Here is a 57,671-nt window from a genome sequence, read left to right as displayed (position 1 = left end):
ACCGGAGGTGCAGGGGTGGCCTTGCCGGCCATAATCTGAAGCTTGACGTATCCAGTGATCTTCTTCGGTGCCATTCGGGTAAATCCTCTTTACTCTTCCAGCAGCGGCGTTGTTACCTCCGAACGCCTGCTGCTTAATTATTTCGAAACTCTCAAACTACTCGTCGACAACCTTGTCGACCTTGGAGAACTCGATCTCGACCGGAGTCGAGCGGCCAAAGATACTGACCATAACCTTGAGGGTCTGCTTGTCCTCGTTGATATCGTCGACCGCGCCGGTGAAGTTGGCGAAGGGGCCCTCGTTGATGCGGACCTGCTCGCCCTTCTCGTACTTGACCTTCATGGTCGGCTTGTTGCCTGCAGTCTCTGTGCGGAAGAGGATGGAGCTTACTTCCTGCTCGGAGAGCGCGACCGGGTTGTCGCCGGTGCCCAGAAAGCCGGTGACGCGCGGCGTGTTCTTGATGACGTGCCACAGGTCGTTGTCGAGTTCCATCTCGACCAGAACATAGCCAGGCAGGAAGACGCGCTCGATGGTGTACTTCTTGCCGTTGCGCAGCTCGGTGACCGGCTCAGTCGGAATCATGATGCGGCCGATGCGGTTCTGCAGACCGAAGGCAGTGATGCGGCTCTCGAGGGACTCGCGCACCTTGCGCTCAAAGCCCGAGTAGGCATGAATGATGTACCACTTGAAGTTCTCATTGACCGGGGGAGCCAACTGCTCAGAGGGATCTACCTGAGGATTCTGCTCTTCCGGATTTTGCTCTTCTGCTGCCATCGTTGTGCCTTTTTCACGCATCGTGTACTTCTCTCTACCGCTTTTGCTCGGAATCAAATCTCTTTAGTGCTGGGTAAGCCGGTGCAACAGGGCTTCGATCGCCCGGCCGATGATGTTGTCCACCAGCCAGAAGTACGCCGCGAAGATGAAGACGGTGACGAGGACAACGATCGTAGTCGACTGAACCTCGGCGCGCGAAGGCGAGATCACCTTGCGCATCTCGCTGCGAACATCCTTCAGGAACTCGCCGAGACGTGCTGGCTGGGACTTCAACTGCTGCAATCCGGTGCTGGGCTGTTCGGTTACCGCTATTGTCTTGGCCATAGTACTGCCTCAATCTTCGTGGTGCGTTGTGGTGTCTGTTCCCGGACTTGAGGGACCGGGCAAACTGGCGGGGGAGCTCGGATTCGAACCGAGAAGTTCGGTTTTGGAGACCGACAGTTTAACCGTTGAGCTTACTCCCCCAGGCTGTGCGGAGTGAGACCTGCGTCTCACCCCAGAATCCGGCTGGAGACTACTTCGTTTCCTTGTGGTCCGTGTGCTTCCGGCAGGTATTGCAGAACTTCGAGAACTCGAGGCGACCGGTAGTCGTCTTCTTGTTCTTCGTGGTGGAATAGTTCCGGTTCTTGCAATCCGGACACTGAAGAGTAATGATCTCGCGCATAGTAAATCTCCTTCTAACGTGGCCAGCCACCTCGGCTGGCAAGCAGCGTAGTGACACGCCGCGACACAGGGCAATGGCCCCTGCAACCAATTCCTGATTGTAGCGGAGAGAGGAGCGGTCAGGCCACGCTCGTCCTTATCTATTATGCATCAAAACTCTAAGACCCTCAACCGAGAACTCAACAAACGACAATGTCATAAGCTCGACGGCTGTCCTCAGAGACCCATTTAGAGAGACCCACTATCGCCTTTTAGCTGCTTGGATATGGGGCAATTCGTGGATCTAGAGCTACATATTGCAAAAGAGCGATGGCCTCATCACATCTCGTAGCGTTGAAGTCATCATTTAGGCTGTGATATTTATCTCTAGCTTTTCCTAGGAATCGCACACTGTCGGCAATGTCAATCTTTTCGAGCTCCATGTCGTCACCTACCTGCGGATTTGTCACGCCAGAAAAAGGTGATCACAAGGGTTAGCCCCCCCGCAATGGCACCCGTCTGAATCAATCTTGCGATAAACCATTTTACCTGCCAATTTTCATTGAAATCGCCAGGAGCTAACTCTTGCCACGAAACGCCAAAAAGACAAAGAGCCATAAAAACTAGAGCCGATACCCCTATGAACAGCCTTATCGATCTAGATTTCATGGCTCTTTCTTACGTTACTTGATGATCTCGCTGATGGTTCCAGCGCCGACGGTGCGGCCGCCTTCGCGGATAGCGAAGCGCAGACCCTTCTCCATCGCGACTGGCGTATGCAGCGTGATCTCCAGCTGGATGTTGTCGCCGGGCATGCACATCTCTGTGCCTGCAGGCAGCTTCGCCGAACCCGTCACATCCGTCGTACGGAAGTAGAACTGGGGACGGTAGCCGTTGAAGAACGGAGTGTGACGTCCGCCCTCTTCCTTCGATAACACGTAGACCTCGCCCTTGAAGTCGGTGTGGGGCTTGATCGAACCAGGCTTGGCCAACACCATCCCGCGCTCCACATCTTCCTTCGCGATACCGCGCAGCAAAAGACCAGCGTTATCGCCAGCCAGACCCTCGTCCAGCTGCTTCTTGAACATCTCGACACCGGTGCAGACCGTCTGACGGGTCTCGCGGAAGCCCACGATCTCGCAGGCCTCGCCAACCTTCACCTTGCCACGCTCGATACGGCCCGTCACCACAGTGCCGCGACCCGAGATCGAGAAGATGTCTTCGATCGGCATCAGGAACGGCTGGTCGACCGCGCGCTCAGGTTGCGGGATGTACTTGTCCACCGCTGCCATCAGCTCGTCAATCTTGGCCTCCCACTGAGCTTCGCCGTTCAGCGCGCCCAACGCAGAGCCACGGATAATCGGAGTGTCGTCGCCAGGGTAGTCGTACTTCGACAACAGCTCGCGAACCTCCATCTCCACCAGTTCGATCAGCTCTTCGTCTTCAACCGCATCGCACTTGTTCAAAAACACCACGATGAAGGGAACGCCAACCTGGCGCGCCAGCAGCACGTGCTCCTTGGTCTGGGGCATCGGGCCGTCGGTGGCCGCGACCACCAGGATCGCGCCGTCCATCTGCGCCGCTCCGGTGATCATATTCTTGATGTAGTCCGCGTGGCCCGGACAGTCGACGTGCGCATAGTGCCGGTTCGGCGTCTCGTACTCGACGTGCGAGGTCGCAATCGTGATACCACGCTCGCGCTCCTCAGGAGCGTTGTCGATCGTATCGAACGAACGGAACGTGTTCTTCGGGTTGTGCTTCGACAACACCTTCGTAATCGCCGCCGTCAGCGTCGTCTTGCCATGATCGATGTGCCCGATCGTCCCGATGTTTACGTGCGGCTTTGACCGGTCAAACTTTTCCTTGCCCATGACTGCTCGTCTCCTCGTGTTGGCCGGCGCGTGCACCGGGGTTCAGGTGAATACTTCAAACGAAAAACTGAAAGCGAAAGACTAAACTTGAGAAGCGGGGGTTTGTCTCAGTAGTACGCGTACAACTTGAAGAACTTCTCTCGCAGCTCCGGTGCAACCTGCTCCAGGCTGGCGAGATAGAGTTCGCGAATCTGGCCCTGGTCGGAGTTGCCCAGCTTGTTGTACTCGGCCTGCGCAGTCACTCCCAGGTTTCCCTTGCTCAGAACCGTCTCGAAGTCGCGTATGCGCAGCTTCGACCGCTCCAGCGACTTTAGGAACTCCGCGACACGACCGGAAGAGAAGGAGGCTTCCACTGCTGTCTTCACCGCGTTGAAGGTCTCCGGATCGGAGACGGTAAGTACGGGTTGCTGATACAGACTGCTCAACACACTCTCCTGCGATCTCTACTGCCTGACCGCGTCTATCAATCTTTCAAATCTTTGGAGCGGGAGACGGGAATCGGACCCGCGACCAACAGCTTGGAAGGCTGTGACTCTACCACTGAGTTACTCCCGCTTGCCTGCAGGGACCGAGCCCTTTGCTTCAAAGATCTGGAGCTGACGGAGAGGCTTGAACTCTCGACCTCTCCCTTACCAAGGGAGTGCTCTACCACTGAGCTACGCCAGCGTCTTACAAAACACGCAAAACAATCTGCTAAAACTTTTTACCAAACAATCTTACCGCGAACGCAACCGTCCGAGTATGACACGAAAGGCAAAAAAACCTAACAGGATCCAGGTTAGCTGCTGATACTTGCCTGGCTCCATTGTCTGCCAGACCGCTATCGCCAACAACCCCAGCACAACCAGCGCGATCCACATCCTTCCGCTGCTTGCCGGACTCAGATCCACAACACTCACCAGTTACAGCAACATTCCACAACCGCAGTACAAAACTTATGGTGCACAGGGGAGGATTCGAACCTCCGTAACTCGAAGAGTGGCAGATTTACAGTCTGCTGCCATTAACCACTCGGCCACCTGTGCACATCCTGCTTTGAACTCCAGCGCGCAGCCCTCATCTCAATCTCTCAAGTCCGCACCTCGATTCTAAACCGCGAATCGGGCGCGTACTCACCCTTGAAGGAATGACCTTGAAGAATGAAGAGGAGGCCTGCAGAGCCAGAACGGCAAGCAGTACAACCAAATCCGTCTTTCTTTTCCCGCTGCTTGAAACTGGAGCTGGCGAAGGGACTTGAACCCCCGACCCTCTGATTACAAATCAGATGCTCTACCAGCTGAGCTACGCCAGCCCAAACAGCAATTTTGCCCTCTGTAAGCTCAGCCGCCCAACGCGCAGCAGTGCCCGCGCAGAGTGCGCCGCAGACCTAACTTTAGCATAGCGGGAACACTGGAGCAATGGGTTGCAAGGGGCGGATCTCCTCCGCTTACCGACCCACCGGGGAATACGTCCAAAGCTCGCCTCCGTGCTAGGCTATGCCAGCATTTTCAGTTTCAGCCTGTTGGAAATTCCGGGACCCAGGTCGATCAAATTCATGCGCCTTTTGCTTTTACTCTCTCTTCTGTTCAGCACCCTGCCGATAGTGGCACAGAGCACAGGCGACGCCCCCCAGCTGATCGAAGGCCCACAAAGCGCGTCTCCTCCAAAAGCCGCCGCTATGAACAACGATTCGGTTATCCGCATGGCAAAAGCAGGCTTGGGCGAAGACCTCATCATCCAGACCATCAACACGCAACCCGGAAGATACAATACAGACGCTGACTCCCTCGTGACCCTCAAAACGGCAGGGCTCTCCGACCGCGTCCTCACTGCGATGATGAACAAGAGCCGCCGGCAGCTCACCAACGTGCCGGAGACTGAAAAACCCATCGTCCTCTCCGACGTCAACGAGATTGGCGTCTACTACAAAGACCGCTCAGGAAGGTGGACCGCGATCGACCCTGAGATCGTCCACATCAAGTCGGGCGGATTTATCAAGTCAACCGTAACCAACGGCATCATCAAGCAGGATCGCAACGGCCGCGTCAATGGCCGCGAATCGGCGCTCGCACTCAAGCGCCCAATCGAAGTTCTGCTCTACACGCCTGAAGGCGTTGCCGCCACGGAGTACACCTTCGTTCGCTTCCGCCTCAACTCGAGCAACCGCGAGTTCCGCATCCTTACCGGCGGCGTCTTCCACTCGAGCGGTGGAGCAGACCGCGACGAGGTTCCCTTCAAGCCGGTGCGAACCGCTCCGCGCACCTACGAGTTCACCGTCGGAGATGGCGTCGCTGGCGGCGAGTTCGGCATTCTGCCACCCGGCACCGGCAACGTCACAAACGGCGGAAAGATCTACACCTTCGCCATCGTGGAATAACCTCGCCACTCCTCTTCCACGTCGCACGACGATAAGCCACAACCGGAGGCCATACCCCAAGATGGGCTATGCTTATTGCTTGAGGCGCTGCAGTTCGTGAATCGTACTGACCATGCTGACACTTTGCCCGACCGGCCATGTCCCTGATGCGTAAGCGCACCCGTTACTCCTTCTTGCTGATGCTGGCGTTGATGTCTGCGCTGGTAGTCGCACTGGTGCTGCGAAAGGCCGCTCCGCCAGAGGTTGCGCGTCTGCTGCCCGAGTCCGACGCGATCGTCTACGCCAACCTGAAGCCGCTGCGGGCAGCGACTCACTTTGATCGCTCGCCGGTCAATCGCACCCCCGAGTATCAGCAGTTCATCGACGCCACCGGCATCGTCCCCGAGCGCGATCTCGACTCTGCAGCGTTCGCCCTGCATCGCATGGACGACCCCAACGGCCCGAACGGTCCGGTCGGCTACTCCGAGGTCTTCGAAGGTCGTTTCGATGGGGAGCGCCTGGCGCACTACCTTGCCTCAATCGCTACGGCGAAAGAGAGCTACGCCGATCACGACATCTTCACCATTCGCGTCGGTGACGAGAGCGTTACGCGGCCCCTGCGCATCACGCAGCTCGGTTACGACACCATCGCCGCCTCCAACATGCCGACGGCCGAGCAGATTCACTCCATCCTCGACCGGCATCGCGCCGCTGCATCGCCGTTTTCAGGCTCATCGCTCTTATCCGCACGTTATCGCGACGTGCCCGCGTTTTCAAGCGCCTGGGGCATCGGCCACATCGGTCTCCCCTTCTCTGAGCGCGGCGCAATCAGCATCTTCGGCCTGCAACTGCCCATGTCGGAGGACACCACCTTCGTCGCCAGCCTGCGTTATCTCGGAACCCTGCACCTGCGCCTCGAGCAGATTGCTCCGAACGACGCCGACGCGGCCCGCGCCACCGAGACTCTAACCTTGCTGCTCACGCTCATGAAGACCGTAGAGCAGGCACAGGCGCAGATGCAGCCTCACCCCGCCACCGATGCGGCGTTTCGCGAGCTGACCGACTCCACGAAGATCGAACAGCATAAAGATCGCGCCGTTCTAACTGCAAACATCCCGCTTGAGTTAGTTAAGCAATTCGCATCGCCAAACCCCGACCTTCAGCCATAACGACTGAGACGAGATGACCGACGCCACCATCAAACAGCCCACCCGAATCCTGCTCATTCGCCACGGCCAGAGTGTCGCGAATGCGGGCGGCATCCCGCCGGACCACATCATCAAGCCATTGACAGAGCTCGGCCGCGCCCAGGCAAAGGCCTTCTCCGACGGCTTCTCCTGTGACCCGACCCTGTTTCTGCTCTCGCCGTATCTCCGTGCTCAGCAGACTTCGATCCCGCTTCGAGAGCGCTACCCCAAGGTGCCGATCCAGGAGTTCCACTATCTAAACCCTGCGCGACACAACGGTACCAGCGAAGAGCAGCAGATGCCGCACATTCTGGAGTTCTGGGAGCGAGACGATCCGTCCTACTCCGATGGCCCCGGAGCCGAGTCGTTCAGCGACTTTACCGGCCGCGCCCGCGACGCCATCCGCCGGCTCGCCCAATTGAAATCAGAGGGATGCATTGCCGTCTTCACCCACGGCCTCTTCATGCAGGCCATCCGCCTTCTCTTCCTCTTCCCCCGCGCGACCGACCGGCAACTAATGTCAAACTTTCGGCGCTTTCACTTCGTCAACTTTATAGACAACCTCCAGGCAATTGAGCTCGAGGTCCTCAACGGTCAACTTCGCATGGTCGGGCAACAGCATCTAACCACTTTCACGCTCCAAGGAGAAACGTCTCATGCATAGCTCTACTCCCTCCGTTACTCCCTCCGTTCTTCGAGTCCTGGCTCTGGCGTCCCTCGTCTCTGCGCTGCCGACTTCTGTATTCGCACAGTCCGGCTCAGTCATCACAGGGCCGTCCGCCTTCACCGACTACACACAGGAGCATCCCGGCGTCCGCCGCAAGATCACGCTGGCCGACCTGCCCGAGCCCAAGCCGGACGAGTCGGTCGATAACGGCCCCAGCCTCGTTCCCCGCCCCGAGGGTGCATGGCCGGTCGCGCCTGCCGGCTTCAAGGTTGAGATGTACGCGCAGGGTTTCAAAGAGCCTCGGCTGATGCGCACCGCTCCCAATGGCGATATCTTCCTCGCCGACTCCCACGGCGACAAGATCATGGTCCTCCGTGGCGTGGGCCCTGATGGTAAAGCAGCGACCGTCTCCACCTTTGCCTCCGATCTCGATCTTCCCTTCGGCATCGCCTTCTATCCCAGCGGCCCCAACCCCAAGTGGGTCTATGTCGGCAACACCAAAACCGTGGTCCGCTTTCCGTACAAATCCGGTGACCTGGTTGCAACCGGAAAGCCTGAGACCATCGTCGCCCAGCTTCCTGGCTTCGCCCAGCTCCGTGGCGGCGGACACTGGACACGCGACGTCGTCTTCTCTCCCGACGGCACCAAGATGTTGGTCTCGGTCGGATCCGCCTCGAACGCGGACGATCCTGACACTCACCCCAATGAGTTGCATCGCGCCGACGTACTCGAGTTCACGCCCGAAGGAAAGTTCGTCAAGGTCTACGCCAGCGGCATCCGCAACTGCGTCGGCGAGGCCATCAACCCAACCACGGGCCAGCTCTGGTGCTCCACCAACGAGCGTGACCGCCTCGGCGACAACCTCGTCCCCGACTACATCACCAGCGTCAAGGAGGACGGCTTCTACGGCTGGCCCTGGTACTACATGGGCGGCCATCAGGACCCGCGCCTCATGGGCACTCACCCAGAGTTGAAGGACAAGGTCCTCACGCCCGACGTCATCCTGCAGCCGCACTTCGCCTCACTCGAGCTAGCCTTCTACACCGGCAAGCAGTTTCCCTCTAGTTATGACGGCGACGGCTTCGCAGCCGAGCATGGCTCGTGGAACCGCGCCCACCGCTCCGGCTACGAAGTGATCCGCATTCCCATGCACGACGGCCACGCCACCGGAGAGTACGAGGACTTCCTGACCGGATTCGTCACCTCAGATGGCAAGGTCTGGGGCCGCCCCGTCGGCGTTACCGTAGCCAAGGATGGTTCGCTCTTCGTAACCGACGATGGCTCGAAGACCATCTGGCACGTCAGCTATACCGGAAAGTAGGGCCGTCTCAACAAAACGCCTCGAAAATAAAAGAACGGCCGAGATCTTCGGCCGTTCTTGTTTTGTAGGCATCTCTGAGCTGTTGTGTCAGAAAGCACTTTCAAAAGCTGCGTTTTTGAAGCCCCTGTTTTTGAAGGAATAGCCCAGCGTCGCGCTCGCAACCTGGGGCGCCTGGACAGAAGCGACCTCCCGCTTGCTTGAAACCACTGAGACCAGGGCCTCGAAGCAGTCTGCATCGAGCTGTACCGGAATGAGCTTCGACATGATCGACAGCGTCTCGTCAAGCTCGATACCCGCTCGGTAGGGACGATCCTCCGAGAGCGCCGCATACACATCCGCGACCGCAACGATGCGTGACTCAGTCGAAAGATCCGGCCCCTTCAGATGATCGGGGTAGCCCGAGCCGTCAAGTTTTTCATGATGCTCGCCTGCGATCACCGCCATCTCGCGGAAGGGTGCAACCCGCTCTAGAATCCGTCGCGTAATCCGCGGATGCTCGTACACTGCCTTCCACTCTTCCGAGCTCAACTGACCCTTTTTGTCGAGGATCGCATTGGCGACTCCCAGCTTGCCGATGTCATGCAGCAAAGCCGCTCTGCGAACCAGTTGCGCGCGGTCTGCCGCAAGTCCCATCGCCTGCGCAATGCCAAACGCCGCGTCCGCAACCCCTTGAGAGTGGCGATAGGTAAAGTGAGACTTCGCATCCACCACATCCGCAAACGCCTCGCAGATTCGATCGATCTGGCTCGACTCCAACTGGTGCCGCTTGCCGGAGTCAAGGTCCAGAACAGCCTGCCGTGTATCCTGCTCTACATCAGCGGGCGAGCAGTGATTCCAGAGCGCCCCCCGACGGTGCAGCGATCGTGCGATGCGGACCAGCTGCGGATCAAACCAGGTTCCGCTGCGCTCTTCGAGCGTGTCGATCGCGCTCTGCGTTCCGGCTGCGGCCGAGACAATATCCAGATGCTGCGCAATCGCGCAGATGCGGGCCAACAAGGGAATCTGCTCTCCCTTCAAGCTGTCGGGATAGCCGCTCCCGTCCCATCGTTCGTCCACGCTGCGGACCGCCTCGGCGGCGATAGACCCCATGCCGAGTTCGTTTAAAATGCTGGCTCCCCGGTCATAACGGGGCGATAGCCTCTCGAAACTCTGGTGACGCGTAATTCCGTTCTTGAAGGATCTGGCGGTCCTGACAACGCGACCTGCGTCCGGAAGAACCTGGCTCCAGAGGAGCTTCAGGGTCGACAGACTCGGTTTGTGCGGTCTGCTCCAGTCTTCGAGACTCACCGCCCTCCTGGCCGCGCGATCGTCTCCGCCTAGAATCTGACTTACGCGGCCGGCGCTGCGACTGCAACCGATATCTTTCAGCAGAAGGGCAAAGTAGAGGCTGCTGGTCTGGTCGGAAGGAAGCTTCACCTCTTCGGCGATGCGCATACCCAGCAGGCAGCTGCGAAGCGCATGTCCATGCACCGCGCCTTCAGTCAGGTCAAGCGCGTAAGAGAGTGCCGAAATGATCTCCGACAGGGAGATGGATCCATCAAAGCTCTGCATATTCCTGGGAAAAGCCGCTGAGGTCTGCATCATGCGTGTCTCGTTCTCTCGTAAAAGCCAGATTGGAATTAAGATCTTCTTCCAGGGCTGACAGACGCGATCTGTTGCAGGACTTCAGTGTTCATGGTGAATATATCGGCGGCAAACCGGGGTGGGTATTACCCAAATGGTGCACAACACGATTGCCCCCAGGAGCTTTCCCAATACGGGAATGGACCTTGGCATGCCTCTCGGTCTCACCCTGTTTCGATCAACCGGTTTCGGGGCACAAAAAACGGCAGAGCCGACAACCTGCATCAGCTCTGCCGTTTCTTTGAAATCGCTAAGAGCTACTGCCCCTTCGCTATCTCCGTACCCAGGTCCGCCAGCGTCGTCCGCAGATATTTGTGCGGATTCACCGGCGTATTCCTGATGCGAACCTCGTAGTGCAGATGCGAGCCCGTCGTGCGCCCACTGTGGCCCACATAACCGATCACCTGGCCACGAACCACCGTCTGCCCCGCGATGCAGGCGAAGCCCGACATATGCCCATAGACTGTCTCAACCCCATGCCCGTGGTCGATCACGACCTCGCGCCCGTAGCCATTGGACATCTCTGCCTGCTTCACGATGCCGTCTCCGGTCGCACGGATGGGAATTCCATTGGGAGCACTGATGTCGATGCCGGTGTGAAACTCGCCTTCGCCATTGCCCAGGATCGGATCCTCACGCTGGCCAAAGCTGCTCGTGATCGGGCCCATGATCGGCCACAGCGTCGGAACATACGACGCCAGCTCCAGACTGCCCGCTCCTAGCAGATCGGCAGAGACATATCCAGGGCCGTTCAGACTGGAGATGGCCCGGGTCGCCGTGCCGCTCATCGCCGAGCTGCGCAGTGAATAAAACGCATCGATCGACTTGTAGTAAGCCTGTTCCGAGTTATCCGAAGAGTCCGTGCCATCGGTTAATGGCGTCTTGGCGATTGCCTCCGCCACCCCCGACGACTTGCCATGAGGCTTCTCAGCCACCTTGCCCGCAGGCGACGCAAGCTTGCTCGCCGTCAGACCGTACAGAACCGAGACTTCGCTCGCCAAAGAGCCCAGCGAGGCCGCCTGAATATCTTTTTCGTGCGCCGCCTTCTCCAGGTGTGCATAGTCCTTTTGGAGTGAGTTGTGGTCCTGACGCAACTGATTGAACCGGGCGGTCTTGATCAGCATCCGGGAGTACGACCCGGCCAGCCCGGTAATGGTGAACATGCCGATAATTGCCGCGCCCACAAAGATATACGCGTAGTGCAGAGGCACCGGCACCTTACTTAGGTTGCCCTCTTCATCGCGGCTGACGAGCATGAGGTAATGACGTTTTTTCAGCTTCAATCAGAGTCCCTGGCCCAGGTTTGACCGCGAAGCAAATCGCGGCTCGAAGAAATTTCAATCAAAAAATCACACAAGGCAAATCGAATTCATCAATCGCCATTTCTGATTGCAAATCTCTCTTGAGCGTCCTCTAAGAGGGTACCAAAGCAGTTACCCGCCATGCAAACGAGCATAGACCAGATCTTTTTCCCGTAACTACCACAAAAGAGTCACATTGTGCTAAACGTTTATGCTGCCATCAGCATGAAAAAACCTTCCCCACCCTTTGGAGAACTCGATCTGATCGAGCAGATCCGCCAAGATTTTGCCACCAGCAGCAGCGCGGTCAAGCTCGGCATCGGCGACGACTGCGCGATCCTCCGCCCTCCCCCTGGATGCGAAGTACTGGTAACCACAGACCTTACGCTCGAGGGACGGCACTTCCGCTGCGACTCCCACCCTCCGGAGTCGGTAGGCCATCGCTGCCTCGCTCGTGGACTGAGCGACCTCGCCGCCATGGGCGCGACTCCCATCGCCGCCTTCCTCTCCCTCGCGCTTCCCTCCACCATGCTCACAAAATCCGCTGGCCGCGCCTGGACAAAAGGCTTCTTCCACGGCCTGCGTGCGCTCGCCGAGTTGCACAGCGTCCCCCTCGCAGGAGGAGACACCTCAGAGTCGCCCGGCGGCAGGAGCGCCTTGATCCTCGCCGACATCGTTCTGATCGGATCCGCTCCAAAGGGTAGAGCACTGCGCCGCTCTGGAGCCTCCCCGGGAGACGCACTCTACGTAACCGGCCAACTCGGTGGCGCGGCCGCAGAGTTAGCGACCATGCTGAGTAGAAGACGTCGGACCCTGAATCATCAAACCAACGAAGATCATCCCCACATGTTTCCCGAGCCACGTCTGGACGTGGGCGAGGCCCTCCAGCGACGTGGACTCGCCACGGCCTGCCTCGATATCAGCGACGGGCTCTCGACAGACCTGTCCCACCTCTGCCGCGCCTCAGGAGTCAGCGCAGAGATCGAACAGGAGGCACTGCCGATTCATCCGTTCGCGCGCAAGCTGAATGCCGCCGCTGCCCTGCAAGCAACGTTGCACGGGGGCGAAGACTACGAGCTGCTCTTCGCCGCGCCATCCTCCGTCAAGATGCCATCCACTCTCGCTGGAGTGCCGCTCACGAGAATCGGCACTCTCAAGACACGACGCACCGGACACGCACTGATGACTCTGCTAGCGCCAGATGGCAGCCGTACAGAGTTGAAGCCCGGCGGTTGGGAACACTTCTCTAAACCTGCCAGTAAATCGAAAAAAGCGTAGAAGAAGCTACCCCGCTAAGCCTGCTACCATCAATCGGTTCAAACCGAATCTGCACCTCGAAAATCTATGCGCGACTCCACCAAGATCATCCGTTCCACGCTAAGCCGAACCGTTCCCGGCGAGCCACTGCACGCAGGGCCTGTCTTCGCAGCGCCGTATCACACACCAGGCGACCCATCGGAGACCCCCTACACGTACGCACGCTCGCACAATCCAACCTGGACTGCACTCGAAAGAGCCATCGGCCAGATGGAGTCCGGCCAGCTCGCTTCAGGCGAAAACTACCAGGCAACCGCGCTTGTCTTCGCCTCTGGCATGGCAGCGTGTGCCGCGGTCTTCGGAGCGATCCTGCGACCCGGTGACGTCGTCGTTCTTCCATCGAACGCGTACTACACCGCCCGCGTCCTGCTGCAGGAGTACTTCGCTCCCATGGGAATCACGCTGCGTATGGCACCCACCGCTGGAAACGCGCAGGCTGAGCTGCTTGAGGGCGCGCGTCTTCTCTGGCTGGAGTCGCCCAGCAACCCCGGCATGGAGATATGCGACATCGCCCTGCTCAGCGAAGCAGCGCATCGTGCGGGTGCTCTGGTCGCTGTAGACAACACCACGCTCACGCCGCTGGGACAACTTCCTCTCGCACTTGGCGCCGATTTCTCCGTCGCCTCGGATACGAAGTCGATGACCGGACATAGCGACCTCCTGCTCGGCCACGTCGCAGTGCGCGACCTCGAGCTACGCGCAAAACTCGATCAATGGCGCACCCTTACCGGGGCCGCGTTAGGCCCAATGGAGGCATGGCTCGCGCTGCGTTCTATCGCAACGCTTCCCCTGCGCCTCGAGCGCTCCTGCGAAAACGCGCAACGCATCGCCGAATTTCTCGCATCAAGAAAAGACGTACAGAGCGTCCTGTATCCGGGCCTGCCTACGCATGCCGGCCACGCGATCGCGAAAAGACAGATGCGCTACTTCGGGCCGGTATTGAGCTTCGTATTGCGCGACAAAAAATCCGCCGACACGTTTCTCTCCAAATCATCGCTGCTAACCGAAGCCACCAGCTTCGGCGGTGTGACGACAACAGCGGAGCGTCGCGCGAAATGGGGCGGCGACACTGTCCCGGACGGCTTCATCCGCATGAGCGCCGGCTGCGAGGCCATCGAAGACCTCCTTGACGATATGGCGCAAGCCCTGGACGCGGCGCAATGAGGGTTTTTACCAGAGAAAAATCTGACGGTGGTGAAAGTGCGTTTTTTGCAGGGGATTTTGCGGATTCCGATGTGTTTTTGAATGGTAAATCGTGGTGAACTTGTGGTGAGATGCGTGGCTGACGTGGTGTTTTGGACGTCACCTTTTTGGACTCGAAAGATACGCCAACTTTTCAATATTTATTTTTCGGGGGCCGGGACGTGATGCAAGGTACCGATGTGTTTGCTCAGAACTGGAGCGCCGAGATCCTCAAGACAGCGCCACTCATCTCGCCCGCACGGCAGTTTGTCTATCCAAAACAGATCGCAGGCGAAGAAGACGCCTTGGCCCGAGGTGCGTTGCAGCTGATGGTTCGCCCAGCCGACGGCGGAGCATTCCTCGCCACCTGCGCCCTGGGCTTTACCAACTCCACCATGCCGACCGGCGTCTTTGCCTGTCCCAATCCGCGGGAGATGTGCGCGCTGGCCGGCGGCTACGCCTACATCGTCGATACCACACAACCGCAGCACTGCACTCACATCGAGATGAAGCCTGTGGTCGAAGCACGCCCCCTCGCCCCCCAGGAACTCCTCTTATTTGTCGGCTTTCATTCGATGATCGCCTGGGGTGCAAGCGGACAAGCGTGGGAGACGGCGCGACTCAGCTGGGAGGGAGTCCGCATCACCGGCGTGGAAGGAAACACGCTGCACGGCATGGGCTGGAACCTGTTGACCGATCGCGAGACCGCCTTCGAAGTAGACCTGCTCACTGGCCATCATCAGGGCGGAGGGTTTGCTCAGCCGCCGCAGCGGCAAAAAAACTGAGCGCGGCATCGCCCTGCTTCAACAAACGAGTGTGTTCGAGCACGCCATAGCGTGAAGCAAGCTTCGATTTGCTCCCATGTTCGGCAACCACCACTGCATCCGCACCTAGAATCGCGCGACCACGTACACTCCCGAAAAAATTGAGCGTGCCCGAGTACTCGTCTTCAGCTTCGTAGGGTGGATCAAGATAGACGATATCCACCGGCTGCGTGAGCTTGCCAAGCCGCTGCAGAATCGCTCCCACACCGCGATCCTCCAGCGTAAATCCGCGACCAATCTTCAGCGCGGCAAGATTCTGTCGCAGCGAAGCCAGCGCCGGCTCAGCATTCTCCGCAAACCAGACGTGCTCCGCGCCACGGCTTATCGCTTCAATCCCCACCGCCCCGGTTCCCGCATAAAGATCGACAAAACGACAACCCTCAAGTCGTGGCGCGAGGATGTTGAATAGCGTCTCTCGTAGACGGTCACTGGTCGGACGAGTCTCGAGACCACGTGGAGCTGCGAGCTGGCGAGAGCGGTAAGTACCTGCAATGACGCGCATCTTTCCTATAGTAAGACGGAAGCGAGCCTATAGTAAGACGCAAGCGAGCCTATGGTAAGCCGCCAACACGAGAATCGAGAGACGGCAGCGCATACAATAGTCCTTATGCGTGGGTGGTCTTTTCCGATCGGCAGATTTCTCGGCGTGGATGTCCGCATTCACACCTTCTTCCTCCTTATCCTCGGGTTGTCAATCAGCTACGCGTCCATGACGGGTTCCACTGGGAGCAGAGGATTTGCTCTCTGGCTTCTTCTGCTGCTCGCCGTGGTGATTCGCGAGGTAGCCCGCGCCATCGGGGCAGCCTGGTTCGGGCTAGACCTCCGCAGCATCCTTCTGCTTCCCGTCGGTGGCTTGATGAGCTACGCCAGCACCGAAGCAACCGAGAAAGCCTCCACCCCCGAGATGCAAAAGCGCATGGCCGTCATCGGACCAACAGCGAACATCGGATTCGGAGTGCTGCTGGCCGCGATGACGCTCACGATCGCGCCTGAAGTCAGCATCCTCGAGCGGCCCTGGATGTCGCCCATGCACCTGCTGAGGGCCGCAGTCTGGATGAACATCCTGCTCGGCGTCGTCAATCTGCTGCCAGCCTCGCCGCTCGACGGAGGACGCGTCTTTCGTGGCGAGTTCGCCAAGACCAAAGGCGTCATGAAGAGCACACGAGCCGCGGCAGGTCTGGGCCAGTTCATCTCCATCGCACTCATCGTCGCCGGCCTCCTCGTCCCAAACATGTGGCTGGTCATGATCGGCGCCTTCCTCATGATCGGCGCGCACATGGAAGATCAGGGGCTGTTGCTGCAAACCGATGTCGACGCGGTGCGTATGCGTGACGTCATGCTCACGCAGTTCAGCATGCTCTCGGCCTCGGATACCCTCGAAGACGCGCTCCAACGCTCCGTCCACACCCTGCAGGACGTCTTTCCCGTGGTGCGCGGATCGAATCTCGTTGGCGCGGTCTCACGTCAGAGCATCGTCGACGCCCTGCAAAGCGACGGCAACGGCTACGTGCAGGGCGTGATGACACGCTCCTTCCAGACCGCACAGCCCGACGATTCCCTCGTCAAAACGCTGCGCCGCATCATGGCCGGTCAGGGCGCGCAGATGGTTCCTGTCCTCGAAGGCGACCGCATCGTCGGCATCATCACGCCGCAGAATCTCGCCCTCTCCATGGGGATGCTGAACCAGCGCCGCAAGCTGCGGCAACCGGAATAATGCCCGCAATCCACGACAAAGACGACCGGCCGCTGGCGCCGGGGCTTTACCTCGTAGCCACCCCCATCGGCAATCTCGAAGACATTACGCTCCGGGCGCTGCGAGTTTTGCGTCAAGCGGACCGCATCGCCTGCGAGGACACACGGCAGACGCAAAAACTCCTCAATCACTTCGAGATCCGCACCCCCACTGTCAGCTATCACATGCACAACGAGGGCTCGCGCACGGAAGAACTCATAGCCGAGCTAAAGACAGGCGCCCGCATCGCCGTCGTCAGTGACGCCGGAACGCCCGGTATCGCCGATCCCGGCGGCCAGATCGTCGCCGCTGCCCTCGCTGCCGGAGTCGATGTCTTCCCCATCCCCGGCGCGAATGCCGCAATCAGCGGCTTGATCGCAAGCGGTCTCCCCACCGAGCGCTTCACTTTTCACGGCTTTCTTCCCGCCAAGGCAGGCCAGCGCAAGACCGCGCTCGAAGACCTCATGCGAGGCAAGGTAACTCACGTCTTCTACGAAGCGCCGCACCGCATCCTCGATACCCTCGCCGACATTGACGCCGTCTTCGGTCCTGAGCAACACGTCGTCATCGCGCGCGAGCTGACCAAGCTGCATGAAGAGTTTTTGCGAGGAACAGTCGCCGATCTACGATCCCAACTAGCGGCGCGCGCCAGCGTCCGCGGAGAGATCGTGCTGCTGCTCACCCTGGCCCCAATTGAGAACACCGCTGAAAAGCGGAAGATCACTCTCGCCGCCGAGGTTTCCGCAATGATGAAGTCAGAAGGTATCAGCGAGATGGATGCCCTGAAGCGAGTCGCTCGCGAACGCGGCATCGGCAAGAGCGAAGCCTATCGCGAGTTGCAACGGGAGCAGAATCGGCGACGCTAAAGAAGTTCTGACGAAGTATGCAGCGTTCCCTCAGCGACTAAAGTCGCGTTGCTGCGGTTAGATTTGCGGCGGGACTAAAGTCCCGCCCTTTCAAAAACAGGACCTTGATCGGGAATTTCTAGGATCTCCCGCACTCGCACAGGCTTAGTCCCGTCCCTTGACCCGATCGTATTGGTAGACGTTGCTTGTAGTGCCGAGTGCCTCGTTGTAGAGGACCGTGGCGCCGATCGCTTCCTTCAGCTCTTCGCTGAACTCATGGATCGACCGCAGATGATCCGCCGACGCGGGAATCTCCAGCTTGCTCGTCTTGAGGAATTTTTGATACCCCCGGTCGAGCAGGCGCGCGATCTCGCCATTCAGCAGCCACCCCGGCCGGGCCAGGATCTCGACCGTACCGTCCGGCGCCGCAGCGATCTCAGCCGCACAGCCGTATTTCCTTACCTGGACGGCATTTGGCGTTCGCTTTGCACCCTCCTGAGCGGGGGCAACATCGAATCTCTGGCCCCCGAGGAGACCAAGAACGTCATTGAAGCTTCGTTGTGGGATCTTTTTCGCCATATGTGCAATACGTTAGACTCGATTAACTGTCGCACATCCGCGAGAGTCCTTCAATCGCAGCGGGCGCAACGGTTCAAATGAGTCAAAAGAATATGGAAGCGGCATGATCACCACTCTCAAACCGTTCGGCACAAGCATCCTCGACCGCGTCGGCCACACTCCCCTGGTGAGGCTCGAGCGGCTCAATGCTCATCTGCCCGGAGTCCAGATTTTGGGCAAGGCCGAATGGGCGAACCCCGGAGGCTCGGTGAAAGATCGCGCCGCCTCTGCTATCGTCGCCGACGCACAGCGCAGAGGCCTGCTCAGCGACACACGCGGCCTGCTCGATGCGACCAGCGGCAACACCGGTATCGCCTACGCGATGCTGGGCGCTGCGTTAGGTTTTCGAGTCACCCTCTGCATGCCGTCGAACGTCTCGCCCGAGCGCAAACGCTATCTCGCCGCCTATGGAGCAGAGGTCCTCTGGACCGACCCAGCCAATGGCTCCGACGGCGCAATCCGCAAAGCACGAGAGCTCGCTGCAGCCGAACCGGACAAGTACTACTACGCCGACCAGTACTCCAACGACGAGAACTGGAAGGCGCACTACCGCACCACAGCAAACGAGATCTGGGAGCAGACCGAAGGCCAGGTAACCCACTTCGTCGCGGGACTCGGAACCAGCGGCACGTTCATGGGCACAACCCGCCGCCTGAAGGAACTAAACCCGTCGATCCGTTGCGTCTCGATGCAGCCGGACTCGCCGTTCAACGGCCTCGAAGGCCTGAAGCACATGGCGACCGCGATCGTGCCGCGCATCTACGACCCTTCGCTCGCCGACGCGAATATCGACATGCCCACCGAAACCGCCTACGAGATGGTGAAAGATCTGGCGCGCAATCAAGGCCTGTTGATTGGAATCTCCGCTGCAGGCGCCGTCGCAGCCTCTCTTCAAATCGGCGAGCAGGAGGCCAGCGCTGGACGCGAGGCCGTCATCGTCACCATCCTCTGCGACTCGGCAGAAAAATACATGAGCGAACGCTTCTGGCAGGAGGGCTAACCCAGATGCTACGCATCCACTACGCTGACTACGAAGCCCTCCGCGCTCACGGCGAAGAGACCTACCCGAACGAGTGCTGCGGCGTCCTGCTCGGAAAGAACATCGCCGGCGAGGGCGATGGCGCCCCCGTCAATAGCGCTGCGGCAGTCAACTACGTCCAGCAGATCGTCCGCGCCGGCAACACCCGCACCGACTCCGCCCACAACCGCTACCACATCGCCCCTCAGGAGCTCGTCAAGATTCAGCGGCAGGCGCGCGGCCTCGGACTGGACATCGTCGGCTTCTACCACTCGCATCCCGACCATCCCGCCCAGTGGTCGAAGACCGACTTCGCCGAAGCCCACTGGCTCGGCTGCTCCTACATCATCACCAGCGTTGAACAGGGCAAAGCTATCCTGACAAACTCCTTTCTGCTGAGCGGAACCGGAGAAGACGACAAGAACTTCGAGGACCAAGCCATTCAAATCGACATAGCCCCTAACGTCGCCGAAGCAGCGGCACTCAACCAGAAAGGTCAGGCATGAACATTCACATCCCCACCCCGCTGCGCGCCTACACCGGCGGACTCGAGACCGTCAGCGTCACGGGAACGACCGTCAGCAGTGTATTTCAACAGCTAACTGTTCAATACCCTGAACTGAAACCTCATCTCTTCACCCCGGAGGGCAAGCTCCGCTCGTTCGTGAATGTCTACCTGAACGACGACGACATCCGCTACCTCCCAAACAAAGAAGAAACCCCGGCAACCGACACGGACGAACTCACGATCATCCCCTCCATCGCCGGCGGAACGAGCTGTCGACTATAAAATTTTCCTATTTGTAACCGTCTAAGGAATCGGTTCGAAGACGGTTTTACGAGATGAAGGTTTTTTGACGCCTCCACATGAGGCAGAGGAAAAGACAATGCCAACAGCCATAGAAGAGACCGTAGAACTCCCCAAGCTCTCCAATGACGAGATTGCTCGATACTCCCGCCACCTGATACTTCCCGAAGTTGGGATGGAGGGCCAGCAGAAGCTGAAGGCCGCCAAGGTACTCTGCGTCGGCACCGGTGGGCTCGGCGCACCTCTCGCACTTTATCTCGCGGCCGCAGGTGTAGGCACCATCGGCCTTGTCGACTTCGACACCGTCGACGCCAGCAACCTGCAGCGCCAGATCATCCACTCGACCGCGACCGTCGGCAAGCTCAAGGTCGACTCCGCCGAGATCATGCTCAAGGGCCTCAACCCCACCGTCAAAGTCATCAAACACAACACCATGCTCACCAGCGCCAACGCGCTCGAGATTTTGAAAGACTACGACGTCATCGCCGACGGCACCGACAACTTCCAGACCCGCTACCTCGTCAACGACGCCTGCGTCCTGCTCGGTAAGCCCAACGCCTACGGCTCCATCTTTCGCTTCGAAGGCCAGGCCAGCGTCTTCGGCACCAAAGAAGGCCCCTGCTACCGCTGCCTCTATCCCGAGCCGCCACCGCCGGGCCTGGTCCCCTCCTGCGCAGAAGGCGGCGTGCTCGGCATTCTCCCCGGCCTCGTCGGAGTCATCCAGGCAACCGAGACCATCAAGCTGATCCTCGGCATCGGCGACCCACTCATCGGCCGGCTGCTCCTTGTCGACGCTCTCGGCATGAGCTTCCGCACCCTCAAGCTGCGCAAAAATCCCGAGTGCCCCGTCTGCGGTCCCAACCCCACCGTGACCGAACTCATCGACTACGACCAGTTCTGCGGCATCACTCCGCCCAGCGAAGTCGGTCCTCTTGAAGTCGCGCGCGACAAGGCAATCAGCGATCTTCCCGTGGTCGATGGTATTCCGCAGATCTCGGTCCAGGAGTTGAAGCGCAAGCTCGACGCCAAGGAAGACGTTTTCGTCCTCGACGTTCGCGAGCCGCACGAATACAAGATCGTAAACCTCGGCGCACCGCTGATCCCGGTCGGCGAAATAGCTCTTCGCTCCGCCGAATTAGCCGACAAAAAACACAGCGAGATCGTCGTCCACTGCAAGTCCGGCGCCCGCAGCCAGAGAGCCGCGGTCGCCCTCAAACAAGCCGGATTCACCAACGTATCGAATTTAACCGGCGGCATCCTCGCCTGGGCAGACAAGATCGACCCGTCCCTGCCAAAGTACTAGCAGTAAGCAGTTACAAAGAGGCCGCGAGCATCCATCTCGCGGCCTCTTCTTTTTTCTCAAAATGAGTCAAACAACATCTCACGAAGGATTCTGGTAAAGCCCGAATACGTTTCCCGCGGGATCCTCGAATCTCGCGGTAATCTCCGGCGCATCGACCCCAATCGGCTGCACAATCTTACCTCCTGCGGCGACAACCGCTTCAATCGCAGCAGCCACGCTGTCGACCATGACATAAACCAAAACTCCAGGCACCGACATTGGCGGCCTGCCCGTCACATACGCCCCACTTACCTCGCCGACGCCATCATCAAAAGCAGTAGCACCATCACCTCGCTTACGAACCTCCCACCCAAAGACCTGGTTATAAAACTCAGCCGAACGCGGCACATCCGTCGCCGGTATCTCGACATAACAGATCTTGCCGTTAGCGATCGTCGGTGCCATCACACCCTCCGCAGAAAAATTTGAGAAATTGTTACTCTGCTTTGTCTTCCACTTCCAGCATCTGCAAGCACAGTGGCTTCTCCAGCATGCAATCCATGCGAGCTACTGAAGCCAAAGCCCGCTCAATCGTCGAACTCAGGCAAGGCTCCGTCGTCACCACAAACGGAAGCCGATGCTTCGGATATCCCCGCCGCTGCAGCAGCGAATCGATATTAGCCCCCACCTTCGAAAGCGCCCCCGAGATCGCCGAGACAATTCCCGGCTTGTCGTCGACGACAAATCGCAGATAGTGCGGCGCAAAAAAATCTCCGGTCACCTCGCGCCTTCGCACCGGCAGCTGCACCGTTTTGCAATCCTGCGCAACAGCCAGTAGATCCGACACCACAGCAACCGCCGTAGGTTCGCCACCAGCACCATGTCCCGAAAAAACAACATCACCGCCAAACTTCCCGCTCACCACCACCATATTTTGCGTACCGTGCGACCACGCCATCGGCGAGGCCAGCGGAACCAGCATCGGCGCAACCCGCGCATGCACTATTCTTCCATCAAGCTCAGCGCGCGACACCTGGCGAATCGTGCAGTTCAACTCCTTGGCATAAGAAAAATCGATCGCCTCAATCGCCGAGATCGTCTGCATCGCAACCGCATCCGGGTCCAGCTCAGCGTGCATCGCAATGCGCGACAGAATGCAGAGCTTCGCCCGCGCATCGTAGCCATCTACATCAGCAGACGGATCAGCCTCAGCATAGCCAAGCTGCTGCGCATCCTCCAGAACGGTCGCGTAGTCGGCCCCAGCCTCCATCCGGCTCAAAATGTAGTTGCAAGTGCCGTTCACAATGCCGCTGAGTCTCGTCACCTGGTCGCCGCACAACCCCTGCAACATCCCCGGAATCACCGGCACACCACCCGCAACAGCCGCTCCATGCAACAGGTGAACGTTATGTTGCGCCGCAATCTTCGCCAGTCCCGTACCCCGATAAGCGATGAGCTGCTTATTCGCCGTAACCACCGACTTGCCCGCAGCAAGAGCCTTGCGCAACCATCCTTCTACAGGATTAAGGCCGCCCATCAACTCAATCACAACATCAACATCCGACCGCAAAATCACATCGATATTGTCGGTCCACACCACCGAGCCCGGCACCAACTTTGCAGCCTCAGAGCTACGCTTCCGATCCACATTGCGGTTGAAGATATGCGTCAGCTGCACACCCGGAAACCTCGACGCCGCCAGCACACGCGCCACTGAACCACCGACCGTGCCAAACCCAAGCAGCGCAACCTTCACGACGGAGTCCGATTTACTTTTTTTGGCCGCAACCCTCTTCTTCTGTTTCGTCGTCATGTCTCAGTAGTCGATTCTGCCGGCGCGCTCGCGCCAGGCCTCAAAGCTGGAGATCGCCTGCTCCGGCAGAAGATTGAACGCCGGAATCTTTCGCTGATCAACCGGCAGCTTCATCTCTTCGTAGAGAAAAGCATCGTCAAAGCCGGCTGCAGCAGCATCAGCGGCGCAGTTCCCATAAAAGATCGCCTCGCAACGCGCCCAGTAGATCGCAGCAAGACACATCGGACAAGGCTCACAGCTGGTATAGATATGGCATCCCGTCAGCTGAAACGTCCCAAGCATCTGGCACGCATTGCGGATTGCTACAATCTCGCCATGCGCCGTCGGGTCATTGGTCGCTGTGACCAGGTTCGCGCCTGTAGCAACGATCTCGCCGTCGCGCACAATCACCGCGCCAAACGGCCCTCCGCGACCGGAGGTGACGTTCTCCGTTGCCAGCGCGATCGCTCTCTGCATAAAGACTGGGTTGCCCTGCATTTGACTCGGTATCCTTAAGCCACACGGCGCAGCGGAAGTAAACGGAATAATCAAATTATGGCACATGCCTTTCTCTCAAAACGCATCGTCACCCCACAGGGCACGCAGCCCGGCGCGCTCCTCGTAGACGACGGAACCATATGCGCCATTTGCCGCCAGTCAGAGATCCCCGCTGACACCATCGTTGACGACTGCGGCAATGATGCTCTCCTCCCCGGTCTCGTCGATTCCCACGTCCACATCAACCAGCCGGGGCGCACCGAATGGGAGGGCTTCCGCACGGCAACCCGCGCCGCAGCCGCAGGAGGCTACACCACACTCGTCGACATGCCACTCAACTGCCTCCCAGAGACCACCACCGTTGCCGCCCTCGAAGAAAAGCGCGAGGCCGCAAGCGGCGAGTGCTTCGTAGACTGGGCACCCTGGGGAGGAGCAGTCGCAGACAATCAGCAACACATCCTCCCCCTCGCACAGGCCGGAGTCCTCGGCTTCAAATGTTTCCTCATCTATCCCGGCTGCGACGGCTTCACCATGATCGACCAGCAACAACTGGAAGCCGCGCTGCCATCCGTTGCCCAATCCGGCCTTCCGTTACTAGTGCACGCAGAGTTAGCAGCTCCGATCGATGCTGCAACTCAATCACTGCGCAACGCAGACTGGCGACAGTACCCGACCTACCTGGCGTCGCGCCCCGACGAAGCCGAACTTCAGGCCATTCGCCTGATGATCCGCCTCTGCCGCCAGTACAGCTTCCGTCTGCACATCGTTCACCTCTCCACCGCGCTCGCCCTGGCCGAGTTGAAATCCGCCCGCAAAGCAGGCCTCCCCATCACAGTCGAGACCTGCCCTCACTATCTACACTTTGCTGCAGAAGAGATCGCCGACGGCAACACGCTACTCAAGTGTGCGCCTCCCATTCGCAGCAAGGAAAATCAGCGTGGCCTCTGGCGCGGACTGCACGACGGAACCATCGACATGATTGTCACCGACCACTCCCCCTGTCCACCCGACATGAAGCGCACCGACACCGGCCGCTTCGATCAAGCCTGGGGCGGCATCGCCAGCCTCTCTCTTGCGCTCTCGATCATCCACACCGAGTGCTTCAATCGCGGCGACACGCTCGAAGACATCACACGCTGGATGAGCAGCGCACCCGCAGCCCTGGCCGGCCTCGCTCATCAGGCGGGCGCACTCCAACCTGGTCGAGACGCCAACTTCATCCGCTTCGACACCGAGGCAACCTTCGCCGTCACACCCGACAAACTGCACTACCGCCACGCCATCTCGCCCTACCTCGGCGAAACCCTGCGCGGCATAGTAAAGGCCACCTATCTCCGCGGAGAGCTGGTGTATCACGAAGGCGCCTTCGCTCCCACTCCTCAGGGTCGAGAGGTCAAGTTATAGTAGGCACACACGCATGAACAAAGTCCTCGCCCGATGGAACTCGCTCGACCACGCCACAGCAGCCCGCGAGGCCCTCCCTTGCTGCGGTTCGCATGCGTGGGCGACTGGGCTGGCCTCGGCGCGCCCCGTCGCAGACGAGTCTTCCCTCATCGAAACCTCCGCCGCCATTTGGCAGAATCTGCCGGAGCAGGCGTGGCAGGAAGCCTTCGACAGCCATCCCCGCATCGGACAAAATCACGCACAAACCCACGCAACCGACGAGTCTCTGCGCTGGTCCGCCCAGGAACAACGCGCATTACTCACCGATGACCACACCGCCAAACTAGCTCTCGAAGCCGCAAATCGCCTCTACGAGCAGCGCTTCGGCAGAATCTTCATCATCTGCGCCATAGGCAAAACATCCGCAGAGATCCTCACCACTCTGCAAGCACGAATGCAAAACGACGCCGCAACCGAGCTGCACGAAGCAGCCGAACAACAACGCCAGATCACACAGCTTCGTCTTCACCACTGGCTGGAGTCAAAGTAACCATGGGCATCTCCATACACATTCTCGACACCGCGCTGGGACGGCCGGCCACAGGCGTTCCCATCACCCTCGCTCGCCTTACTGACGGCAAGTGGTCGTCCCTCAACGTAGCGACCACCGACGCCGACGGCCGCTGCAAACATCTCCTTCCCGCAACCGAAGCTCTGCAGCCTGGCAACTATCGCGTTCACTTCGAAACCATCGCTTACTACAACCGGCATCAGCTAAGCGGCCTGTATCCATATATAGAAGTCGTCTTTACAGTCACCGAAGGCGAGCAGCACTACCATATCCCGCTACTCCTGACTGCGAACGGCTACACCACTTACCGAGGAAGCTGACGATGATCGAGCTGGCTGAAAATCGTTACGGAAAATCCCGCATCCGTCTGATGAAGGTCACCCGCCACGCTCATGGCCAGACTTACACTCACGACCTGCGCGAATGGACGGTTCAAGTCTTACTGAAGGGGGATTTCGAAACCGCCCACCTTGAGGGCGACAACAGCAAGATCCTGCCGACTGACACGATGAAGAACACCGTCTACTCGCTCGCGCGAACTTCAAAGGCGATCGCCATGGAGGACTACGCCAAAGAGTTGGTCGACTTCCTCCTGACAAGAAATCCGCAAGTCTCCTCCGCCTCGGTTCGCGTGGAAAGCACGATGTGGAAACGCCTTACCGTAGACGGAGAACCTCATCCCAGCGCCTTCATGCGCGGCAGCGGCGAGCTTCAAACCACCAGCGTAGAACGTGCGCAGGCCGGGAGCTTTCACATCCTCTCCGGCCTCGACAACCTCGTTCTGCTTAAGACCGCAAACTCCGGCTTCGAGGGCTACATCAAAGACTCCCTCACCACCCTGCCCGAGACCAAAGACCGTCTCTTCGGAACCGCTGTCACTGCCGACTGGTGCTACACCTCACCGAACCTGGACTTTGACGCAGTGCGTACAGAGATTCGCGAGGCCATGCTGCGCACCTTCGCCAACCACAACAGCAAATCCGTACAGCAGACTCTCTACGCCATGGCAGAGAGCGCCCTCGAAGCCGTCCCGCAAATCGACGAGATCGAGATCACCATGCCCAACAAGCACTGCCTTCTCGTCGACCTCTCCCGCTTTAACCAGGACAATCCTAACGAGATCTTCGTCCCCACCGACGAGCCTCATGGATACATCGAGGCGCGCGTCCGTCGCAGATCGTGAAGCAGAATAATGTACTTATGACAGACACAAATATAGATTGCGCCACACGCATCATCGCCCGCTGCCGAGAGATCGCCACCCACACCGAGATCCCCGGCGAGATCACGCGCCGCTTCCTCACCCATCCCATGCACACCGTCCACTCATTGCTGCGCCTGTGGATGGAAGCCGCCGGAATGACAGTGCACATCGACGCCATCGGCAACCTGCGCGGGCTATGGCTCTACCCCGTCGCTAACGCCCCCCGCCTGATCATCGGCTCTCACCTCGACACCGTACCCAACGCCGGAGCCTTCGACGGCATCTTCGGAGTCATCCTTGGCATTGCCCTCATCGAAGAGCTCCACGAGCATCAACCTCCCTTCTCCATCGAAGTCATCGGCTTCTCCGAAGAGGAGGGAGTCCGCTTCAGCAAACCCTTCCTCGGCAGCCTCGCCGTTGTAGGAAAACTCGACCCGGAGACACTGCAGCGCACCGATCAGGATGGCATAAGCATCGCAGAAGCTATACGCAGCTACGGCCTCGATCCCGCAAGCCTTCCCGCAGCAGTCTTATCCCGCGACGCCTTCGCCTATCTCGAGTTTCACATCGAACAGGGCCCCATCCTCGAGAGCGAGGGAGCATCGCTCGGCGTCGTCGAAGCGCTCGTAGGACAGACACGCATGCAACTCCTCTTCGAAGGCCAGGCAAACCACGCCGGAACCACGCCGATGCGCTTGCGACATGACGCAATGGCCGCCGCCGCAGAAGCGATCGTAGCCGTCGAAGCCTACGCCACCTCGCACGTTGGTCTGGTCGCAACCGTCGGCAAGCTTGAGGCCTCACCCGGCGCCGGAAACGTCATTGCCGGCAGAGTAACAACGTCGCTCGACATTCGCCACGCAAACAACCAGACCCGCCACGCTGCAGTCGACGCTCTAACGCAAATCGCAAAGACCGCAGCCTCCAGACGCGGCGTAACCCTCACCCTCCGCACCGAGATGGAGCAGTCCGCCGTCCCGCTCGATCCGCACCTGACAACCATGCTCCACACCGCCGCTGCACAAGCCGGTTTCCCCAGCCGCAGAATGACCAGCGGAGCCGGCCACGATGCGATGATCCTCGCCCCTGCCGTCCCCTCCACCATGCTCTTCCTCCGCAGCCCCGGAGGCCTCAGCCACCATCCCGACGAAGCCGTGCTCCCTCAGGACGTAGAAGCCGCACTCTCAACTGCAATGGAGTTCCTCGCGCTCCTTAGCGATGAGTTGAGCGATGATAAGACCAAGGACAGCCATGCATAATCTGGGACGCACCCGCAGCACCAATCAGCGCGGCCACCTCCTCCACACCCCGGACACCTTCGTCCGCACCGTGCTCCCCGGCATGGAACTCGCTACCGCTATCGTCCACATCTCTCCCGCTGCAGGCGCAGCTTTCACCCAGTACACTGCAGAGCTCGAACCCGGCGGCAAACTTGGCCCCACCTCCAACCAGCGATTCCTCTACACCCTCGAAGGCACAGCCGATCTCGCAACCGACAGCACATTTCAAACACTGATCCCCGGCAGCTTCGCCTACCTCCCCGAAGACGCCGCCCACACCCTCACCGCGCAACAGCCCACGCGGATTGCCATCATCGAAAAACCCTACGAAGCGCTTGCTTCCGTTCCTCACCCAGAGGTCCTCGTAGGCCACGAAGACAAAACCCTCTCCGTCCCCCTCAACGACGACCCCGAACTCCAGGTTCGCAGTCTCCTGCCCGGCTCGCCATCGTTCGACTTCGCCGTCAACACCATGACTTACCAGCCCGGCGCCGCGCTCAGCATGGTCGAAGTCCACATCATGGAACACGGCCTGCTCATGCTCGAAGGCGGCGGCATCTATCGCCTCGGCGACAGCTGGTATCCAGTCACAGCCGGCGACTTCATCTGGATGGGCCCCTTCTGTCCACAGTGGTTCGGAGCCATCGGCAAGCGTCCCGCAAAGTACCTCATCTACAAAGACTGGAACCGGCACCCGTTGGCGTAGCATCCACATCGACCCTCGACCAAAAGGAGGCAGCAGTTTTGGCACAGCAGATTCAGATCGATCAATCACGGCTGATGAGCGAACTCGCAACCCTCGCCACCTTCACCGACGCCGAGCCCGCAGACAACGGCACCGCAGTCACCCGCGTCGTCTTCTCTCCAGACGATCTCCACGCCCGCGCGTGGCTGAAAGAACTAGCCACCGCCGAAGGCTTCGATGTCCGCGACGACGCCGTAGGCAACCTCTTCCTCCGCTGGTCAGGCACTGATCCCGACTTACCCGCCGTCGCCACCGGCTCCCACACCGACGCTATCCCTCACGCTGGAATGTACGACGGTACCGTCGGCGTCCTCGGCGGCCTAGAAGCCATGCGCGCGCTCAAACGCAGCGGTCTCCGCCCACGCCGCTCCATCGAACTCGTCATGTTCACCTCCGAAGAGCCCACCCGCTTCGGCATCGGCTGTCTCGGCAGCCGCCTCATCTCCGGGACCCTCGATCCCAAACAAGCCGACGCCCTCCGCGAGGCCAACGAGCCAGCCGACACCGCCCAGACCCTAGCACAAGTTCGCACCGCCGCAGGTTTCACCGGCGACCTGGCCTCGGTTAGGCTTCCGCCGAATCACTACCACGCCTGGCTCGAACTCCACATCGAACAAGGCCCCCTGCTCGAACGCGAAGGCATCCCCCTCGGCATCGTCACCAGCATCGCCGCGCCCGCAAGCTATCGCTTCACCATCACCGGCCTCGGCGGCCACGCCGGAGCACTCCTCATGCCCGACCGCAGAGACGCACTCTGCGCCGCGGCCGAGCTCATCCTCTCCATCGAAAGACACGCCCTCGCCACACACACCATCGACACCGTAGCTACCGTCGGCACCTGCGACGTCTATCCCGGCGCGGTCAACAGTGTCCCCAGCCGCGTCATCCTGCAACTCGACATCCGCGACACCGACCCCGCCCGCCGCGAGTCCGTCATGCAAGCCGTCCGCCGCGACATCGAAGAACTCCGCCAGCGACGCAGCGTCATCATCACCGAGCAGCTCATCAACGCCGACGCCCCTGCGCAATCCTCCCCACACATCGTCGAACTCCTCGAAGAGGTCTGCGCCGCCCACGACATCTCCTCCAAAAAGATAGTCAGCCGTGCCTATCACGACTCGCTCTTCATGGCCCGCATCGCGCCCATCGCCATGATCTTCATCCCCTGCCGCAACGGCGTAAGCCACAGACCGGACGAATACGCCACCCCGGCGGATACCACTCTCGGGGTACAGGTGCTTGCCTCGGTTCTTGCTAAACTGGCGTCAGAGTAACTCCGCACCAGCATGGCCATCGAGTCCATCAATCCCGCCACCGGCAAGCTGTTGCGCAGCTTCGACCCGCTCACCAACGAAGCCGCGCGCCAGAAGATCGCCCTGGCCGCCGACGCCTTTCGCACCTACTCTCTAGTGCCGCTCGAACACCGTGCCCTGTGGATGCGCAAGCTCGCCTCCATCCTCGAACACGAGATCGACGACCTCTCCATCCTCATCACCCAGGAGATGGGCAAGCCGCTCGACGCCGCCCGCTTCGAGATCCTCAAATGCGCCGACGCCTGCCGTTACTACGCCGAGCACGCCGCACGCATCCTCGCACCGGAGTCCATCCCCACCGAGGATCGCTACAGCTACGTCCGTTGGGACCCGCTCGGCGTCGTCCTCGCTGTCATGCCGTGGAACTTTCCTCTCTGGCAGGTCTTCCGCTTCCTCGCACCCGCGCTGATGGCCGGCAACGTCGCTCTCCTCAAACATGCCAACAACGTCCCGCAGTGCGCGATCGCCATTGAATCCCTGGTCCGTCGCGCCGGCTTTCCCCGAGGCACCTTCCAAACCCTTTTGATCGACATCCCTCAAGTGGAGACCGTCCTGGGCGACGAACGTGTAGCCGCTGTAACGCTCACCGGCAGCGAGACCGCCGGCCGAGCCGTAGGCGCGCAAGCAGGCTGGCTCATCAAAAAATCAGTCCTCGAACTCGGCGGCAGCGATCCCTTTATCGTCATGCCCTCCGCCGATCTCGATGCCGCAATCGAGACCGCAATCCGCGCTCGCTGCGTCAACAGTGGACAATCCTGCATTGCAGCCAAACGCTTCCTCGTCGCCGACGAGGTCTACGACGTCTTCGAATCCCGCTTCGTCGCTGGCATGGAAGCCATGCACGTAGGCGACCCCATGAAGGACGGCACCGACATCGGCCCGCTCGCCACCGCACGAGCCGTCGACCTGCTCGAACAACAAGTCCAGGCCGCCGCCAAGGCCGGAGCACGCATCCTCACCGGCGGCGAACGCATGCTTGGCACCGGCAACTACTTCGAACCCACCGTCCTCACCAACGTTCCACGCACCTCCGCCGTCTATCGCGAAGAACTCTTCGGCCCCGTCGCCATGCTCTTCCGCGTTCAGGACATCAACGAGGCCATCGAGATCGCCAACGACACGCCCTTCGGCCTCAGCGCCTCCGCCTGGACTCGCGACCCCGCCGAACAACAGCGCTTCATCTCCGAGCTGCAGTGCGGCGGCGTCTTCCTCAACGCCATGGTCGCCAGCGATCCGCGCCTTCCCTTCGGCGGCATCAAGCGCTCCGGCTACGGCCGCGAACTCTCCGCCGCAGGCATGCGCGAGTTTCTCAACGCAAAGACCGTTGTCATCTCCTCCGCAACCACGGCCAACGAACCCGCCACCAAGCCATACTTAGTCTCCACCGCCGACCCTGCCCAAACCACCTAGAGCTATTGCGCTGCCCTGCTCGGCGGAAGATATCTTCCTCGCGACCAACGGGAGCGCCGACCGAAGGGGTATACCCGTCACGAAGTGACCGCCCCGCGCGTAGCGGGCATTTGTCTTTTTACTGAAAATCGCCATAGCACCCCCCAACACGAGACACCAGTTTTCGGCTAAGCTTCTGTGTCGTCGAGAAGCCATCTCCGCTCGTCGTGAAGCTCTCGTCAACCAGACACATCTTTACCAAGAGGATCACCATGCCCGATCTCAAGTACTCCAGCGGCTTCGGAAATGAGTTCGCCACCGAGGCCCATCCCGGCGCCCTTCCCGTCGGCCAGAACGCCCCGCAGAAGGCCCCGCTCGGGCTCTACACCGAGCAGCTCAGCGGCAGCCCCTTCACCGCGCCGCGCCTGCTCAACCGCCGAACCTGGACCTATCGCATCCGCCCCTCCGTCATGCACAAACCCTACGAGCGCATCGCCAACGGCATGGTCCGCTCCACTCCCTTCAACGAGGTCGAAACCACGCCCAGCCAGCTCCGCTGGGACCCGTTACCACTACCCACCACTCCGGGAGGAGTGGATTTCATCGACGGCCTCACCACCCTCGCCGGCAACGGCGACCTCACCATGCATTCCGGCGTCGCCATCCACATCTACTCCGCAAACAAAAGCATGACCGACCGCTTCTTCTACACCGCCGACGGCGAACTACTCTTCGTCCCGCAGCTCGGCCGCCTCCTGCTCCACACCGAACTCGGCATCCTCGACCTCACCCCCGGCGAAGTCGCCCTCATCCCCCGCGGCATCAAGTTCCGCGTGGAATTGCTCGACCCGCAAGCCCGCGGCTACCTCTTAGAAAACTACGGAGCCAGCTTTCGCCTGCCCGAGCTCGGCGCAATCGGCGCTAACGGCCTGGCCAACAGCCGCGACTTCCTCACTCCGCACGCCGCATACGACGACCGAGACAACGGCAAATTCCAGGTAGTCGCAAAGTTCCAGGGCAATCTCTGGGCCACCGACTTCGACCACTCCCCTCTCGACGTCGTCGCCTGGCACGGTAACTACGCCCCCTGCAAGTACGACCTTGCGCGCTTCAACTGCATCAACTCCGTCAGCTTCGATCACCCCGACCCCTCCATCTACACCGTCCTCACCTCGCCTAGCGAGATCCCAGGAACCGCCAACGTAGACTTCGCCATCTTCCCTCCACGCTGGATCGTCGCCGAGCACACCTTCCGCCCACCCTGGTTCCATCGCAACTTCATGAACGAGTTCATGGGCCTCGTCACAGGCGAGTATGACGCCAAGGCCGAAGGCTTCGTCCCCGGCGGAGCCAGCCTGCACAACTGCATGAGCGGGCACGGCCCTGACGCCGAAACCTTCGACCGCGCCAGCAAAGCCGAACTCAAGCCCGTCAAACTAGATGGCACGCTGGCATTCATGTTCGAAACCCGCTTCGTCTGCCGTCCCACTAAGTTCGCGATGGACACCGCAGCCCGCCAAAACGAGTACTACACCTGCTGGCAGACCTTGAAGAAGAACTTCAAACCGTAGCACTCACACAAGCCGAAAACCGCATCCAGTCTCCGACCAACGGGAGGCCAAGCATTTTTGTGCGCCAAAACAAGGTATACAAGTCACGAAGTGACCGCCCCACGCGCAGTGGGCCCGTCCGGCAGGACACTTAGAAATTAAACGTAGCCTGCAAAGTAATCCGCCGCGAAGCCGTAGCCGAACTGAACGGCCCAGCAGCCAGCGTAGTGAACTGACCGAATCGCGGCGAACTCAAGCTACTCGTAGGCGTCCCATAAGGAATCACATTGAACAGATTGAACGCCTGCGCTCCCAGCGTAAAGGTATACCGATGACCTGAACTTGCCCCCTGAGGTCCAAACCCACCGCGAACCCCACCCGGCCCGCCAGCCCGAGGACCTCCACCTGGCCCGCCGCCCGGACCACCTCCAGGTCCGCCAGGCCCACTCCCGCTCGTCGCCGAAGCCGCACTGCGAGTCTTCTCTCCAAATCCAAACGTCCGCGAAGCACGAAGGTTGAACGTAAAATTCGCTGGACCATTACAGTAGTTGATCGGAACAGGCGTCAAACTGCCAGTCTGCGTGGAGCTGAAGGCACTCGAAACCCTGCAGGCCCCACTGTCCCCACTCGCAAAGAACGGCCGCTGGTTATAGATCGAAGTACCCGCAGGATCAAGGCCCGTTGTCAGGTTATACGGCGTCCCCGACTGCGCAATAATGAACGGACTCGCAGTAAAACTATAAGGAAGCTGCCAGCTCCCTCCGACAACCCCAAAGCTCGCGTGGGCAAACGAAGCGCGCCCATAGTCCACCTTTGTATCCGTGTTGCTGGTCGGAAAGAATCCCGCCCCCGAAGTATTCGCATCCGCAAGGTTCAACGAATAAAAACCAAACAGCGTAAGCTTCTTCAACCGCGCATTGCCATTGATCAGCAGCTGGTTCTCCTTATAGACGCCGCCCGACTGAAACTGCTGATCGAACCCATTGTCGACGATGAAGTTCCTGCTCAGATACTGATGATCGCCGCGCGCGTAAAGGTAGTTCACCGACATCGTCGCTGCACGCCCAAGCTGCTGATCGACCCCAACCGCTTCTTGCATCGTGTACGAGCTGCGAATTCCATTGCCCAGCCCATAGGTCGTAATCTTGTTCGCAACCGAAGCGCCACAGTTAGCAGGATTCTCCGGCGTGCACACCGCCCCAGGATTGATCACCGTCGAGGTCACCTGATTGACGCCATTCTCCTGCAACGTCGTCAGATAATTCGCGAGCGTAAAGCGATCGTAAAAGATGCCGAATCCGCCTCGCACCACCGTCGTGGGCGACTTCCCGCCGCCCCGCGGAATCCCGTAAGCGAACGATGCCCGCGGCGCAAAATCATGCCCGCTATTTATGACGTTCTGCGCCTCTAGCCGAATGCCGTATGTAATCGTCAGGTTCCCCCTCGGCTTCCAGTCATCCTCCGCATAGAACCCCACATCGGTCAGGCGCCCATCCACCTCCAGTTTATTGATCGCGGTCGCAGCATACTGCCCCGGCAGCCCGCACTGGTACGACGAGATGCCTGCATTCAGAGCATCGCAAGGCTTCGTCGCCTGAGCATTACAGTTACTCGGCCGCTTGATGCTCGGATTCGGGTCCGTGCACGGATCCAGCAGATATGAGTAAGTAAACGTCCCATTCAATCCCGCATTCGACGACAGCGATTCGTTGGTCGTGCGCCCCCTTACGCCAAACCGAATAAAGTTCTTCGCCAGCGCAATCGAGCTATAGTTCTGCACCTCAAGATGCGTGCTGGTGCTTCTCTGCGTCCCCAGGCTCGACCCACCCGACGTAAAGATTCCCTGCACCGACAACGTAGGATCCGTACTTACCGGGTCCTGCGTCGAGTAGTCGCGCTGATACTCAAACCGCGTCTCATTGATCACCCGAGGACTCAAGATCTGCGTATCGCTGATCTGAACCGTATTTTCCGTCGTCTCCGTGTTGTAGCCCGCGGTCGGAAGATTCGTATTCCCGATGCCGTTGTTCTGCTGCCCATTCACGTTGTACTGGTACCGCACCGTCAGCGTGTTCTTCTCCCCCAGCGCAAAATCAACGCGCGGACTCACATCGCTGCGCGTCTGCGGATGCGACACCGCACGCGCTGACTCCGGATACGAAGAAAAATACGAGCAGCTCAAATCCCCAGGCGAACAGGGCGTTAGCGAACTGGCAGAACTCGCGTAGAAGCCACTCGGATTGACGATATTGTTGTCCTGAATCGTCCGGTGCGAGCCCCCCACCGTAAACGAAGAGAACCGGTTGATCGGCCCGCTTACGCTGCCCAGAATGAAGGTCGTGTAATACGGTGGCTGCGTATTCGACGCACCCAAAAACGGATTCGACGTGTTAAACGCATTATCCCCACCCTGCACACTCAGGCTGCCGTGAAACTTGTCCGTGCCCGGCTTCGTAAACACCTCAACTCGCCCATAACCCAGCTTGTCGTACTGCGCTGAAAAAGGATTCTGATTGATGCGAATCTCGCGGATCGAAGACTTCGGAGGCAGCTGCCCGCCGGTAAATCCGTCCACATAAATCTGGCCACCGTTCGGCCCCGCGGCAGGCCCCGCCAAAGCAGTCAACTCCGAAGAAAGCTCATCCGGATCATCCGAAAGCGCCTCCAGATCCTTCCCCTTGATTACTGTGCTGCTGGCATTGCTGTCGGAGTCTACGCTCACCTGCGCACCCTGCGCATTGACGTTCACCTGCTGCTTCTGCTCCTCGATCGCCATCTTCGCATCCAGCGCCAGGTTCTGCCCCGCCGCAATCCTCACCCCCAGCTTCACGTACGAGGCGAACCCAGGCATCGTCACCGTCACCGAATAGGTCCCCGCAGGAACACCCTGCAGCATATAACTTCCATCGCTCTGCGACTGCGTCATTAAAGGCTTGCCCGAAGCAGGAGTCAGCGTCACGGTCGCACCCGGAATCACAGCGCTCTCAGGATCCGCCACCAGCCCATGCACCGTCGCGCCCGTTTGCTGAGCGCTTGTCACCACCGGCATCCATGCAACCAAAAAAAGTAAAACAAACCTCAACCCTGCGCGAAATGACATTACTTCTCCTAAAGGTCTTTCTTTGTTGCAGCCGCGATCGAGCTACTGCGCGCTGCTATCAGAGCCGCCAAGGCTCCACGGAGACAGCGTCAACGCCGGTCCACCGTTCGGCGTCGCTGCCAGAATCGGCTCCACTCCCGAGAGCAGAGTCACACAAGTTACATGGCCATTGGGATCAGGCTGCGACGCAACGATCATCACCGCGTCTCCCGCCTTCAGGTCCGCAACCGTCTGGCTGGGCAGCCGGCTCACCAGCTGAGAGAGATCGGCTCCAGCAGAGCGTCCCTCAGCCCGTTCTCCCTCGCCACCGCTCCCCTGCCCTCCACTCTGCGCGCCCCCGCCAGCAGCGGCCCCGCCCTTTGCGCGAGCAGCAAACCGCGCTGCAGCCTGTGGCGGCAAAGCCTTCAAACTGGAGTTGTCCGTAATCTTCACCATCACTGTCTTCTTCGTCGAAAGATCCTTCAGCGTCAGCGTTCCGCCAGCGGTGTCGACGGTCCCAATCAAACCAGCCAGATTCTTGAACGATCCGCTCACCACCTCTTCCGCCTGCATCGACGAACCATCGTCTGACTTGGCCCCGCGCACCCGCAGTTGATCGCCCACCTCGATCTGCGCCAGTGTCCCCGGCTTCGCATCTTCAAACTTTACCGAGTCGCCCGCATACCGCCGAAACTTCGTCGCACTCGACGTAGTCACTGTCAGTTTCTTCGCACCCACCGACAACACAATTGAGCCGGCCCCGGCATCCACCGCGCTCACAATGCCGCCCGTCCCACGCTTCTGCCAGTCGCCCTGCTCCGCCTCGTGCTTCTGCGCAATCTCCGACGACTTCATCAGAATCACCCGCGAAGCCGTGAGTCCCACACCACCGTCGCCTGCCTTACCGCTTACCAGCACACGGTCCCCTGCTGCAATATCAGTCAACGCAATCGTCTGCGCTGTCTTCAAGTCGGTGCTGCCTGGCGCGAGCTGCAGAATGCGCGCCCCATCGGCCACACTCACCACAACCTCCTGCCCCGCATCCGTCGTTAGCGTCAGGCTGTTCCCTGCCGTAGCCTTCACCGTGCCAATCTGCCGCGAGGCTGCAGGCGCCGCAGCCGGTGTCTGCGCCAGAACACTCAGGCTGCTCGCGAAAGGCGCGGCACTCGAAAGGAGAATGCCGGCACACAACACCGCCCCGCGAAAAATCCCAGAGTTTTTCAACATGGTTCTCTTCCTCAAATTAAATCCAGTTGCCCTCGTCGGTCGCCTGAAATTGACTCATCCAGGTCGCCATCCACTACGGAAGACGAGTTAGCAACGCAAAAGTTTCCCGGGAGAAGAACGTTGTTGAAGAGGGCAAAACCGGAGACCCCGGTTTCAACCCGCTCTTCATGCTAAACGCTTTGCAGCTCCGTGCGTCACGCAATCCATAGCCAGACACTCTCTCGTAACGTGTCTCCGTCTGTGCCGATTACCACGTGATGAAACCCTTCACACTGCCTAAGCCACCTAAGTTCATTACGAAACAAAATTCATTTGCGGAACAAAGCAATCTTCAAAAATATCGTCAGAATCTACCGCATCGCCTCACTCGAAAGGATCGCCGCGCTATCACCAGGTAACTCCACCGAATCACCCTTCACCACAACCTCAGCCTTCGAAGCCAGCAACAACTGCGCCCGCCTCGAATGAGGAAGCTCCACCTTCTCCGCTCCAAGATTGCACATCAACATCACCGCCCCACGCTCAAACACTAGCCAGCGCCGCTCCTCATCAAACACCGCCTTCACGTGACCCACCGCTCCATCGTTCAACGCCACCGACCCGCGCCGCAACTCAATCAGCCTGCGATACCAATCCAGCATCTCCGCATGGCGACCCTCATGAACCTCCTCCCAATTCAACTTCGAACGCAGAAAGGTCTCGACATTCTCCGGATCGGGAATCTCCTCGGGGTTCCATCCAAACGCAGCGAACTCACTCCGCCGCCCATTCTTGACCGCCTTCGCCATCTCCGGATCCTCATGGTCCGCGAAGTAGAGAAACGGCGTCGAAGCCGCATACTCCTCCCCCTGAAAGATCATCGGAAGAAACGGCGCCGTCAACACCAGTGCCGCCGCCACCTTCGCGCGGTCGAACCCCACCGTCTGATCCACTCTGTCGCCGATCGCACGATTGCCCACCTGGTCGTGGTTCTGGATGTACCCCAGAAAATGATGCGGCGACAACTCATCCGCCGGCCGCCCATGCGATCGCCGTCGATACTGCGAATACGTCCCATCCTGCACAAAGTTCTTCGTCAAAGACTTCGCCAGCTTCGCCATCGTGCCGAAGTCGGAGTAGTAACCCTTCCCCTCTTCCTCCGCCGTAAGCACCGTGAACAGCGCATGATGAAAATCATCGCTCCACTGCGCATCCATCCCGTACCCGCCGCTCTCTACACGCGTAACAACTCTGGGATCGTTCAAATCGCTCTCGGCGATCAGCACCAGCCTGCGTCTCAGCTTCTCCGACAACGCCTTCACCTCGGACGACAACTGCTCCATAAAGTGAACCGCCGACCGATCGATATACTCGTGCACCGCGTCCAGACGAAGTCCATCGATGTGATACTCCCGCATCCACATCAGCGCGTTATCGCAGAAGAATCGCCGCACCTCATCGCTTCCCTCGCCCTCGAAGTTAATCGCGCCGCCCCACGGAGTGTGGTGTCTCTCCGTGATGTAAGGCCCGTACTTGCCCGAGTAGTTCCCCACCGGTCCAAAGTGGTTGTAAACCACATCCAGCAACACCGCCAACCCGCGCGCGTGGCACGCATCCACCAGCCGCTTCAACCCATCCGGGCCGCCATACTGCTCGGTCACCGCGAACAACGCAACGCCGTCATACCCCCACCCCTGGCCGCCCGGAAACGCAGCCACCGGCATCAACTCCACATGCGTAATGCCAAGCTCCACCAGATATCCAAGCCTCTCAATCGTCGAATCAAAGGTCCCCCCCGGCGTAAACGTCCCCACATGCAACTCATAGATCACAGCATGCGAGAGCGCAGGCGCACTCCAGCTTCTGTCGCTCCATTGGAAGGCCTCCCGGTCATACACCCGCGACAGTCCATGCACTCCATCCGGCTGCCACTCCGACCGCGGATCGGGCCATGCCTTCGGATCGTCTCCGATCACAAACCCATAGTCGGTCCCCGGCCCCGCCTGCTCCACCGACGCGCGCCACCATCCATGCTCGTCAGGCCCATTCATCGGATACGTAGCATCACCAATCTTCACGCCCACCTTCGACGCCCCAGGCGCCCAAACCGTAAACTCATGCATCAGCGGTCTCCCCCAACCTCTTCGCGCGCCAGCAGCGCCACCGGAAAATCCTTGAACAGTCCCTTGACCTCAACCTCACCACCCTCCACCATCACTCCCGACAGACGATTCCTCCACCGCCCCTCAGGCAAGGTCACCACGGTGTCCCTCCACGCTCCGCCCAGCTTCATCATCAACCTCGGCACCACCGTCACCACATCCTCGCCCCTTAGATACGCAATCACATGATCATGCTTGGCTCCATCCACCATCAACGGAACATAGTCAGCCTCCGTGCCAAACGACGCCGGCCGCTCGCGCCGCAGGTGAAGCGCCTTATGAATCGTCCACATCTTCGGCAGTCCATCCTCGGCTCTAGCCATCACCTGCGCCGCTGCATCGCCGCCGTTCATCTGCTTCAACTCCTGCAGCAACCGCTGCCGCAGCGCATAGTCCACCGGTCGCCGGTTGTCCGGATCGACCAAACTCAAGTCCCACAACTCCGTCCCCTGATAAAGATCCGGCACACCCGGTGCCGTGTACTTCAGCAGTGTCTGCGCCAGCGAGTTCACCCGCCCCGCCTCCAGAATCCTCTCCACAAACTGCTGCAGCTCCCGCTGAAACGGCGCGTAGCTATAAGTGAACTCAATAAATAACTTCAGCGCGTCTTCAAACTCCTTGTTATTCGCCACCCACGTCGTCTGCTGTTTGGCCTCGCGCATCGCCTTCAACATATAGGCCTGCGCACGATCCATCGGCAGCGGCCACGCCCCAATCAAAGTCTGGTAGTAGAAGTACTCCGTATTCCTGTCCGGCAGCGGATCAACTCCGGGTTTGCGCGCGCGAAACGCATTGTTCATCCGCGACCACCGCTGTATCGCCGCACCAAACTTCTCCGGGATCTCCGACAGCACCGCCATCCGCGCCCTCACATCATCGCTGCGCTTGGTATCGTGCGTCGACAGCGTAGTCATCGTGCAAGGATGCGTCTCCTGCATCTTCCTGCAGTACGAGTGAAACTCCTCAATGCTCAATCCATTGCGCCCCGGATCGCTCCCCACCTCGTTCATTCCCGTCAAACGGTTGTAGCAGTAAAACGCCGTGTCCTCCACGCCCTTCGCCATCACCGGCCCGGTGAACTGCTGGAACCTCAGCAAAAATTCGCTCTCCAGCCTCCCCTTCACCTGCATCGTCAACACGTCCCGAAGAAAATCAAACAGCCCTCCGTCGATATCCTGCCGCGTCTCCTTCGCGCACTCCGCAGCCTGCGTAATGTACTCGCGGTCTTCCTCGGTAATCTCCTCACGCTCCGGCACCACGTAAGTCCGATAGATCGAAAAGCAAGCCGCCACCTCCCGAATCGCTCGCCTCACCTCCGCTCTCGTGTAGTCGCGCTCATCGCGATTCGCCTCGCAGATCTCCACAAAGATCGACGTCAGCCGATTCACATCGCTCCCCAGCGCCTCCTGCGACACGTTGATCTTCTTCTCATGCGCAATCGCGTGAAAGTCCGTTGGCTGGCCCGTAAAATCCCCATACAGCGTGGACAGCTCCATCATGCCCTCAGGCGCCACCAGCACCGCCGCCGCAACATTCAGAAAGTCATACCCACTCGTGCCCTCAACCGGCCAGTCCTCACGCAGAAACTCACCCGGCTCAAGAATCTTCTCCCCGATCACCCACGCATCTGGAGCCCGCTCCCGCAGCCGCTTGAAGTACTCCTTCGGATCCCGCAAACCATCCGGATGATCCACCCGCACCCCATCGAGCACCCCTCGCCGCAGCCAATCCAGCACCAGCGCATGCGTCTCTTCGAACACATACTCTCGCTCCACCCGCAGACCGATCAGCGTATTCACATCAAAGAATCGCCGATAGCTCAACTGCTGATCCGCCGTCTTCCAGTAAGCCAGCCGATAGTTCTGCTGATTCAAAAAATCATCCAGCGCATCGAGATTCTCGTTCAACTCCGCCGCCGACCGGTCCATCGCATCGAGAATCGCCGGCTCCTCCGCGCACAGCCGATCCAGCAGCGTAAACAGCACCACCTTATCGCGATGCCGGGCCAGAATCGTTCGCCGATCCACATACTCCGGCGCCGGCAACCGGCCAAACGAAGCCGCTAGAAAACTCAGCGTATCCGACTTCGCATACTCCGCCGCGCGCGCCAGAATCACCGGCAGCGACTGCGGAGAAACCGGCAGCGACTGCCCCGAACACTCCACCTGAAACTTCACCCCTCGCCGCACCACCTTGATTCCGCCCGTCTGCAGCACCCGCCCATACTGATCCCCAAGAATCGGCACCAGCACCTTGTCTCGCAGACGCTCCTCCTGCGGCTGCCAGTCGATATCGAAGAACGAAGCATACCGGCTCGACGTCCCATTCTCCAGCACATCCCACCAGAAACGATTTTCCTTGCCCAGCGACATATGATTCGGCACGATGTCCAGCACCTGCCCCAGCCCCGCCTCGCCCAGCTTCTTGCAGAACCGCTCATGCGCCGCCGCGCCCCCCAGCTCTTGATTCACCTTCTGATGATCGACCACATCGTATCCATGCATACTCTCCGGCGCAGCCTGCAGATAAGGAGAGCTGTAGACATGTGAGATCCCGAGTTCATGCAGATAGTCGGCGATCCTCGCCGCATCGTCGAACGTAAAGTTTTTATGCAGTTGCAGTCTGTAAGTAGAACCTGGAGTTCGTAGCATCATCAACCAATCGAAAGTTAGCGTTCAGGAAACAAGGCAGTGAAACTCACACGGGTATCCCGCACAAAAAGATCCAGGTCATTTGTTAGAGCCTCATATGCACTCGTTGGTTGCATTCCAACAGTCGACAACACAATCCCGGAAACTTTCGAGCGGTCCTCTCAACTTCGACGAACCGTCGTAGTCCTCGATGCAAAATCTACTTAGCCCGGCGACGCTGCTTAGGTTTTGCCGCAGCACTCTGATCGGGCGACCACAAACCCGACATCGCAAAGGCAGAATGGATCAACGCAATATGCGAAAGAGCCTGGGGAAAGTTCCCCACCATTCGTCTTCCAATAGGATCGTACTCCTCCGACAGCAACCCGGCATCGTTACGTAGCGCAAGCAGCCGTTCAAACATCGCCTTCGCATCTTCCTTCCGTCCAATCAGCCACAGATTGGTCACCAGCCAGAAGCTGCAAGCCAGAAACGCGCCCTCGCCTCCGGCCAGTCCATCGTCAGTCTTCTTCGTGTCGTATCGCTCCACAAAACCATTCTTCATCAGCCGCCGTTCGATCGCCCCCACCGTACCGATAATCCGCGGATCATCCATCGGCAGAAATCCCACCAGCCCAATCCGCAGGCACGACGCATCCAGCTGCTTCGACCCATACGACTGCACAAAGCTGTTCAGCTTCTTATCGAACCCCTTCCTCAAAATCTCGCGATGCAGCATCTCGCGGTTCTTCTTCCATCGCTCTACATCGCCCTTCCCATCAAACTGCTCATGATGCTTGATCGCCCGATCCAGCGCCACCCACGCCATCACCTTCGAGTGCGTAAAGTGCTCCGCGCCGCCGCGTGTCTCCCATATCCCTTCATCAGGATTCGGCCACACCGTGCACAGATGATCGATCAGCCCCGCCTGCACCGAAGTAGCGGAGACGCGTATCTCCTCGTCGGCCTGCGGAATTCTCGACAGCGCCGCCGACACCTCGCCGAACACATCCAGCTGAAACTGATCCACCGCCGCGTTCCCAATTCGCACCGGCCGCGAATTCTCGTAGCCCGGCAGCCAGTCCGCCACCCACTCCACCAGCTGCCTCTCGCCGCAGATCCCATAGATCGTCTGCACCTGGTCCGGCGCCCCGGCGATAGCTCGCAGCAACCACCTCCGCCACTCCACGGCCTCTTCCGTAAAGCCCGCCTGCATTAAAATCAGCAGCGTAAACGAAGTGTCGCGCAGCCAGCAGAAGCGATAGTCCCAGTTGCGCGATCCACCGATCCTCTCCGGCAGCGACGTCGTCACCGCCGCCACAATCCCGCCCGACGGCCGATACGTCATCGCCTTCAACGTAATCAGAGAGCGCTCGACAGCCTCGGCATACGGCCCCTTATACGCACTCCTCCGGCTCCACTTCGTCCAGAACCGCTGCGTCTCCGCCAGGGCCTTATCGACCGACAGCTCACGCGGCAACTTCTCAAGAGATGAAGAGTTGGTCAGCGTAAAACTCATCGTCTCCCCCTTCCGCACCGTGAACTCACTCCGCGTCGTCATCCCCTCCCCGCGCAGCCGCGCCTTCGTCCTGAGCGTAACCATGTCCATCCCTGCGATCGCCCGCAGTCCGTCCTTCGTGCTCGTCACCCACGGCACCGTCCTTCCATAGTCAAAACGAATCGCAAGATCCATCTGCATCTTCACCCTGCCGCGAACTCCCTGCACGATCCTCACCACATGCGAGTGCTTCTCTCGCGGCGGCATAAAGTCGATCAGGCACACCTCTCCCTCTGGCGTCTCGAACGTCGTCCGCACGATCAGCGTGTGTCCCTCATACTCCCGCCGGATCGCCTTCACCTTCCCCTTCGGAGCAATCTGCCAGAAGCCGTGATCCCGCGTCCCCAATAGCGCAGCAAAGCACGCCGGAGCCGGAAACGACGGCCAGCACAGCCAGTCAATCGACCCCTCCCGAGAGACCAGCGCCGCCGTCTCACAGTCCCCGATCATGCTGTAGTCTTCAATCCTTGCTCCGTGTAAAGCTCCATGTAACGATCCATGGAGTGCTCCATGCAGCAGGCCATCGTGCGAGCCACGCGGCGCTGTCTCGCCAACCGTCCCATGCAACGCCACATCGTCTCTCTTCTTCCGTCCTGCCACCTTCTTCCGTTCTGCCACAAAATCCTCCCAGCTGCCGTCTGCAACCTGCCAGCAACCACATCCACCACACAACGCATCTCTTTAAAGAATGAGCGTTCTACCTGAAACCTATAAAGACCTCAGATGCGCAAAACGAGGAATTGAGACCGGACATGGAAGGAAGTCTATGAAAACCGCCTTCATGCAACCTCCATCGCAAAAACTTTCCACCCCGCAGGCTCCTCCCCTCGCGCAGCCTTACAATGGGCAGTACACTCACGGCAGCAGCGCCTCTTTAGACAATAAGTAACCTCCACCTATCCGCAACCTGAGCCACCGCCAACCGAACCGAGAAAGTCCACATCGCACGATGGCCTCCGCGCAGACAAATATCGACCTCTCCTCCAACGCCAGCGCGACGTCTGCGACCACCACCACGAGCAGCACGCTCGTCAGCCTCGTTCCCCTCTCGCAGGACGCCTTCGAAACCACCCTCTCGAACCTCGCCCTCGCCTTCCCCAACGACACCGTCCTAGTCGCCACCCCCGACACCGCGCCCCAGCTCTCCTCCGGCAGCCCCCTGCGCATCATCCCCTACACCCCCACCGCCGTCTCCGCCACCCCCTGGGTTCTCACCGCGGCCGACTATCTCAACACCTACAAACTTGCGCAGGAAAACCGCGCCACCACCTGCCTCCTCCTCGGCGCCGAGTGCCAGTCCCTCCAACCCGAGACCATCCGCGCCCTCGCCAAATCCGCCCTCACCTGCGATCTCTCCGTCGCCCACTACGAGCTCGGCCCCCGTGAAGGCCTCGTCAACTCCGCTATCCTCTATCCCGTCACCCGCGCCCTCTTCGGCACGCGTCCACGCTTCCCCCTGGCGATCGACCTTGGCCTCTCCCTCCGCATGGCCAACCGTCTCGCCTCCACTGCGCAACGCTTCACCGCCACCTCCCAGGACGACTCTTTCCTCTGGCCGCTAGCCGAAGCAGCAACCGCCAACTTCACCATCGCCGAAGTAGAGGCCACCCCTCGTACCTTTCCTCAACCCGCGAATCGCGACCTCAATAGCCTCCTCGCCCTCATCGCCGGCTCCCTCTTCTCCGACGTCGACGCTAAAGCCTCTTTCTGGCAGCGCGCCCGCGGCACCCAGCCCGTCCAGCCCCTTCCGCAAACCAATCACGTCGCCGAGCCGCCAGACACCGCGTCCATGCTTGACGCCTTCCGTCTCGCCTACACCAACCTCCACGAGATCTGGTCCCTCGTCCTGCCGCCCAACTCGCTCCTCGGCCTCAAGAAGCTCTCCATGCTTCAACCCGAGAGCTTCCGCATGCCCGACAATCTCTGGGCCCGCATCGTCTATGACTTCATCCTCGCCTACCGCCTCCGCACCATCAACCGCGGTCACCTCCTCGGCGCGCTCACCCCGCTCTATCTCGCCTGGGTCGCCTCTCATCTCACGCTCATCAGCACAGGCACTCCGCCCGAAAAACACATCCAGGATCTAGCCGTAGCCTTTGAAGCCGACAAACCCTATCTCGTATCACGCTGGCGCTGGCCCGACCGCTTCAACCCATAGAGAAAGCATTCCAACAAAAGGCTCTAAGAAATAGCGGCAATCAACAAAGACCAGCACCCGTAAGGAGACCCTCTCATGTGGCAACAAGTCGAACAGGCACTCCGTCAATCCGCCCAACAGGTCCTCTATAAACTGGCGAGCTTTCTCCCAGCCCTCATCGCCCTTCTCCTCGCGCTCGTCATCATGACCGCCATCGGCATGGGCCTCGCCGCGCTCCTTCGCCGCTCGCTCACCGCCGCCAAGTTCGATGAGCGCCTCGCCCGCAACTCCTCCGCCACCATCTCCGATTGGTCCCCCGCCCACAGCCCGACCGCCCTGCTCGCCCGCGTCGTCTTCTGGGGATGCGTCGCCATCGGCTGCTTCATCGGCATCTCCGCCTTCGACGCCGCATTCCCCGGCGAATCCCAGATCTCCCTATACGTCCTGCCCTACCTCACCCACTCCATCGGAGCCGTCCTCCTCCTCGTCGCCGGCACCCTCATCGCCCGCTTCCTCGAGCGCTCCGTCCTCATCGGAGCCGTCAACGCCAAACTCCAGTACGCCCGCTTCCTCTCTCTCGGCATCAAGTGGCTCGTCCTGGTCCTCACCGCAGCCATGGTCCTCGACCATCTCCAGATCGGCGGCGCCGTCGTCGAACTCGCCTTTGGAATCCTCTTCGGCGGCATCGTCCTCACCCTCGCCCTCGCCGTCGGTCTAGGCTCCCGCGACATCGTCAGCCGCTCCCTGGAACGCAGCGCCGACCTCCGCTCCAACCTCGACCCCATCCCCAACGATCCCGACTTCAAATCCACCACCACCACCGAACCCCTCCGCCACTTCTAACCACCTTGTCGCAGCAGCAGCCGTTGTGCGCCCTTCGCCGTCATCCTGAACGGAGTGAAGGATCCCGACACCATCCACCCACCCATACCATCCGAACCTTCCAAACCAAATAGTCGACCCAGCTTCCCTCTCAACCAACACGGGCATACTATAGGTCCTCGTAAATCTCGATGACCACTCGCCATCCAATCCGACCCATCTCACAAATTCATCCCCAAATTTGGAGAATCAAAACATGGCAACCCAAAAGAAAACCCTCGCAGCGTCCCCCCGAACCACCCTACCCGGCAGCGAAAGAGAGCTCTTCCGACCCTCTACGGCTGAGCCTGCCACCGAAAAGCCCGCACCCTCCAGCGGTAAGATCACCGTCTCAGTCATCGTCCGCCGCAAGACCCCCCTCAAAGCCGCCAGCCGCCTCGGCAAGCAGCGCCTCACCCGCGCCCAATACAAGCAAAGCCACGCCGCCGACCACGCCGCCGTCAAACTCGTCCGCGCCTTCGCCAAAGAGTTCGGCCTCACCGTCGTGCCCGACCCCCTCAGCCTCGAGTGCCGCACCATCAAGCTCTCCGGCACCTCAGCCGCCATGCAAAAGGCCTTCGGCGTCACCCTCGTCCACACGACCTACGACGGCGCAACCTACCGCGTCCGCGAGGGCAGCATCACCCTTCCCTCACAACTCGTCGGCCCCGTCGAAGCTGTCCTCGGACTCGACAACCGCCCCCAGGCCCAGCCTCACTTTCGCATCGCAGGCCAGACCGGCGACCTCGCCTCAAAGCTAGCCCAGGGCGGAGGCTTCGCCCAACCCCACTCCGCCGTAGCCCACGCCGCCGCCACCAACATCTCCTACACTCCACCCCAGGTCGCCGCACTCTACCAGTTCCCCGCCAACGCCTCTGCCGCCGGCCAAACCATCGGCCTCATCGAACTCGGCGGCGGCTACAAAACCGCTGACCTCACCGCCTACTTCAAGACCCTCAACCAGAAGGCCCCCAAAGTCACCGCAATCTCCGTCGACGGCGGCAAGAACACCCCCACCAACGTCAACAGCGCCGACGGCGAAGTCATGCTCGACATCGAAGTCGCCGCCGCCGTAGCCCCCGGCGCAAACATCGTCGTCTACTTCGCCCCCAACACCGACCAGGGCTTCATCGACGCCGTCTCCACCGCCGTCCACGACACCACCAACAAGCCCAGCGTCATCTCCATCAGCTGGGGCGGCCCCGAATCCTCCTGGACCACCCAATCCCTCAACGCCCTCGACGCCGCCTGCCAGTCCGCCGCCGCCCTCGGCATCACCATCACCGTCGCCGCCGGAGACAACGGCTCCACCGACACCGTCACCGACGGCCAGAACCACGTCGACTTCCCCGCCTCCAGCCCCCACGTCCTCGCCTGCGGAGGCACCAAGCTCATCGCCACCGGCTCCACCATCACCTCCGAGGTCGTCTGGAACGAGCTCGCCAGCAACGAAGGCGCAACCGGCGGCGGCGTCAGCAACTTCTTCCCTCTGCCCACCTGGCAGGCCAACGCAGGCGTCGCCGCCCCCACCACATCAACTGGCGGCCGCGGCGTCCCCGACGTCGCCGGCAACGCCGACCCCTCCACCGGCTACACCATCCGCGTCGACGGCCAGACCCTCCCCATCGGCGGCACCAGCGCTGTCGCTCCCCTCTGGGCTGGCCTCATCGCTCTGGCCAATGCGCAAAACGGAACCTCCGCAGGATTCATTCAACCCGCCCTCTACGCTGCCAAAGGCAAAGCCGCCTTCAACGACATCACCTCCGGCACCAACTACTCCGGCACTCCCGTAGGCTTTACCGCTGGCCCCGGCTGGGACGCCTGCACCGGCCTAGGCTCCCCCATCGGCACAAAACTCATCACTGTCGTCAGCCCATCCACCAGCGCATCGAAGGCCACATCGAAGACCGGAAAGAGCAAGGCCGTAAAAAATAAGGGCAGCAAGAAAAAGCCCGTCCGCACGCGCCCCGCACAGAAGCCTCACGCCGGAGCCAACCGGCGCAAGGCCTCTGCAGGCAAACACAGATAGTTCACCTTTGCCGTTCTTGTTGTCATCCCCGAAGGGGATCTGCTATTTACAGTTCCCGTTGCGGACTACTGCTACATGTTGTAGAAGAACTCTTCGTAGACCACCTTGCCGTCCACAACCTTGTACACCGCAACCTCTTCCATCACAAATCGCCGGTTCTGCGGTTTGAACGTCACATCCAGCTTGAAGGTGCACGCAAAGTGCGACCCCGCCACCAGCGGTCCCTCCACCGTGGCCGAATGAACCTCATGGTTCGCCTCCCACCACTCGCCCTTCTCCTTCACCGCCTTCAACCCCTTGGCCTCGCGCGACCCTCCCGGCGGCGCGCCCGCCTCCATGCTCACAATCTCATCCGAGTACAAGCTCTCCGTTGCCTCCTTGAACTTGCCCTCTCGGCAAAGACCAACCAGCTTATCCGCCACTTCCTTCGTCGTCATCGTCTGTGTCTGCGTCGTCATAAATACTTCTCCTTTTTCTGAACGTACTCCAGTCCCGCCAGCATAAGCCAACTGCCGCATGGCTGTCTTCAACAGGATCCGGACGATATTCTTTCCTGACCTATATTCTTCTTCACTGAGACGAGACCGCCAGGACCTTATCGCAGCCCCAGGCGGCCTCTCCTCCTGCAACCACCCACCTCCAACTACTCATTCGGAAACAGCGTCTGGCAAGCATCCTTCAGCTCTTCCACCAGCGTATCGTCGGCATCTCCCGTCTTCACGAACGCGAGTCCATGCGGGCTCAGCATTCCGCTGACGATCGGCGTCAACTGACCGAACTCCACATCCAAGCGGCCAACGAATCCAGGAGCCGCGCTGCTCCCCGCAACGCCCGCCGAATAGGCCACACCCGGTACAAACACCTTCTTGCCAATCTTGTAGGTAATGTTTGCAGCCGTATCGCTTACCAGCAGGAACCCATCGACGTCCGGCGTGAACAGCGTGTCGTCCACCTGCGGCTGGCCATAGGGCGAGCTCAGTGGAATCTGCAGCACGCTCTGCTGCTTCCCGCCCGGCTTGCGCACCATCACCAGCTCCGAGTCGCCTTGGCTGTCCAGCACCAGCTCTCCGCTCGGCGAGGTCGTCATCGAGTCCGGATCCTGCAGATTCAAAGTCACCTGCTGGCCCGTCAGGATGTTCGTCGCCGTCGCATTGCCCTCCAGTATCGGCTTCACCACAACGTACCCGCGATCCAGCCTCGCCTCCACAATGGCAGGAGATGCATTGGGGTTATGCGCAGGGTTCGAAGCGCTCAGATAAGTCTTGCCGTTCCGGAAAGTAATATCGTCGTACCCTCCGCCAGCCTGCGGCGGAGCCGCAAACTTGTACACCACCTTCTCCCGCGTCTCCGGATCGAACACCACCAGACTGGGATTCGCATCCTCGTTCTGCATCACCCACAGCTTGTGGGTATAAGGGTTTAACTTCAACCCGTCGTTATGACCCTTGACGGTAAAGCTGTAAACCTTCTGGCCAGCCCGGTTGTACTCCACAATCATGTTTGTCTTGCCGTCAGCGCCCGCCGGATCATTGCCGTCGCCATAGCCGATGTACACATGGTCCTGATAGACCGCAAGCGAGTCCGGCGCAGTGTACTTCCCCACCACACCCGTGGCGAAGACGCTAAGCGTATAGCCCTGCACGGGCGTCGGCGCGCTCGCCTGGCCAAACAACGGGGCAACGCTAAACAGCATGACGGCGGACGCAACGAGAGCGTTGCGCGAAGTCATTGGAAACAGCGCAAGTGACATGGTGAAACCTCCTGAATCGATTGAGGGAAAGAGTTGGGGACACGACTACATCCGAAGCAATACTCCTCCGATGGATGCAGCACCGCATCACCGCCAGATGAATTTCTTGTGACTCGTGTAGTCTTTCGACATTGTGCAAATTTCGCCGCTCTTTGCACGTGCTGCCTGCTTGGCCATGCCCACCCAAAATCGTCATCTCGACCGCAGCCGCACAATCCCGTCGCATGAAATCCGCTCCTCTACTGCTGTAGTCCATCCAGTCATTCGCGCGTGAGTAAACTAACCCCACCATGAAGACCACAGCCCTGGCTCTCCTGACGCTTTTTCTGGCACCCCTCGCCGAAGCGCAGCGCACATCCCTCATCGGCATCTTCGAATACACCTCCTCCGGCCGAGGCGACAACCTTGGCGCACCCGGCGTCCGCGTCCTCTTCCACCAATCCGGCCGCCTCTGGCGCTCCTACAACGCCACCTGCCAAAACGAGATGCACGACGAAAGCTGTCTCAAAACCATCGTCCACGTCTTTCCATCCGTCACCACCTGGACCCTGGTCAAACAGGGCAAGCCCGTTGCAAAGGTAGCCGCAACCACCCCCGCCGCCTACCACTTCTACTCCGAGATCGGCGTTCAGGCCATCACCAACCCAGCCGCCGTCCTCAACCTCGAACCCCGCCCCACCCCCGACCGCCCCGACCCGCCCCATACCGTCCTCGCCACCACCCTCCCCACCCTCAAAGACCCCGACAACTGGCAACCCGCCTCTCCGTTCCCACTCGACGTCACCCATGTCCGTCAGGCCTTCCACAAACTCTACCCTCACCCAAAGAACTGCACACAAACCACCAGCAACTCACCATCGAACTACCACGACTCCACCATCACCGACGATCAGATCGCCTCCGGCTCCTCCTACGTCTCGAACAAAAACTGGCGCATCCTCGAGCTCACCCTCAATGGCTACCGCTGCGACGGCCCACCCGACGACGCCTGGGTCAATCACTGGTTTGCCATCTCCCCCATGGGCGAAGTTCATCATCTGGGCCGGCTCATGCACCTCGCCGGCACCGCCGACTTCGCCAACGAGGGCCGCTCCGAAATCCTCTTCCAGGTCGAAGGAGGCAATGAAGCCGGCTACAAACTCTTCTACGACAACTTCACCCACCAAGCCCAAGCAACCGTCACCTACCACTAACCACTAACCACTAACCACTAACCCACTCACCGAAAAGCGCCGTCATTCTGAGCGCAGCGAAGAATCCCCGTATTTGTCGTTGCCGTTGCATTTGCCGTTGCATTTGTCTTTGGCCGTCGCATTTGTCTTTGGCCATTGCATTTGCCGTTGCCGTTGCATTTGCATTTGCCGTTGCATTTGTCGTTGCATTTGTCGTTGCATTTGTCGTTGTCGTTGCCTTTGCCGTTGCCGTCATCCTGAGCGGAGTGAAGGATCCCGACACCTTCCACTCACCCATACCGTTCGGACCTTCCAACCCAGACGCTCCAACAGTTGCCGCTCTTCCCCCACAAACACAACCACCTCGACCGAAGTCGTTCACAACCTCATCGTGAACAGCGCAACGGAGACAAGGGGCCACGGTCTCATCGTGGCCCACGCAATGGAGAAACCCGCTTACCCTCTGGAACTATCACACGAGGACGCGCGTCTCACACAAAGAGCACCTAACTCTTCCCCTCACCCATCACATGAGCAGCATGCGTAATCGCCGCCCCGGCGCGAAGCGCAGCAGCCACCAAAGCCGTCTCAGCCAGCTCCTCCTGAGTCGCCCCCGCAGTCACCGCTCCCGCCCGATGCAGCTCCAGGCAGTACGGACACTGCGTCGTCAATGCCACGGCCACCGCAATTAGCTCCTTGTACTTCTTGGGAATAGCCCCCTCAGCCATCGCCGCCTTATCGAACGCCCAGAAAGCCTTCGTGGCCTCCGAAGCCCCCTCTCCGAGCGCGCTCAACTTCTTCAACTTCGCCATGTCATACATCGCATCTCTCCCATCCTGTGTGAGATATCTGACGACCGCAGTCTGGCCCACTACAGTCACTCAATTCCCAGCCAGTCTCGGCCCACAACGCCGCACCGTCAACCCCGGCCTAGGCACCCGAAAGCTCTGTCAAGCCCCAAAAACGCGAAACCCCGCGCCAATCCAGCAAAATCACGTGGCGTATCAGTTCCTCTCCATCTTCTATGATGGATATAGAGCGAAAAAACGGGAGACGGCAACGGCATCCCGGCGCTCCCCCCAAAGGGTCGAGCAACGTCGCACGCAACCTGCTGAAAACAAGTATTTTGCGCACAAGCCCTTTGGTTGGAATGCTTTGCAGCCATCAACTCCCTGCAAGCCATTCCAACCAAAGGATTTACTCCCAAAATACCCCTCAGGGGGGAGGGGGTGCAGGGTCCCTAACGATTCCTCGCAATCCATAAAACTTCGTCTATCCTTATGCAACACCTTTCCATGACCAGCCAGCTCCAGATCGTTGGCAGCTCCCCCATCCGTAAGGAAGGAACAGCCAAGGTCTTGGGCCGTGCACTCTACGTCGACGACATAAGCCTCCCCGGCATGTGGTTCGGAGCCACCGTCCGCAGCACCATCCCCCGCGGCCGCATCACCTCCATCGCCTTCGACCCCGCCATCCCCTGGAACGAATACACCATCGTCTCCGCCGCCGACATCCCCGGCGAAAACTGCATCGTCCACCTCACCAAAGACCACCCCTGCCTCGCCATCTCCCACGTCAACCACGCCGAAGAGCCCATCTTCCTCCTCGCCCACCCCAACCGCTCCGCACTCCCCGCCGCCGTAGCCGCGGTCCACATCACCTACGAAGAACTCCCGGCCATCTACTCCATCGAAGACTCCGAAAAAAAAGAGCAAGTCATCTGGGGAGAAGGCGAACACGCCAACACCTTCAAGACCTACCTCATGCAGAAGGACCAGAAGCCGATCCCCGACGAGATCTGGCAGACCGCCGACTACATCGTCGAAGGCGAGTACCGCACTGGAGCCCAGGAGCAGCTCTACATCGAAAACAATGGAGTCATCGCCGAGTACGACCCGGAAAAGGGAGTGACCGTAAGAGGCTCGATGCAGTGCCCGTACTACCTCGTCCACGCCCTGGAGCTGGTCTTCAACCTCCCCGCCGAGAAGTGCCGAGTCATCCAGACCGAGACCGGCGGTGCCTTCGGCGGCAAGGAGGACTTCCCCTCCGTCATCGGCAGCCATGCCGCTCTCCTCGCCATGAAGTCAGGCCACCCCGTCAAGCTCTGCTACGACCGCGCCGAAGACATGGCCGCCACCACCAAGCGCCACCCCAGCCGCACCCGCCACCGCACCGCCGTCAGCAAAGACGGCAAGCTCCTCGCCGGCGAGATAGACTTCGCCCTCGACGGCGGAGCCTACGCCACCCTCTCCCCCGTAGTCCTCTCCCGCGGCACCATCCACGCCCCCGGCCCCTACCACTGGCCCCACCTCACCGTCCGCGCCAAAGCAATGGCAACAAATATTCCGCCCCACGGAGCCTTCCGCGGCTTCGGCGCGCCGCAAAGCATCTTCGCCCTCGAACGCCACATGGACAAGATTGCAAAGGTGGTCGGACTCACACCGGAAGAGCTCCGCCGCCGCAACTTCCTAGGCACAGGCGGCCACACCGCAACCGGCCAGCTCCTCAAAGACCCCGTCGATATGAAGCACCTGCTCACCCGAGCACTCGAAGAGTCCAGCTACCACGCCAAACGCGGGCAGTTTGACCGCGAGAACCCGACCAGCACTATCAAGCGCGGAGTGGGCTTCGCCACCTTCTTCCACGGTGCGGGCTTCACTGGCTCCGGCGAGCGCCGCCTCAACTCCCTCGTCGAGATTGAGCTCACACCCGAAGGTCAACCTCGCCTCCTGGTCTCCTCCACCGAATTTGGCCAGGGCACCAACACCATCCTCTGCCAGATCGCCGCACAGACCCTCCACCTCCCCTACGACCAGATCCTCATCGCCCAACCCGACACCGGGCACGTCCCCAACTCCGGCCCCACCGTAGCTAGCCGCACAGCCATGGTCGTCGGCAAACTCATCGAGCGCGCCGCGCAATCCCTCCTCGCCACCCTCGCTCCTCTTTTGTCATCCCGCAGCGCAGTGGAGGGATCTGCTGCTACCTCCGATCTACCTCACAGCTACTCCCCTGAAGACTTCCGCCACGCGGCGCTCTACTACCTCGCAGAACACGGCTCCCTCAAAACCGAGGCCCGCTACCAGTCCCCCGGCGACATCTTCTGGGACGATGAGAACTATCGAGGTGAGGCCTATCCCGCCTACGCCTGGGCCGTCTACGTCGCCGAAGTTGCCGTCGACACCACCACCTACTCGGCAAGCGTGACCAGCTTCTACACCCTCCAGGAAGTAGGAAAGGTCCTTCACCCAATTCTCGCTGCGGGGCAGATCGAAGGCGGAGTCGCCCAGGGCATCGGCTATGCGCTCTACGAAAAATGCATCTGGAACAACGGCCATCTCGCCAACAACCAGATGACGAACTACATCATGCCCACCAGCGCCGATATTCCGCCCATCCACGTCTCCTTCGAAGAGATCCCAAGTCCCCACGGAGCCTTCGGTGCCAAAGGCATCGGCGAGCTCCCCATGGACGGGCCCGCACCCGCCATCCTCAACGCTATCGAGCACGCCACCGGCCTCGCCTTTACCGAAATCCCGCTCCTCCCGGAAGACATCTTCGAGCGGATAACCCGCACTCCCGAAGCAGGCAGTGAATCCTTCGATCCAGCCACCGCCGGCCCCATCTTCTGCGAGGCCACCGCATGAGCGATCTGGTGACCCAAATCCACTTCACTGTCAACGGCGAATCAAAAGTTTTAAAAGCGCCGCCCATGAAACGCCTCCTCGATGTTCTCCGCGAAGACCTTCACCTCACCGGAGCAAAAGAAGGCTGCGGCGAAGGAGAGTGCGGCTCCTGTTCGATTTTGATGAATGGCGATCTGGTCAACTCTTGCCTCATTCCTATCCTCCAAGCAGAAGGAGCGGAGATTACTACGATCGAAGGCGTCGCAATCGACGAAAGACTTCACCCTATCCAGCAATGCTTCCTCGAAAACGGGGGGGCACAGTGCGGCATCTGCACTCCAGGCATGATTCTCGCCATACGTCACCTGCTTGAAAAATATCCGCAACCAACTCTGTTACAAATTCAGGAAGGCCTCTCCGGCAATCTCTGCCGCTGCACTGGCTACATTCGTATCTTCAATGCTGTGCAGGCCGCGGCTCTGACCGGGATCGCCGAATAATGCGCTCCAACATCACCCAATACGAACTCGTCGCCCCAAAATCGCTTGACGCTATTCTTCAGATTCTCGCAGACTCGCCCGATCGATACACGCCCATCGCCGGCGGTACCGAGTTGATGGTAGCGTTAGGCGCCGGGCGTCTTCAGCCCAAAAAACTTATCTCTCTCTGGAATCTCGAAGAGCTTCGCTTCATTGAAGTCGCTCCCGACGCCGTCCACATCGGCGCTGCCGCTACCTTCACAGATCTTCGCAGTCATCCTGTGATCACTAGCGAACTCTCCCTCCTGTCGCAGGCCGCCAGCTGGACCGGCTCGATTGCGAACCAGAACCGCGGCACACTTGGCGGTAACATCGTCAATGCCAGCCCTGCCGCCGACTCTCCACCTGCGCTTCTGGCCTACGATGCCGCTGTTACCGTCGTCTCCACTCGCGGCAGCCGCACAATTCCCTATCGCAACTTCCACCTTAGCTACAAAAAAACTGCTCTCGCCCCAGATGAGCTCCTCTACAGCATTACCCTTTCACGTAACTTGATCGGTTACAAGACCTACATCCGCAAAGTAGGAGCTCGAAACGCTCAGGCCATCTCCAAGGTCGCCATCGCTGCAATCGCCCGCACGAACCATGGCATGATCGAAGGCATCCGCATCGGAGCCGCCAGCCTGTGCGAGACCCCTGCCCGCCTCATCGCCACCGAACGGTCTCTCCTCAATCAGCCCGTAACGCCTGCCACTATCGCCGCCGCCCGCAGCGCTTTACTGAGCGAGACCCTTCCCATCGATGACATCCGCAGCACAGCAAAATACCGCGCCGCAGTTGCCGCCAACCTCCTCGAAGAGTTTCTGCACACCCTCTAACACTGTCCGAAGAGAACCTCTAGCCAAACAACGCACGCGCACGTTTCAGATCTTCAATTGTATCCACATCCAACTCACCGTCAGCCAACGCCACACAACGCGCCGATCGCAACAGATCCTTTGCGCCGGCATCGCCCTGCAACTTCATAAGGTCTTCAAAGGATGTCGCGGGGAAATACGCTGGCACGCCTCGCCGCCCGGCATACATCGATCCTGTGACCTCTCCCGAAACCACCAAACTCCGCAGATGCGCAGCGGTTACAGCCGGCATATCGCAAGTCGTCAACACACAGCCATCCACGTCTCGCAAAGCCCCTACACCGACTCGCACGGAAGCGCCCATCCCCTCGCTCCAGCTGTCATTTATCAATACCTCAGCGTCTCCCAACGCACACGCCGCCTCAATCGATTCCGCCGAAGCCCCCAACACTACGATTACGGGCGAGAATCCAGCCTCGTGAGCGACCCTCACCGAACGTTCCAAGAGAATTTCCGCGCCCACCATTACCAGTTGCTTCGGCTCTCCCAACCGCCTCGAAGCTCCAGCCGCGAGAATGACCGCGCCAATTCGCCTCACGCAACATCCAGCGCACATTGTTTTTGCAGGTATCGCGCCGCGCCGCCCTCCCTCAGGTTCCTCTCAACATCCTGCGGCGACAACCTGCGCGATGTCCCCAGTTTCCCCATGCAGCACGCTTGCACTTCGGCAATAACCGCGAGAGCAATGGCCTCGGGCCCATCCCCACCAAGGTCCAACCCTACCGGCGCGTAGATCCTGTCGCAGCACGCACCAACCGTCCACCCCAACATCGCTGCAGCCTCGCTCACGAGCAACGAACTCCGGTGCCGCGCCCCCAGCAGACCCAGGTACCTTGGGCGCAACGGCAACACCGCCGCCAGCAATTCCCTATCCTGCTCGTAACTATGAGTCATCAATACCACTGCATCGTCATGACGAATCGACCGAATCTCACTCGACCCAGCAGAAGCTACAACCACCCGCTCCGCTTCGGGGAACCGGTCCGCGCGAGC

The 57,671-nt window shown here is 59.9% G+C and carries 52 protein-coding genes and 5 tRNA genes (2 of these 57 only partly in view); 29 read left to right on the top strand and 28 right to left on the bottom strand.

Annotated features, from left to right (window positions below; genetic code table 11):
• From rplK to RBB75_RS13990, 11 genes are all read right to left on the bottom strand, one after another.
• Nucleotides 1-74, bottom strand: the 5' end (the start) of a protein-coding gene (rplK, locus tag RBB75_RS14040; RefSeq protein ID WP_179637356.1) for a 50S ribosomal protein L11. 361 nt of this gene lie to the left of the window's left edge; the window shows 74 of its 435 coding nt (coding positions 1-74); it begins with the start codon at nt 72-74; its stop codon lies off the left edge, out of view.
• 82 nt (nt 75-156) lie between these two features.
• Nucleotides 157-795 carry a transcription termination/antitermination protein NusG gene (gene nusG, locus RBB75_RS14035; protein ID WP_434557137.1) on the bottom strand — a complete coding sequence of 213 codons (639 nt, stop codon included), beginning with the start codon at nt 793-795 and terminating at the stop codon, nt 157-159.
• Nucleotides 796-837: 42 nt separating this feature from the next.
• Nucleotides 838-1,098, bottom strand: coding sequence for a preprotein translocase subunit SecE (gene secE, locus RBB75_RS14030; RefSeq protein WP_179585117.1), 261 nt, complete (start codon nt 1,096-1,098; stop codon nt 838-840).
• A gap of 65 nt (nt 1,099-1,163) precedes the next feature.
• Nucleotides 1,164-1,239: transfer RNA gene (locus RBB75_RS14025), tRNA-Trp, on the bottom strand.
• Between the two features lie 49 nt (nt 1,240-1,288).
• A complete protein-coding gene (gene rpmG, locus RBB75_RS14020; protein ID WP_158943905.1) occupies nt 1,289-1,438 on the bottom strand; it encodes a 50S ribosomal protein L33 in 150 nt (49 codons plus the stop codon).
• A 661-nt stretch (nt 1,439-2,099) separates the two neighbouring features.
• On the bottom strand, nt 2,100-3,287 hold the full coding sequence (gene tuf, locus RBB75_RS14015) for an elongation factor Tu (RefSeq protein WP_353068428.1): 1,188 nt from the start codon (nt 3,285-3,287) through the stop codon (nt 2,100-2,102).
• A gap of 107 nt (nt 3,288-3,394) precedes the next feature.
• Nucleotides 3,395-3,712 carry a hypothetical protein gene (locus tag RBB75_RS14010; protein ID WP_434557136.1) on the bottom strand — a complete coding sequence of 106 codons (318 nt, stop codon included), beginning with the start codon at nt 3,710-3,712 and terminating at the stop codon, nt 3,395-3,397.
• A gap of 55 nt (nt 3,713-3,767) precedes the next feature.
• A tRNA-Gly gene (locus RBB75_RS14005) sits at nt 3,768-3,842 on the bottom strand.
• A 36-nt stretch (nt 3,843-3,878) separates the two neighbouring features.
• A tRNA-Thr gene (locus RBB75_RS14000) sits at nt 3,879-3,953 on the bottom strand.
• Between the two features lie 272 nt (nt 3,954-4,225).
• Nucleotides 4,226-4,312: transfer RNA gene (locus RBB75_RS13995), tRNA-Tyr, on the bottom strand.
• A 190-nt stretch (nt 4,313-4,502) separates the two neighbouring features.
• Nucleotides 4,503-4,578, bottom strand: a tRNA-Thr gene (locus RBB75_RS13990).
• 243 nt (nt 4,579-4,821) lie between these two features.
• On the opposite strand from RBB75_RS13990, the gene RBB75_RS13985 reads away from it, so the two are divergent.
• From RBB75_RS13985 to RBB75_RS13970, 4 genes are all read left to right on the top strand, one after another.
• Nucleotides 4,822-5,643 carry a hypothetical protein gene (locus RBB75_RS13985; RefSeq protein WP_353068426.1) on the top strand — a complete coding sequence of 274 codons (822 nt, stop codon included), beginning with the start codon at nt 4,822-4,824 and terminating at the stop codon, nt 5,641-5,643.
• 137 nt (nt 5,644-5,780) lie between these two features.
• Nucleotides 5,781-6,791, top strand: coding sequence for a hypothetical protein (locus tag RBB75_RS13980; protein ID WP_353068425.1), 1,011 nt, complete (start codon nt 5,781-5,783; stop codon nt 6,789-6,791).
• Nucleotides 6,792-6,804: 13 nt separating this feature from the next.
• Complete coding sequence (locus tag RBB75_RS13975; protein WP_353068424.1) at nt 6,805-7,473, top strand: histidine phosphatase family protein; 669 nt, start codon at nt 6,805-6,807, stop codon at nt 7,471-7,473.
• Nucleotides 7,466-8,797 carry a PQQ-dependent sugar dehydrogenase gene (locus tag RBB75_RS13970; protein ID WP_353068423.1) on the top strand — a complete coding sequence of 444 codons (1,332 nt, stop codon included), beginning with the start codon at nt 7,466-7,468 and terminating at the stop codon, nt 8,795-8,797. The genes RBB75_RS13975 and RBB75_RS13970 overlap by 8 nt, the downstream gene beginning before the upstream one ends.
• A gap of 87 nt (nt 8,798-8,884) precedes the next feature.
• Here the strand turns inward: RBB75_RS13970 and RBB75_RS13965 are convergent, their stop codons facing one another.
• On the bottom strand, nt 8,885-10,381 hold the full coding sequence (locus RBB75_RS13965) for an HD-GYP domain-containing protein (RefSeq protein WP_353068422.1): 1,497 nt from the start codon (nt 10,379-10,381) through the stop codon (nt 8,885-8,887).
• A 296-nt stretch (nt 10,382-10,677) separates the two neighbouring features.
• A complete protein-coding gene (locus RBB75_RS13960) occupies nt 10,678-11,697 on the bottom strand; it encodes a M23 family metallopeptidase (RefSeq protein ID WP_257031039.1) in 1,020 nt (339 codons plus the stop codon).
• Nucleotides 11,698-11,919: 222 nt separating this feature from the next.
• Between RBB75_RS13960 and thiL the strand changes: the two genes are divergently transcribed.
• The 3 genes from thiL to RBB75_RS13945 all read left to right on the top strand — a co-directional run bounded on the left by thiL (nt 11,920) and on the right by RBB75_RS13945 (nt 15,005).
• Nucleotides 11,920-12,999, top strand: coding sequence for a thiamine-phosphate kinase (gene thiL, locus RBB75_RS13955; RefSeq protein ID WP_353068421.1), 1,080 nt, complete (start codon nt 11,920-11,922; stop codon nt 12,997-12,999).
• Nucleotides 13,000-13,065: 66 nt separating this feature from the next.
• Nucleotides 13,066-14,202 (top strand): cystathionine gamma-lyase, encoded by a 1,137-nt coding sequence (locus RBB75_RS13950; RefSeq protein ID WP_179637349.1) that lies wholly within the window; start codon nt 13,066-13,068, stop codon nt 14,200-14,202.
• A gap of 203 nt (nt 14,203-14,405) precedes the next feature.
• Complete coding sequence (locus RBB75_RS13945) at nt 14,406-15,005, top strand: hypothetical protein (protein ID WP_179638774.1); 600 nt, start codon at nt 14,406-14,408, stop codon at nt 15,003-15,005.
• On the opposite strand, the gene rsmD is transcribed toward RBB75_RS13945, so the two are convergent.
• Entirely contained in the window at nt 14,947-15,546 is a 600-nt protein-coding gene (gene rsmD / locus RBB75_RS13940; protein ID WP_179637348.1) for a 16S rRNA (guanine(966)-N(2))-methyltransferase RsmD, read from the bottom strand. The genes RBB75_RS13945 and rsmD overlap by 59 nt on opposite strands.
• Nucleotides 15,547-15,651: 105 nt before the next feature.
• On the opposite strand from rsmD, the gene RBB75_RS13935 reads away from it, so the two are divergent.
• The gene (locus RBB75_RS13935; RefSeq protein ID WP_179637347.1) at nt 15,652-16,758 is read left to right on the top strand and encodes a site-2 protease family protein; all 1,107 of its coding nucleotides are present in this window, start codon (nt 15,652-15,654) and stop codon (nt 16,756-16,758) included.
• Complete coding sequence (gene rsmI / locus RBB75_RS13930) at nt 16,758-17,642, top strand: 16S rRNA (cytidine(1402)-2'-O)-methyltransferase (RefSeq protein ID WP_353068420.1); 885 nt, start codon at nt 16,758-16,760, stop codon at nt 17,640-17,642. Before RBB75_RS13935 ends, rsmI begins: the two co-directional genes overlap by 1 nt.
• 144 nt (nt 17,643-17,786) lie before the next feature.
• Here the strand turns inward: rsmI and RBB75_RS13925 are convergent, their stop codons facing one another.
• Nucleotides 17,787-18,200, bottom strand: a complete 414-nt coding sequence (locus RBB75_RS13925) for a hypothetical protein (RefSeq protein ID WP_179637345.1) — start codon at nt 18,198-18,200, stop codon at nt 17,787-17,789.
• A 103-nt stretch (nt 18,201-18,303) separates the two neighbouring features.
• Here RBB75_RS13925 and RBB75_RS13920 point away from each other — a divergent pair, with 103 nt between their 5' ends.
• The 4 genes from RBB75_RS13920 (at nt 18,304) to moeB (ending at nt 21,368) form a co-directional block, all read left to right on the top strand.
• Nucleotides 18,304-19,239 (top strand): PLP-dependent cysteine synthase family protein, encoded by a 936-nt coding sequence (locus tag RBB75_RS13920; RefSeq protein ID WP_353068419.1) that lies wholly within the window; start codon nt 18,304-18,306, stop codon nt 19,237-19,239.
• Nucleotides 19,240-19,244: 5 nt separating this feature from the next.
• The gene (locus tag RBB75_RS13915) at nt 19,245-19,763 is read left to right on the top strand and encodes a M67 family metallopeptidase (protein ID WP_353068418.1); all 519 of its coding nucleotides are present in this window, start codon (nt 19,245-19,247) and stop codon (nt 19,761-19,763) included.
• Nucleotides 19,760-20,047, top strand: coding sequence for a MoaD/ThiS family protein (locus RBB75_RS13910; protein WP_353068417.1), 288 nt, complete (start codon nt 19,760-19,762; stop codon nt 20,045-20,047). Before RBB75_RS13915 ends, RBB75_RS13910 begins: the two co-directional genes overlap by 4 nt.
• Nucleotides 20,048-20,144: 97 nt before the next feature.
• Nucleotides 20,145-21,368: a molybdopterin-synthase adenylyltransferase MoeB gene (moeB, locus tag RBB75_RS13905; protein WP_353068416.1), complete on the top strand. Its 1,224-nt coding sequence runs from the start codon at nt 20,145-20,147 to the stop codon at nt 21,366-21,368.
• Nucleotides 21,369-21,446: 78 nt separating this feature from the next.
• Here moeB and RBB75_RS13900 read toward each other — a convergent pair whose 3' ends face one another.
• Genes RBB75_RS13900 through RBB75_RS13890 form a run of 3 tightly spaced genes read right to left on the bottom strand, consistent with a single transcriptional unit; the run spans nt 21,447 to nt 23,637 of the window.
• Nucleotides 21,447-21,812 carry a VOC family protein gene (locus RBB75_RS13900; protein WP_353068415.1) on the bottom strand — a complete coding sequence of 122 codons (366 nt, stop codon included), beginning with the start codon at nt 21,810-21,812 and terminating at the stop codon, nt 21,447-21,449.
• Nucleotides 21,813-21,843: 31 nt separating this feature from the next.
• Complete coding sequence (locus RBB75_RS13895; protein WP_179637339.1) at nt 21,844-23,160, bottom strand: homoserine dehydrogenase; 1,317 nt, start codon at nt 23,158-23,160, stop codon at nt 21,844-21,846.
• Between the two features lie 3 nt (nt 23,161-23,163).
• On the bottom strand, nt 23,164-23,637 hold the full coding sequence (locus RBB75_RS13890; protein ID WP_179637338.1) for a nucleoside deaminase: 474 nt from the start codon (nt 23,635-23,637) through the stop codon (nt 23,164-23,166).
• 57 nt (nt 23,638-23,694) lie between these two features.
• On the opposite strand from RBB75_RS13890, the gene allB reads away from it, so the two are divergent.
• From allB to hmgA, 9 genes are all read left to right on the top strand, one after another.
• Nucleotides 23,695-25,041 carry an allantoinase AllB gene (allB, locus tag RBB75_RS13885; protein ID WP_353068414.1) on the top strand — a complete coding sequence of 449 codons (1,347 nt, stop codon included), beginning with the start codon at nt 23,695-23,697 and terminating at the stop codon, nt 25,039-25,041.
• Between the two features lie 13 nt (nt 25,042-25,054).
• On the top strand, nt 25,055-25,570 hold the full coding sequence (uraD, locus tag RBB75_RS13880) for a 2-oxo-4-hydroxy-4-carboxy-5-ureidoimidazoline decarboxylase (protein WP_353068413.1): 516 nt from the start codon (nt 25,055-25,057) through the stop codon (nt 25,568-25,570).
• A gap of 2 nt (nt 25,571-25,572) precedes the next feature.
• Nucleotides 25,573-25,911: a hydroxyisourate hydrolase gene (gene uraH, locus RBB75_RS13875; RefSeq protein ID WP_179637335.1), complete on the top strand. Its 339-nt coding sequence runs from the start codon at nt 25,573-25,575 to the stop codon at nt 25,909-25,911.
• Nucleotides 25,912-25,913: 2 nt separating this feature from the next.
• Nucleotides 25,914-26,774 (top strand): factor-independent urate hydroxylase, encoded by an 861-nt coding sequence (gene pucL, locus RBB75_RS13870; RefSeq protein ID WP_179637334.1) that lies wholly within the window; start codon nt 25,914-25,916, stop codon nt 26,772-26,774.
• A 17-nt stretch (nt 26,775-26,791) separates the two neighbouring features.
• Nucleotides 26,792-28,054: an allantoate amidohydrolase gene (locus RBB75_RS13865; protein ID WP_179637333.1), complete on the top strand. Its 1,263-nt coding sequence runs from the start codon at nt 26,792-26,794 to the stop codon at nt 28,052-28,054.
• Nucleotides 28,047-28,781: a (S)-ureidoglycine aminohydrolase gene (gene allE / locus RBB75_RS13860; protein ID WP_353068412.1), complete on the top strand. Its 735-nt coding sequence runs from the start codon at nt 28,047-28,049 to the stop codon at nt 28,779-28,781. Before RBB75_RS13865 ends, allE begins: the two co-directional genes overlap by 8 nt.
• Nucleotides 28,782-28,819: 38 nt before the next feature.
• Nucleotides 28,820-30,094 (top strand): M20 family metallo-hydrolase, encoded by a 1,275-nt coding sequence (locus RBB75_RS13855; RefSeq protein ID WP_353068411.1) that lies wholly within the window; start codon nt 28,820-28,822, stop codon nt 30,092-30,094.
• A gap of 12 nt (nt 30,095-30,106) precedes the next feature.
• A complete protein-coding gene (locus tag RBB75_RS13850) occupies nt 30,107-31,543 on the top strand; it encodes an NAD-dependent succinate-semialdehyde dehydrogenase (RefSeq protein ID WP_179637331.1) in 1,437 nt (478 codons plus the stop codon).
• A gap of 251 nt (nt 31,544-31,794) precedes the next feature.
• Nucleotides 31,795-33,093, top strand: a complete 1,299-nt coding sequence (gene hmgA / locus RBB75_RS13845) for a homogentisate 1,2-dioxygenase (RefSeq protein ID WP_179637330.1) — start codon at nt 31,795-31,797, stop codon at nt 33,091-33,093.
• Nucleotides 33,094-33,223: 130 nt separating this feature from the next.
• On the opposite strand, the gene RBB75_RS13840 is transcribed toward hmgA, so the two are convergent.
• From RBB75_RS13840 to RBB75_RS13820, 5 genes are all read right to left on the bottom strand, one after another.
• The gene (locus RBB75_RS13840) at nt 33,224-36,172 is read right to left on the bottom strand and encodes a TonB-dependent receptor (protein ID WP_353068410.1); all 2,949 of its coding nucleotides are present in this window, start codon (nt 36,170-36,172) and stop codon (nt 33,224-33,226) included.
• A 42-nt stretch (nt 36,173-36,214) separates the two neighbouring features.
• Complete coding sequence (locus RBB75_RS13835; protein ID WP_257030866.1) at nt 36,215-37,378, bottom strand: hypothetical protein; 1,164 nt, start codon at nt 37,376-37,378, stop codon at nt 36,215-36,217.
• 350 nt (nt 37,379-37,728) lie between these two features.
• Nucleotides 37,729-39,480, bottom strand: a complete 1,752-nt coding sequence (gene treZ / locus RBB75_RS13830; protein ID WP_353068409.1) for a malto-oligosyltrehalose trehalohydrolase — start codon at nt 39,478-39,480, stop codon at nt 37,729-37,731.
• Nucleotides 39,480-42,173, bottom strand: coding sequence for a malto-oligosyltrehalose synthase (gene treY, locus RBB75_RS13825; RefSeq protein ID WP_353068408.1), 2,694 nt, complete (start codon nt 42,171-42,173; stop codon nt 39,480-39,482). The genes treZ and treY overlap by 1 nt, the downstream gene beginning before the upstream one ends.
• Nucleotides 42,174-42,369: 196 nt before the next feature.
• Nucleotides 42,370-44,325, bottom strand: coding sequence for a glycoside hydrolase family 15 protein (locus RBB75_RS13820; RefSeq protein WP_353068407.1), 1,956 nt, complete (start codon nt 44,323-44,325; stop codon nt 42,370-42,372).
• Between the two features lie 331 nt (nt 44,326-44,656).
• Here RBB75_RS13820 and RBB75_RS13815 point away from each other — a divergent pair, with 331 nt between their 5' ends.
• The 3 genes from RBB75_RS13815 to RBB75_RS13805 all read left to right on the top strand — a co-directional run bounded on the left by RBB75_RS13815 (nt 44,657) and on the right by RBB75_RS13805 (nt 48,734).
• Nucleotides 44,657-45,865, top strand: coding sequence for a hypothetical protein (locus RBB75_RS13815; protein WP_179637327.1), 1,209 nt, complete (start codon nt 44,657-44,659; stop codon nt 45,863-45,865).
• A 75-nt stretch (nt 45,866-45,940) separates the two neighbouring features.
• Entirely contained in the window at nt 45,941-46,687 is a 747-nt protein-coding gene (locus tag RBB75_RS13810) for a hypothetical protein (protein WP_179637326.1), read from the top strand.
• Nucleotides 46,688-46,922: 235 nt separating this feature from the next.
• Nucleotides 46,923-48,734: a S53 family peptidase gene (locus RBB75_RS13805; protein ID WP_179637325.1), complete on the top strand. Its 1,812-nt coding sequence runs from the start codon at nt 46,923-46,925 to the stop codon at nt 48,732-48,734.
• A 71-nt stretch (nt 48,735-48,805) separates the two neighbouring features.
• On the opposite strand, the gene RBB75_RS13800 is transcribed toward RBB75_RS13805, so the two are convergent.
• Nucleotides 48,806-49,192, bottom strand: a complete 387-nt coding sequence (locus RBB75_RS13800) for an ester cyclase (RefSeq protein WP_218884490.1) — start codon at nt 49,190-49,192, stop codon at nt 48,806-48,808.
• Between the two features lie 185 nt (nt 49,193-49,377).
• Entirely contained in the window at nt 49,378-50,484 is a 1,107-nt protein-coding gene (locus tag RBB75_RS13795; protein ID WP_179637324.1) for a hypothetical protein, read from the bottom strand.
• Between the two features lie 290 nt (nt 50,485-50,774).
• Between RBB75_RS13795 and RBB75_RS13790 the strand changes: the two genes are divergently transcribed.
• Nucleotides 50,775-51,677 (top strand): hypothetical protein, encoded by a 903-nt coding sequence (locus RBB75_RS13790; RefSeq protein ID WP_179637323.1) that lies wholly within the window; start codon nt 50,775-50,777, stop codon nt 51,675-51,677.
• Nucleotides 51,678-52,162: 485 nt separating this feature from the next.
• Here RBB75_RS13790 and RBB75_RS13785 read toward each other — a convergent pair whose 3' ends face one another.
• On the bottom strand, nt 52,163-52,477 hold the full coding sequence (locus RBB75_RS13785) for a carboxymuconolactone decarboxylase family protein (protein ID WP_179637322.1): 315 nt from the start codon (nt 52,475-52,477) through the stop codon (nt 52,163-52,165).
• Between the two features lie 474 nt (nt 52,478-52,951).
• On the opposite strand from RBB75_RS13785, the gene RBB75_RS13780 reads away from it, so the two are divergent.
• From RBB75_RS13780 to RBB75_RS13770, 3 genes are read left to right on the top strand one after another with little or no spacing between them, the layout of a single operon-like run.
• A complete protein-coding gene (locus RBB75_RS13780) occupies nt 52,952-55,303 on the top strand; it encodes a xanthine dehydrogenase family protein molybdopterin-binding subunit (RefSeq protein ID WP_353068406.1) in 2,352 nt (783 codons plus the stop codon).
• Nucleotides 55,300-55,782, top strand: coding sequence for a (2Fe-2S)-binding protein (locus tag RBB75_RS13775; protein ID WP_353068405.1), 483 nt, complete (start codon nt 55,300-55,302; stop codon nt 55,780-55,782). The genes RBB75_RS13780 and RBB75_RS13775 overlap by 4 nt, the downstream gene beginning before the upstream one ends.
• On the top strand, nt 55,782-56,639 hold the full coding sequence (locus RBB75_RS13770; RefSeq protein WP_353068404.1) for an FAD binding domain-containing protein: 858 nt from the start codon (nt 55,782-55,784) through the stop codon (nt 56,637-56,639). Before RBB75_RS13775 ends, RBB75_RS13770 begins: the two co-directional genes overlap by 1 nt.
• Nucleotides 56,640-56,658: 19 nt before the next feature.
• Here RBB75_RS13770 and RBB75_RS13765 read toward each other — a convergent pair whose 3' ends face one another.
• Nucleotides 56,659-57,216, bottom strand: coding sequence for a nucleotidyltransferase family protein (locus RBB75_RS13765; RefSeq protein WP_353068403.1), 558 nt, complete (start codon nt 57,214-57,216; stop codon nt 56,659-56,661).
• Nucleotides 57,213-57,671, bottom strand: the 3' end of a protein-coding gene (locus RBB75_RS13760; RefSeq protein ID WP_353068402.1) for an XdhC family protein. Its footprint extends 666 nt past the window's final position; the window shows 459 of its 1,125 coding nt (coding positions 667-1,125); the start codon falls outside the window, past its right edge; the stop codon is at nt 57,213-57,215. The genes RBB75_RS13765 and RBB75_RS13760 overlap by 4 nt, the downstream gene beginning before the upstream one ends.

Origin of the sequence: Tunturibacter empetritectus, assembly GCF_040358985.1 — a bacterium.
GTDB lineage: Bacteria > Acidobacteriota > Terriglobia > Terriglobales > Acidobacteriaceae > Edaphobacter > Edaphobacter empetritectus.
The sequence above is the reverse complement of the archived record's forward strand: the minus strand, read 5'-3'. Positions and strand labels throughout refer to the sequence as shown.

Excerpts from the sequence above, each read along its gene's own strand:
- nusG (WP_434557137.1), bottom strand. The coding sequence starts at position 795 with ATGCGTGAAAAAGGCACAACGATGGCAGCAGAAGAGCAAAATCCGGAA.
- secE (WP_179585117.1), bottom strand. The coding sequence starts at position 1,098 with ATGGCCAAGACAATAGCGGTAACCGAACAGCCCAGCACCGGATTGCAG.
- rpmG (WP_158943905.1), bottom strand. The coding sequence starts at position 1,438 with ATGCGCGAGATCATTACTCTTCAGTGTCCGGATTGCAAGAACCGGAAC.
- tuf (WP_353068428.1), bottom strand. The coding sequence starts at position 3,287 with ATGGGCAAGGAAAAGTTTGACCGGTCAAAGCCGCACGTAAACATCGGG.
- RBB75_RS13985 (WP_353068426.1), top strand. The coding sequence starts at position 4,822 with ATGCGCCTTTTGCTTTTACTCTCTCTTCTGTTCAGCACCCTGCCGATA.
- RBB75_RS13980 (WP_353068425.1), top strand. The coding sequence starts at position 5,781 with ATGTCCCTGATGCGTAAGCGCACCCGTTACTCCTTCTTGCTGATGCTG.
- RBB75_RS13975 (WP_353068424.1), top strand. The coding sequence starts at position 6,805 with ATGACCGACGCCACCATCAAACAGCCCACCCGAATCCTGCTCATTCGC.
- RBB75_RS13970 (WP_353068423.1), top strand. The coding sequence starts at position 7,466 with ATGCATAGCTCTACTCCCTCCGTTACTCCCTCCGTTCTTCGAGTCCTG.
- RBB75_RS13965 (WP_353068422.1), bottom strand. The coding sequence starts at position 10,381 with ATGATGCAGACCTCAGCGGCTTTTCCCAGGAATATGCAGAGCTTTGAT.
- RBB75_RS13950 (WP_179637349.1), top strand. The coding sequence starts at position 13,066 with ATGCGCGACTCCACCAAGATCATCCGTTCCACGCTAAGCCGAACCGTT.
- RBB75_RS13945 (WP_179638774.1), top strand. The coding sequence starts at position 14,406 with ATGCAAGGTACCGATGTGTTTGCTCAGAACTGGAGCGCCGAGATCCTC.
- rsmD (WP_179637348.1), bottom strand. The coding sequence starts at position 15,546 with ATGCGCGTCATTGCAGGTACTTACCGCTCTCGCCAGCTCGCAGCTCCA.
- RBB75_RS13935 (WP_179637347.1), top strand. The coding sequence starts at position 15,652 with ATGCGTGGGTGGTCTTTTCCGATCGGCAGATTTCTCGGCGTGGATGTC.
- rsmI (WP_353068420.1), top strand. The coding sequence starts at position 16,758 with ATGCCCGCAATCCACGACAAAGACGACCGGCCGCTGGCGCCGGGGCTT.
- RBB75_RS13925 (WP_179637345.1), bottom strand. The coding sequence starts at position 18,200 with ATGGCGAAAAAGATCCCACAACGAAGCTTCAATGACGTTCTTGGTCTC.
- RBB75_RS13920 (WP_353068419.1), top strand. The coding sequence starts at position 18,304 with ATGATCACCACTCTCAAACCGTTCGGCACAAGCATCCTCGACCGCGTC.
- RBB75_RS13915 (WP_353068418.1), top strand. The coding sequence starts at position 19,245 with ATGCTACGCATCCACTACGCTGACTACGAAGCCCTCCGCGCTCACGGC.
- RBB75_RS13910 (WP_353068417.1), top strand. The coding sequence starts at position 19,760 with ATGAACATTCACATCCCCACCCCGCTGCGCGCCTACACCGGCGGACTC.
- moeB (WP_353068416.1), top strand. The coding sequence starts at position 20,145 with ATGCCAACAGCCATAGAAGAGACCGTAGAACTCCCCAAGCTCTCCAAT.
- RBB75_RS13900 (WP_353068415.1), bottom strand. The coding sequence starts at position 21,812 with ATGGCACCGACGATCGCTAACGGCAAGATCTGTTATGTCGAGATACCG.
- RBB75_RS13895 (WP_179637339.1), bottom strand. The coding sequence starts at position 23,160 with ATGACGACGAAACAGAAGAAGAGGGTTGCGGCCAAAAAAAGTAAATCG.
- RBB75_RS13890 (WP_179637338.1), bottom strand. The coding sequence starts at position 23,637 with ATGCAGGGCAACCCAGTCTTTATGCAGAGAGCGATCGCGCTGGCAACG.
- allB (WP_353068414.1), top strand. The coding sequence starts at position 23,695 with ATGGCACATGCCTTTCTCTCAAAACGCATCGTCACCCCACAGGGCACG.
- uraD (WP_353068413.1), top strand. The coding sequence starts at position 25,055 with ATGAACAAAGTCCTCGCCCGATGGAACTCGCTCGACCACGCCACAGCA.
- uraH (WP_179637335.1), top strand. The coding sequence starts at position 25,573 with ATGGGCATCTCCATACACATTCTCGACACCGCGCTGGGACGGCCGGCC.
- pucL (WP_179637334.1), top strand. The coding sequence starts at position 25,914 with ATGATCGAGCTGGCTGAAAATCGTTACGGAAAATCCCGCATCCGTCTG.
- RBB75_RS13865 (WP_179637333.1), top strand. The coding sequence starts at position 26,792 with ATGACAGACACAAATATAGATTGCGCCACACGCATCATCGCCCGCTGC.
- allE (WP_353068412.1), top strand. The coding sequence starts at position 28,047 with ATGCATAATCTGGGACGCACCCGCAGCACCAATCAGCGCGGCCACCTC.
- RBB75_RS13850 (WP_179637331.1), top strand. The coding sequence starts at position 30,107 with ATGGCCATCGAGTCCATCAATCCCGCCACCGGCAAGCTGTTGCGCAGC.
- hmgA (WP_179637330.1), top strand. The coding sequence starts at position 31,795 with ATGCCCGATCTCAAGTACTCCAGCGGCTTCGGAAATGAGTTCGCCACC.
- RBB75_RS13840 (WP_353068410.1), bottom strand. The coding sequence starts at position 36,172 with ATGTCATTTCGCGCAGGGTTGAGGTTTGTTTTACTTTTTTTGGTTGCA.
- RBB75_RS13835 (WP_257030866.1), bottom strand. The coding sequence starts at position 37,378 with ATGTTGAAAAACTCTGGGATTTTTCGCGGGGCGGTGTTGTGTGCCGGC.
- treZ (WP_353068409.1), bottom strand. The coding sequence starts at position 39,480 with ATGCATGAGTTTACGGTTTGGGCGCCTGGGGCGTCGAAGGTGGGCGTG.
- treY (WP_353068408.1), bottom strand. The coding sequence starts at position 42,173 with ATGATGCTACGAACTCCAGGTTCTACTTACAGACTGCAACTGCATAAA.
- RBB75_RS13815 (WP_179637327.1), top strand. The coding sequence starts at position 44,657 with ATGGCCTCCGCGCAGACAAATATCGACCTCTCCTCCAACGCCAGCGCG.
- RBB75_RS13810 (WP_179637326.1), top strand. The coding sequence starts at position 45,941 with ATGTGGCAACAAGTCGAACAGGCACTCCGTCAATCCGCCCAACAGGTC.
- RBB75_RS13805 (WP_179637325.1), top strand. The coding sequence starts at position 46,923 with ATGGCAACCCAAAAGAAAACCCTCGCAGCGTCCCCCCGAACCACCCTA.
- RBB75_RS13800 (WP_218884490.1), bottom strand. The coding sequence starts at position 49,192 with ATGACGACGCAGACACAGACGATGACGACGAAGGAAGTGGCGGATAAG.
- RBB75_RS13795 (WP_179637324.1), bottom strand. The coding sequence starts at position 50,484 with ATGTCACTTGCGCTGTTTCCAATGACTTCGCGCAACGCTCTCGTTGCG.
- RBB75_RS13790 (WP_179637323.1), top strand. The coding sequence starts at position 50,775 with ATGAAGACCACAGCCCTGGCTCTCCTGACGCTTTTTCTGGCACCCCTC.
- RBB75_RS13785 (WP_179637322.1), bottom strand. The coding sequence starts at position 52,477 with ATGTATGACATGGCGAAGTTGAAGAAGTTGAGCGCGCTCGGAGAGGGG.
- RBB75_RS13780 (WP_353068406.1), top strand. The coding sequence starts at position 52,952 with ATGACCAGCCAGCTCCAGATCGTTGGCAGCTCCCCCATCCGTAAGGAA.
- RBB75_RS13775 (WP_353068405.1), top strand. The coding sequence starts at position 55,300 with ATGAGCGATCTGGTGACCCAAATCCACTTCACTGTCAACGGCGAATCA.
- RBB75_RS13770 (WP_353068404.1), top strand. The coding sequence starts at position 55,782 with ATGCGCTCCAACATCACCCAATACGAACTCGTCGCCCCAAAATCGCTT.